Consider the following 57,671-nt stretch of genomic DNA (forward strand, 5'->3'; position numbering starts at 1 on the left):
TTGTCGACCCCGACGTACGGCTGATCAGCTACAGCACGCTTCACCCCAAGTACGATATGCAGTATCTGCTTAACGAGGTGAGTCGTCAGTTAACCCAGAGTGACGATCCCGCGCCTCTGGCGATAGGCGTCGGCCTCGGCGGCTATTGGGCCGAGCGGATAGGTTTTCTCAATGGCCTTAAGACAGTGATGATCAATCCCAATCTGCATCCGGAAGACAACATGCTCGGCAAGATAGACAGACCGGAAGAGTATGCCGACATCGCCAGCAAGTGTGTCAGTCAGTTTAGGGAAAAACATAAGGGACGGGGCATGTGTATCCTGTCTCGCCAGGATGAGGTGCATGACAACCAGGCGGTGGCCAGCACCTTAGCGCCTTTCTATCCCATCGTCTGGGACGAGGAGCAGCGCCATAAGTTTCCTTCGCTGGCCGCACATCTCGCCGAGATAAAGGCCTTTAAAGAGCAGCAATAACACGATTCGAACCTAACAAGGAGCCAACTGGCTCCTTTTTTTATGTGCAGATACTAGTGACGGCAAAGCGGCCCGATACTGTGGTCTGATAAAGCCGCCTGATTCCTATTTATGTACTAAAAACGAGCGGGTTTGACTCGGGATTGACGTTAACGAAAAGCCTTGCTGCTTTGGATAGAAGCCTCGCTGGCCGACAGGAGGCGATTAGGGCGTTTTTCTGCAGTGTATTGATCGCCATTTTTCAGGGGCTTATGATGAGTAAGCGATAAAAAGTGGTCGAATATCCTGAATTTAGGTCGAAGCTGAGCGTAAGTGGTTAGCAATTTTTGTTATTCAAATCTAGCATAGCTTATCCCTTTTATGATACAAAGTGATACATATTGCTACATGATGGTCTTACAGACCTTTTCCCAGTTTGCGTATGTCGCCCGATGCAGCTAACCACTTTATTAGTTAGCTGTTTTTTTTGTCTATTTTTTGCCCATCCCCCAAGTTTAGGTTATCTTCAAAAGGTTAGATCGATAAGAATAACGAGGCGCAGATGAAGCGGGTATTATTGACAATATCGGGAAAGGTTCAGGGCGTGTGTTTCAGGCGATACAGTCAGCTGAAAGCCAATGAATTGGGGCTGACGGGGTATGCCAAAAACCTGGAAGACGGCAGGGTGCTGATTTTATTGCAGGGAGGCGGCTTAGCTGTCGATCGTTTCATCGCCTGGAGTGAACAGGGTTCGCCTCAGTCTGTGGTCGATAATGTGCTGGTGGAGGAAGACGAGGCAGATGAGATCTACCTCGATTTTTCTGTCTATTAGCTATCTGTTTTCTAACTAGCGATTAGCTAGCTATTTAGTTTAGTTCTGCGGGACCACGTTTGGCTGGCTCACCTCGAGGGTGCGCTCGCCGGGTTGTTCCATCTTTCTGATCTGTAGGATCATTCCCATATTAGGGTGATCGAAATAATGGATTTCGTCACTCTTCACACGCTTATTCTGCGTCATATAGATGTTGTACAGATAAGGCACCTGGCTCAATACCGTCTCATCCTCAAGCTGTGGCTGTGATTTACTGCCAGCCCTGTGCAGGGTTAACGCCGTTTCTACATAGAGGTAATGGTTCAGATAGATGTTGAGCGTACCATCCAGTGCCCAGATAGGGGCCGCCTGCTTTTCCTCGAAATTCAGATCGAAGTTAAACTGCGGAATACCGCTGGTATCACTTTGCGGCGCCGCATTTACCGCGTAGCCATTCTCATTGAATCGATCTGAGAAATCTTCACCGCCGTAGAGACGCACAGGCTTCGCCTGATGACGGGGCAGCATAGATTGTTGCCAGGTCATGTGCAGCAGGCTCTTGTGTCCGGCTTCTCGCTTTAAGGTGGTAATCATCTCGCTAAATTGCGACTGGGAGTCGGCCAATAAGACGGTGCCGGCCCCTAAGGTGGCATATTGGGGGGTTGGCGCGCCTATGGTGCTAGGGATCTGGCTGGGGTGAGTCACCTGCGCCTGTTGCAGCTGCTTGTCGCAATCTGCTGGCGTTTCCAGCCACTGCTGGGCGCTGCAGCCCTCGAGGCCCAGGCTAGCTCCGGTAATATCCGTGGCAAACAGCGGCGAGATCATGTCTATCGGTTGACGCGTGTGACGATTGCCTGGGCTTGCCAAGGTTTCTTCCAATTGACTTCCCTGACGCTCAAACAGGTAAACTTCCACCTCAAACCAACGCTCGTTATCTGCCCAGGCGGCGCCGGATAGTGAGGCAAGGGTGGTCACCAATAAAAGACTCTTTTTAAACACGCGGTTCTCCAAGGCGATGTTGCATGAGTTGAGAGATGATCAGGGATAACAGGGCTAACCTATCCTTGTCTGTCTCTGTCGGCATCAAGAATTTTAACTTACTTGGGCCGTCCATACGATAATTTTGTGGCTGACTCTGTAATAGTCCGATGATAAAGCCAGGATCTACACAGTGATCGTTATTAAATTCCAGGCTGCCGCCCTTGGCGTGCATCTCTATCTTGGCGATGCCGAGCGCCGTTGCCTGATGCTTAAACAGGGAGACTTCCATCAGGTTCTTGGTTGCCTGAGGCAGGAGGCCGAAGCGGTCGATCAGCTCGACCTTTAATTCGTCCAGTGCCTGGGCGGTGGCGCAGTTGGCGATACGCTTATAGAGCGATAGGCGGATGTTGACATCGCCCACATAATCTTCCGGCAGCAGCGCCGGGATCCGCAGGTCAATTTCACACTGTCCTCTGAGCATCTGATCCAGCGAAGGCTCCTTGCCCTCCTTGAGGGATTTCACCGCATCTTCCAGCATCTCCATGTAGAGGGTAAAGCCTATTTTGGAGATATGACCGCTCTGCTCATCGCCCAGGAGTTCACCCGCGCCGCGGATCTCGAGATCTTGAGTCGCCAGCATGAAGCCTGCGCCGAGATCTTCCAGCGCACCTATGGCCTCCAGACGCTTGATGGCATCCTTGGTCATGCGTTTTGGATGGGGCGTCATCAGATAGGCGTAGGCTTGATGATGGGAGCGTCCCACACGGCCTCTTAACTGATGCAGCTGCGCCAGGCCGAAGTTATCGGCTCGCTCTATGATGATGGTGTTGGCGCTGGGCACATCGATGCCAGTTTCTATGATGGTGGTGCACACCAGCACATTGTATTTCTGGTGATAGAAGTCAGACATCACCTTTTCCAGGTCACGCTCGCGCATTTGACCATGGGCGGTGACAACTCTCGCCTCGGGCAGTAGCGCCTCTATCTCCCGGGCGCGCTTCTCTATGGTCTCGACACTGTTGTGGAGAAAATAGACCTGGCCGCCCCTTAAGATCTCACGCAGCAGCGCCTCGCGTACCGTGGCATCATCATATTCGCGCACGAAGGTCTTAACCGCCAATCGCTTGGCCGGCGGCGTAGCTATGATGGAGAGGTCGCGCATGCCAGACATCGCCATGTTGAGGGTACGCGGAATAGGGGTCGCCGTTAGGGTCAGAATGTCGATGTTGGCGCGAAGCGCCTTGATCTTCTCCTTCTGACGCACGCCGAACCTGTGCTCCTCATCGATGATAAGTAGCCCTAGGTTTTCAAACTTAGCCTCAGACTGCAGCAGCTTATGGGTACCGATAACGATATCCACCTGACCAAGCTCCAGCTGCTTGAGCACCGCCTGTTGCTCCTTGGCAGTCTTAAAGCGTGACATCACCTCTATCTTGATCGGCCAGTCGGCAAACCTGTCTTTGAAGTTTTCATAGTGCTGCTGAGCAAGTAGCGTGGTAGGTACTAAGATAGCCACCTGCTTGCCGTCGTTGACCGCCACGAAGGCGGCGCGCATCGCTACCTCAGTCTTACCGAAGCCGACGTCGCCACACACCAGGCGGTCCATCGAAATGGGGCTGCACATGTCGGTGAGCACGGCATCGATGGCGGTTTCCTGATCTACCGTCTCTTCGAAGGGGAAGCTGCCGGCAAACTGGGCATACTCTTCGCGATCTAATCGGCAGGCCTCGCCGGGGCGGGCCTGACGGCGGGCGTAGACATCTAACAGCTCGGCGGCCACATCGCGGATCTTCTCGATCGCCTTGCGTTTGGCCTTGGTCCAACTCTCGTTGCCCAGCTTGTTGAGTTGCGGTGCATCATCGGCGCCGACGCTGTACTGGCTGATGAGGTTGAGGGAGGCGACAGGCACATAGAGTTTATCGCCACCGGCGTATTCCAGTTTCAGGTACTCGGCGACCAGGCCGCCCGTGTCCAGGGTTTCCAGTCCCTGGTAGAGGGCGACGCCGTGATCCAAATGCACTATGGGTTGACCGACTTTGAGCTCGGCCAGATCCTTGATAAGCGCATCCTGGCTTACCTGACGCTGTTTATCGCGACGGCGTTGCTGGGCGATGCGCTGGCCAAACAGCTCGGTTTCACACACCAGTGCCCAGCTAGGGCCCTTCTTAGGGTGATAGATGGCGCCTTGAGACAGCGGCGCGACGATCAAGCCAAAGGGCTGAGGTTTTTGGCTGAAGCTCTCCAGATGATCCAGCAGCGCAGGTTTAATCTCTATCTTGGCCAGTAGTTCCAGCAGCGCCTCGCGGCGGCCTTCCGATTCGACGCAGAATAGAATTGGCGTGCCGCCATCGGCAAATTCTTTAAGGTTAACAAGCGGCTGTTTCAGCTTATGGTTGGCGGCGATGTTAGGCAGTGCCTCGAGCTGCGCCGCAACGCTGGTGCCTGTGGCCTCATCGCCCTTGACCAAGAAGCGCGGCAGCTGCTTAAAGGCCTCGAAGACTTGTTCGGTCAGCAGGTAGAGATCCTTTGGCGGTAGCAGTGGCCTCAGGGGATCGACCCGGCGGTTTTCATAGCGCTGGTTGATCTCCTGCAGGTGGTGTTTGGCAGCATTCTCTAGATCGCCCACCTGCACCAATTGGCACTCGCCGGGCAGATAGTCAAACAGGCTCGCCGTCTCGTCGAAGAAGAGGGGCTGGTAACTCTCGATCCCGGCGGGCATCACCTTGCGGCTCACCATCTGATAGATGGACTCTGGCTCCTTGACCACGACCTCAAACTGGCGGCGGTAACGTTGGCGAAATCCTTCGATGGCGGCGTCATTGGTCGGGAACTCCTTGGCCGGCAGCAGGCGAATCGATTCAATCTCGCCGCTGGAGCGTTGGGTTTCCGGGTCAAATTCGCGGATCGATTCGACCTCATCATCGAACAGCTCGATGCGATAGGGGCTCTGGGCGCCCATGGGGAAGAGGTCGATGATAGAGCCGCGCACGGCAAACTCGCCATGCTCATACACCTGCTCCACGTGATGATAGCCAGTATTGACCAGCTGGCTGCGCACCGCTTCCAGGGGATAGTTGTCGCCCTTGCTGAGCAGCAAGACGTTGCCGGTTAAGAATGATTGTGGCGGCAACTTAACCATCAGGGTGCTCATGGGCACGATCACCAGGCTATGGCCGGCGCTTGGGATCCGCGATAGGGTCTCAAGCCGTTGAGATACCAGATCCTGATGGGGCGAGAAGCTGTCGTAAGGCAAGGTCTCCCGGTCGGGGAACAGCATCACGGGGATCGATTTTGGCGCTAACAGGTAGCCTAGCTCAGCCTCTAGCCTGAGCGCGCTTGGCGTGTCTGGCGTCACTACTAAGGTCATGCCGCTATACTGCTCGCACAGCTTAGCCAGGCTTATCGCCTGGGCGGCGCCGGTTAACTGGCTAAGGGTTTGGGGCGACTTAACCCCTTTGACTTTAGGTGGTGTGAGGATGGAAAAAGCATTCATGAAAACAGACTAAGGCCAACAATCGACAATGATGCGGCCATTGTAGAGACTTAGCCCCGTCAGTGCCAGTGAAAACTAACTCGGGTCTTGTTGCTGTTTTTTGCGTTGTTGTAATTGTTTTTGTTGAATATTCAGGCTGGCTTTGACCAGTTGCTCGACATCCTCATCGAGAATTTGAATAAAGCTGAGTTCGCAGTCGAAACCACCTTCAGAGGCTTCATCGTCACAGCGGGTGCACTCACCGATGCAGAGGATGGCGATAAGCGCCTCCCTGATATGCAGTGTGATGCGGTAGCGCTCGCCGGGCACCAATTTTGTGGGGCTTAGGAGATGTATGCCGCTACCGCCAAAATGCAGGCCGCTGCAGCGCTCGCCCTCGTGGGGCTGTTGCTCGAGCACATGCTGCAGCACCAGGTCTATCTTGCGAGACTGTAGCTTAAGGTAATCGACTACGGTGCGGGCTTCATCATCAAGGTGCCTGAGCTGGAGTAGACAGTCGGCTTCCATCGCCTTGACTTGGCTGATAAGCTGCATGCCGAGCGGTAGCATACCTCTTAGCTCATAGTCGTTGGGCAGCGGCTGCTCCTTAGGCCAGGGCGATAGGTAAGCGGCGAACCCATGCGCGACGCTAAAATAGGAGTTTGATTGGCTGTTCAACGGATTGCCTCTTGTTTTTAAGGTGCTATTCCCCCTATTATCGTGCCCATCTTAATGATTTATCAAGGCTCTGACGCAAAGAGACCCTGCCAAAAATGAATTTAGCGTTATCTTGGACCATAGGTTATCGGTATTGGCGAGCACGTAAGGCCAATCCATTTGCCTCATTTATTACCCTGTTTGCCGTGTCGGGGATCTTGCTGGGGGTGGCGGCCCTGATCATCGTCAGTTCTGTGATGAATGGTCTCGAGGGGCAGCTCAAGCAGCGTATTCTTGGCGCAGTGCCGCAGCTGACGGTGCACAGCGAGCAACACCTTGGCAACTGGCAAGATGTCGCCAATACCTTAATCGATGGGAAGCAGATCCTGGCGGTGAGTCCGAGCGTGGCCACCCAGGCCATGTTACAGGCGCCGAGCAACATCAGCGCAGTGCAGGTTTATGGCATCTATCCTGAGCTTGAAAAAGACAATCTGGCCCGTCTGAACCGACACTTCAATGGCTCCCTCGACAGTCTCGAGGCGGGCAAATACCGCATCATCATTGGCGCCGAGTTGGCGCGTCGTCTGGATGTGAAGCCCGGCGATAAGATACGTGTACTCAGTGGCGATGGGGTGGTTTATTCGCCGCTGGGGCCTGTGCCGAGTCAGCGTAAGTTTATCGTAGCCGGGGTGTTTGAGATGGGCTCTCAGGTGGATGCGAGCCTGGCTTACGTGCATCACGAGGATGCACTGCGTCTGATGCGCAAGTCCCCCAATGAGATCAAGTCGCTGCGTCTTTATCTGGCCGATCCCTTCAAGGCGAGCAAGTTGGCATCTAAGGTTGAAGCCGCGTTTGAGGCGGCGGGCGACAGTGTGACCACCAGTGATTGGCGCGAAAACTATGGTCATCTCTTCTCTGCGGTAAAGATGGAGAAGAACATGATGTCGTTGATGCTCAGCCTGATCATCGCCGTGGCCGCCTTTAACATAGTATCAGCGCTGGTGATGATGGTGGTGGATAAGACCACAGACGTTGCCGTGCTCAAGACCCAAGGCCTGACCACGGGGAGCATCATGGGGATCTTTATGATCCAGGGCTCACTCAATGCCGTCTTAGGCTTGGTGGGCGGTCTGGCTATCGGCGTGCTGGCCACATTGAACATCAATACACTCTTCTCGATGCTCGGCATTCATGTGCTTGGGGCGGGGCAACGTCTGCCGGTGCAGCTCGAGTGGGGCCAGTTGTCCCTGATCGTTGTAGGCACCCTGGCTATCACATTTTTAGCGACCGTTTATCCCGCACTACGGGCGGCAAGCGTGCAACCTGCCACAGCTTTAAGGTATGAATAATCTATGACTCAACAGGACAACTCTTTGTTACTTCAAGTCAGTAACGTCAGCAAACGCTACCACGAGGGGAGTATAGATACTCAGGTGCTGAGCGGCGTTAGTCTCAGTATCGCCAAGGGCGAGCAGGTGGCTATCATCGGCAGTTCGGGCTCGGGTAAGAGTACCTTGCTGCACATCATGGGCACGCTGGACAAACCCAGCAGCGGTCAGGTGATGTTCGACGGGGAAGATCTTTACCAGCTTTCTCCATCGCGTCAGGCGGCGATCCGCAACCAGGAGCTGGGATTTATCTATCAGTTCCATCATCTGTTGCCCGAGTTTACCGCCCTTGAGAATGTGGCCATGCCTGGGCTTATCCAGAAGCGCCCGCGTCAGGAAGTCGAGCAGGAGGCCAAAGAGCTGCTCAGCCGCGTCGGTCTTAGCCACCGACTACATCATACCCCGGCGGAGATGTCTGGTGGTGAGCGTCAACGTACGGCGATAGCCAGGGCGCTGATCAATCGTCCTAAGTTGGTGTTGGCCGATGAGCCTACGGGCAACCTGGACGCCGCCAGCGGCGATACCGTCTATGAGCTTATCCGAGAGCTGGGTAGCCAGCTGGGCACGGCCTTTGTGGTGGTGACCCATGATCCTAAGCTTGCCGCGCGCATGGACAGACAGCTGAAGATGCAAGATGGTCAGTTAAGCGCCTGGGAGATGGCATGAGAGAGAGACTCGCCTTTTGGGTAGGCTGGCGCTTTTACATGGCGCGTCAGTCCAATCGTTTCATCAGCTTCATCTCCTTTGCCTCTACCGCGGGCATCGCCCTGGGGGTCGCCGTGTTGATCACTGTGCTGTCGGCCATGAACGGCTTCGAGAAGGAGCTCGAGCAGCGCCTGCTGGGGGTCGTGCCCCATGGTGAGCTGACTGGGGTGAATGAGCCTTTGCATGACTGGCCTAAAATTGCCGAGGATGCCAAGAAGATCCCCGGTATTGTTGCCAGCGCACCCTTTGTGCGTATTCAGGGCCTGATCCAGAAACCCGGTGGTTTTCAGGGGCTAACGGTTATCGGTATCACGCCGGAATTAGAAGCAAAAGTTTCCAACATCCGTGATTTCATGCCGGATACGGCCTGGCAGGCACTGGCCAGCAAAGAAAACAATATTGTCCTGGGTAAGGGGCTGGCCGATGCGCTGGGGCTGTCGCTGGGTAACACCCTGAGCCTCTATACGCCAAACCTTGCCAGTCAGTCAACGGGACGCGGCCTTGGCTCGGCCAAGAGCCATCAGTTTAAGGTGGCGGGAATTTTTGCGCTTGGCGGCGAGCTAGATCTGACTACAGCCTACATCTCGCTGGATTATGGCGCCGAGCTGTTGGGGCTGGGGGACGGCGTGAGCGGGATCCGTATCAAGGTAGATGATGTCTTTGCCGCGCCGCAGCTGATCCGCACCTTGGGCTACAGCCAGTCGCAATATATGTACCTTTCCGATTGGACCCGCACCCAAGGCCACCTTTATCAGGATATTCAGCTGGTGCGCGCCGTGATGTACCTAGTGCTGGCGCTGGTGATCGCCGTGGCCTGTTTCAATATCGTCTCGACCCTAGTGATGGCGGTACGTGACAAACAGTCGGAGATCGCCATCTTGCTGACCATGGGGATGGCCAAGGCCACCATCATGGGGATCTTCGTGGTGCAGGGCGCGCTAAATGGCCTGTTGGGTTGCTTGATTGGTGCGGGGCTGGGGATCACCCTTGCGCTGAATCTAAGTTCTATCGCCAGCGGTATCGAGCAGCTGTTTGGCGTGCAGCTCTTATCGGCCGATGTCTATTTCATCGACTTCTTGCCCTCACAGTTTCATCTGCTGGATGTGGCGCTGGTGGTGTCTCTGGCCCTGGTGATGAGCCTATTGGCTACTCTATACCCTGCCTGGAAGGCGAGTCGTATCCATCCCGCCGAGGCGTTGGCTGGGCGATAAGACTAGGTCGTAAATTGAGATGGGTCTTTAGCGACTTTCCCGGTAGGCGCGTTTTTGTTGATACATCCGCTTGTCGGCATCTGAGAGTAACTCTTTGATGTCGGCATTCTGACCATCATAGATTGCATAGCCTATGCTGAGTGAGGGCGTCAGTTGTTGTGACTGCCAGCTAAAGGGCTGGGATTCTATCGCCTGGGTGATATGCGCCATGATCTCCTCGATTTCCTGCATGTCGGTAAGCTCATAGAGCAAGATCAGAAATTCATCACCGCCAAATCGAGCAACCGAGCCCTTAATGCCAACCTCAGTGACCAGACGATTGGCGATATATTTTAGCAGTTCATCGCCCGCCTCATGCCCCAGCTCGTCGTTAACCCCTTTAAAGTCGTTGAGATCTATGTTGAGCAGAGTAAAAGGGGGCTGATTTGGTTTGTTCATCAGACGGTCGAGTTCGTTGATGATGAAGCGCCGATTAGGTAGGTGGGTCAATTCATCGTGCAGCGCCGCCCTGTGGGTGTGCTGATAGTTGCGAAACAGGAGTAGCATCAGCATATACAAGGTAAAGGCCGCAATCGTACCTATACCGCCTATGCCCAGGCGCAGCTGGCCGATGCGTTCGAGATTCTCGATATGAAACCTTGCTGCCATATTCCAGGTGGCACTGGGTAACTTGATGGGGTAGATCACATCGGCATTGTCGAAGATGCTGGCATCACCGTAGAAAACCTGTTCGGGTTCGTTGGCGGTGATCTGTTTCTTGATGGCGATATCGCCGCCCTGAAACTGGGTGATCCCTGTGTCATGGAGTAACTGGTTATAGTTCATCACTACGCTCACCCCGCCCCAGTAATGGGTGTTTTTAGGGTAGTCGGCGAAGATAGGGTAGCGTGCGATGAGTCCCAAGCCACCCTGGACCAGATTTACCGGGCCGGCGATATACACCGACTGCTGCTCCTTGGCCAGTAACACTGTCTTTAGCTGGTTTGGCTGGGTGCGAAAGTCGAATCCAACTGCCGCTTCGTTGCCTTTGAGGGGATAGACTAAGGAGATAACATTGTTTGGCGCGATGGCGACGTTGCGCACGTACTGCGCCTTGTCGAGTAACTTAGCGGCGATCACATGCCAGTTTTTCATGGCAAATTCGGGATCTATGGTCACCACAGTGGCCAGGCTATCGGCCAGATAGGTGTCTTTGTAGATGGTGGCCTCGAAGTTAAAGCGGATCAGCGCCAGGTTCTTGCGCAGATTTTCCTCTTCTTGCTGGATCTCATTGTCGACAAAGTATTTTGTTAGCGCACTGATGGTGATCACAGAGGCGAGCAGAAACAAGCAGGAGAGCAGTGCGAAGATCGCAACATGTTTTCTATTTGAATATAAGTGCATGGCCTTCCTGCATTTTTTGTGATTATTCTAACGAGCGACTTCATCCAAGGCATGTCATTCAGATAGATACAAAGCGTCAGCTTTGTGATCAATTTGTTTATTCTATCTTAAGTTTCTCTTAGATGCGAAGTGGCAATTGCAGCAGCTCATGCTGCAGTAGGCGCAATGCGTGGTGTGATCGGCGAAAATAGCGCGATGATTTGGTTAACAAAAGCTTATTGGTATCACAGCCCGGCGAAGTTTGAGTGCCAGGCACAGCTTAATGCTTGATAGCAAGATCCATTGGGTCTTGTGATCAGATCAAAGGCGGCAGGCGGTGGGCAGGTGTTCGCTACTTGGTGCGATTTTTCCACTTGAACAGGATAGAGTACTTCCACAGGTTGTGGACGACAAAGTAACCCACGGTGGAAAAGATGATCCCAAACACCAGACAGCCGAGCAAGAAAGGCGGGCCTATGGTGAAGAGTGAGGCCTCGATCCATTGCCAGCTGGCTTCGAAGGCAAATTCTTGGGGAGGGTGGTTGAGCAGTTTGGCGCCAAAGAGGTAGGCGGCGTAGAACATAAAGGGCATGGTGACAGGGTTGGTGACCCACACCAAGGCGACGGCGACAGGTAAGTTACAGTTGAACAGGATCGCCAGCGCTGCGGCTAATACCATCTGAAATGGCATGGGGATCCAGGCGACAAACAGGCCGACCGCAAAGGCGAGGGGAGCGGAGCGTCGATTCAGGGCCCAGAGGTTAGGCTTGTGCAGCAGCTTACCGAACATCTGCAGGTGCTTATGATTCTGCAGTGTCTCAGGCTTGGGCATATATCGTTGAATGAATTTTTTTGGCATAGCTTAGTGTTGCAGTCTTAAATTATTCATTATGAATCGATTCATGTTTGGCTATTGTGCCACGCTCATCTCCGCGCTGCTCTGGCCTGCCTTGCCAACCTTTTCCCTTGCATGTGCCGTCTTGGTTATCGCCGTCATCATGCTGAAAAGGTCAAAATTATTGGCCGGTAGCCTTCTGGCTATAGCTTGGATGAGTCTATTTTGCCACCAACTTTTGGTTTTTACGCCTGATAAATCGAGCGAGCCGCCATCAGTAAGGGGCGAAATCATATCACTAGTTTATCGAAACGGCGACTGGATAAATGCCGATATTCGTATTTTAACGGACCATCCCTTTCATTTTCCTGACAAATATTTACGCTTACGTTGGCAAAGCGAACAAAAAGTCGCCATAGGTGAGGTGTGGCAATTCACCCTTGCCCCAAAGCCCATCACCAGTGTGCTCAACCAAGGCGGATTTAATCAGCAGGCCTATCTGCTCTCGAAGCACATCATAGGCAAGGGCAGAGTCATTGCGGCCAAACGCCTGTCACCACCACAGGGCATGCGGGCCAAGCTACTGACAAAGTTGCGCCAAGATCTGGCCTCACTGGCCAATGGCGATTTGATGCTGGCGCTCATGCTGGGCGATAAACAGCAGATAAGCGATGCACATTGGCAGGGCCTGAGGCAAAGCGGCACAGGGCATCTGGTGACCATCTCTGGGCTGCATCTGTCTGTGCTGGCAATCTGCGTGATGGGGCTGGGGGGCTATCTGTTAGGGCGGCTCACTCCCCGTCTGGGACTCGGTAATCGTCAGACCATCGCCCTGGTGGCGCTGATTTGCTGTGGTCTCTATGCCTTTCTCGCCGGAATTGGACTGCCGACCCAGCGGGCGCTCATCATGTTGGTGATGGTGATCCTGCTTGGTCTCATCCGCCGTTACGCATCGCCCTTCGAGCGGCTGGTATGGGCACTTTTCATTGTACTGCTGTTGGACCCTTTAAGTATCCTCGGTGCCGGGCTTTGGCTCTCTTTTGGTGCGCTCGCCATCATTCTCTGGTTTACGCAATCATGGCCTGCGCCTGATGAGCGTCTATCAAGCTGGCAACGGCTGAAATGGCGTCTTAAGCAGATGTGGCAGATCCAGTGGCGCTTGAGTCTATCGCTTGGCTTGCTGCAAGGACTCTTGTTTGGCGGTTTTGCGCCCTACGCGTTGATATTTAACCTTATCTTCGTGCCTTGGTTTAGTTTGGTGGTGATCCCCCTAAGTTTTATGGCGCTGATAACCTGGATAATCGGCACTTATCTCGGCGTGTCCGTTAGCCTGCCGCTTTATCTTTTGGATCTTGCCATTTCACCCATGACTCTCGCGTACGATTGGCTAGGGGAGCTGCCGCTTCACTGGCTGCCAGCCTCGATGCAGCTGGTCTCAGCCCTAGTGTTTGGGCTGCTCGGGCTTATCCTTTGGCGGCTCGCCTCAGGCAACTGGCGCTGGATGATCCCTGTGTTGTTCATGCCCCTGTGTCTCTGGTTTTTACCACAGAGATTGACGGACCCTAAAAGCTGGCAGGTGCACCTGCTTGATGTCGGGCAGGGGCTCAGCCTGGTGGTTGAGAAACAGGGGCGGGCATTGATCTATGACACAGGCGCGGCGTTTGGTGAGCATTTTAGTTATGCAGATAGGGTCATAGTGCCCTTCTTGCACTACCGCGGCATAGGTGAGCTGGATTATCTGGTGCTCAGCCATAGTGACAACGACCATGCCGGCGGCGCCGATTATCTGTTAGGTCGCTACCCTAAAGTGAAGCTGGTGACAGATCTCAGCTATCCTGGCGCCATCGACTGTCGTCCTAAACGCCTCAACTGGCAGGGGTTAAGCCTTGAGCTTTTGGGGCCGCGCGAGCCGCAGCCCGGCAATAATGGCTCCTGTGTCATGCGGATAAGCGACGGCGGGCGAAGTGTGCTCATCCCTGGGGATATCGAGAGTGAGGGTGAGCAGTCACTCCTGACCCAGAGCGCCGAGATTGGTAGCACTGTCTTAATCGCGGCCCATCATGGCAGTAACACCTCATCGAGCGGCGCTTTTATTCGGGAAAGCGCGCCCGGTATCGTGCTCTACGCCGCCGGTTTCAACAATCGCTACGGCTTTCCCAAGGCTGAGGTGGTGAGACGTTTTCGCGACCAAAAGGCGCTTCAGTACAGCACGGGCGATAACGGTCAGCTGAGTTTAAAACTGGACGAGCAGGGCATTACCGTACTAGGTTATCGCCGGGATCTGGCGCCATTATGGTACAATCAACGCTTTGAATTTGGTGAGTTTGGCAATCCAGAGTAGAATACGCTTTTTTGCACCTACGATAGAATCCTGAATGACAAATTCTTCGAAAAGTGAAGTTGGCAGCGTTTTTCTCAGACTGCTCACTTATCTTGTCCCGCTCAAAGGGGTGTTATTTTTGTCTGTGTTTGGCCTTGTGCTTTACGGCTTGGTGGACGCAACCTTTATTTATTCAATTAAACCTTTTATTGATCAAGGTTTTGCCAGCAATGTGCCGACCACGCCTGGCTTGGTTGAAGGGGTCGACCTTGGCATGGGCGGCGGCTTTAACTCCGACAGCGACGTGCTCAAAACCGCGCCTTTCGTGGTGATTGGCCTGTTTACCCTGAGGGGCCTGGCTAACTTTCTCTCCACCTATGGGATCTCTTATATCAGTGCGCGCATGATCATGGATATGCGTCAGCAGGTGTTTGAGCATTACCTGAGATTGCCAGTGAGCTATATCGATGCGGAAAGCAGCGGTAACTTGATCTCCCGGGTGACTTTCGATACCGAGCAGATCGCCAGGGCATCGGGCAGTGCGCTGATTACCATAGTGCGTGACGGCATCACAGTGATCGGCATGCTGGGGGTGATGTTCTACAACTCCTGGAAACTCTCGCTCTGTATCCTGATTGTCGGGCCCCTTATCGGCTTGGTGATTGCCGTGGTCAGCCGTAAGTTCCGCAAGGTCTCTAAACAGATCCAGACCGCCATGGGCGGCGTGACCTCGGTTACCGAGCAGATGATCAAGGGCCATAAAAACGTGTTGGTCTTCGGTGGTCAACAGGCCGAGTCGCAACGTTTCGCTAAGGTAAATGACGACAACCGTTCGCGCACCATGAAGCTGGCTCTGGCCCAGGCGATCAGTCAACCTTTGGTAATGGTCATTGGCTCACTGGCACTGGCCTTCGTGCTTTATGCCTCGAGCCTTGAGAGCATGCGCGCCGATCTCACCGCGGGTACCTTCGCCACTATCTTGGCGGCCATGCTCGCCATGTTGCAGCCAATCAAGAGTCTGACCCGCGTCAACGCCGAGTTTCAGCGTGGTATCGCCGCCTGTAGTACCATCTTTGCCGTGTTAGATACCCCGGCCGAGGTGGATAACGGCACCTTCGAGACCAAAAGAGTCGAGGGTCGCTTGAGCTTCGATAAGGTCAACTTCCGCTACAACAATCAGGAAGGCTTGGCGTTAAAAGAGGTGGATTTTCAGGTTAATCCGGGTGAAACCTTGGCCCTGGTGGGACGCAGTGGCTCGGGCAAGTCGACCATTGCCAGCCTGATCACCCGCTTCTATTCGGACCTCGACAGCGGTGATATTCGCTTGGATGATGTGAGCCTGAGAGATTACAAACTGGCGGCGCTGCGCCGTCAGGTGGCATTGGTGTCACAGCAGGTGACGTTGATCAACGATACCATAGCCGCGAATATCGCCTATGCCTATCCGGGCGAGGTCACCGAGGAGCAGATCATCGATGCGGCTAAGCTCGCCAATGCCTGGGAGTTTATCTGCAACATGCCCGAGGGGATCTATACCCAGGTCGGCGAAAACGGCGTCATGCTCTCAGGTGGTCAGCGCCAGCGTATCGCCATTGCCAGGGCGATACTGCGCGATGCGCCTATCTTGATCCTCGATGAGGCGACCTCGGCGCTGGATACCGAGTCGGAGAAGGCTATTCAGATGGGTCTGGATAACCTCAGACAGAATCGCACATCTATCGTGATCGCTCACCGTCTGTCGACCGTTGAAAATGCCAACCAGATCTTGGTGGTGGATCAGGGCAAGGTGGTCGAGCGCGGCACCCATAGCGAGCTACTGGCTAAGCAGGGGATCTATTACAACCTGTACCAGATGCAGTTTGGTAGTTAAGCAGTATGCAGGCGTTGGTTAATCGTCTCTGGTATGACAGGCAGGCCGGTGTTCACTGGCTGCTTGTACTGTTGCTTCTGCCCCTGAGTGGCTTGTTTTATCTGCTGACGAGTCTCAGGCGACAGCTGTTTCGTTTGGGGCTTAAGTCAAGCGCGCGGCTCGATGTGCCTGTGATTGTGGTGGGCAACATCACGGTCGGTGGCAGCGGCAAGACCCCCACGGTTATCTATCTCATCGAACTGCTTCGCCGTAATGGCTATCGCCCTGGGGTGATCAGCCGCGGCTACGGCGTCGAGTTTTCCGGCTGTAAGCGGGTTATTGCTGGCATGCCAGCCAATGAAGTAGGCGATGAACCGACCATGATAGTGGCGCGTACCCAGGTGCCTATGGTGATAGGTAGCGATCGCGTGGCGGCGGGTAAGGCCCTGATGGATTGGCAGGCGGTGGATGTGATCATCAGCGACGATGGTTTGCAGCACTATCGCCTTGAACGGGATATCGAGATCTTAGTACTCGATGGCAAGCGCCGCTTCGGCAATGGTCTGCTGTTGCCTGCCGGACCATTGAGAGAAGGGCGCTGGCGTCAAGGCTGCGTCGACTTTACCTTAGTCAATGGCGAGTGTGGCGGGCCTGAAGAGTTTGAGATGGCGCTGGCGCCCGGCAATTGGCGCAGCGTGGCTGATGGCGAGGTCGTTACAGCTAATGTGGACAAGAGTCATGAGAGTGTGGCTATCGCCGGCATAGGCAATCCGCAGCGATTCTTCGATACCCTTAGCGAGATTGGGGTTCATCCAATTGGTCAACATGCCTTTGACGATCATCAGGCTTACAGTCTCGAGGCTATAGAGACGGTTGCGGCGGGTCGGGGCGTGCTAATGACAGAGAAAGATGCGGTTAAATGTCGCGAATTTGCAAAGTCTAACTGGTGGTATTTGCCGGTAGATGCCAAGATAGCACCAGAATTTGAACAGCAATTGTTAACGCTGCTAAAGCGGCGCGAAAACGTACAACAAGGAAATTAACATGGCGTTTGATAAGAAACTTTTAGAGATAGTTGCCTGCCCTGTGTGTAAGGGTAAGCTTGAATATGACAAAGCTAATCAGCAGCTTATCTGTAAGGCCGATCGTTTGGCCTATGCCATTAACGAAGGGATCCCTGTACTGCTTGAAAACAAGGCAACCCCTTGGAACGAAGAAGCGTAACTCGTTTTTTTTCTATTAAATGTCGCGCTTTGCTTTAAGTAGTAGCTTATCGCGCGGCAAGCTAGAGACGTGCCGATCGGCACGTCTTCTGTTTCATCTTCACTTTTTATCTTCATTTTTTTATCTTCAAGCCAAGTTGCTGTCGCTCATAGTTTCCCCGCTCAGGTCCTCGAAGATTGCATTTGTCTTAGCTTGCACACATAATCCCTTTTCACTTTTACCGGAGTACTTTGTGTGACTGTTTCTAGCCTTCAACATGTGATTGATAAACTACTTGTCGAAAATCAGGGCGAACGAATAGTCAGTTTCGAGCATCAAGGCCGCAAGTATTGGCTTAAACAGTCAGAACGCCTTACCGGCGCCATGCGTTGGCTAAAGTCCCAGCCCCAAGCGGCGTTGCAGCTCGAGATTTCAACCCTCACTCAACTCGCCAAGCGAGGCGCGCCTGTGCCAGAACTGGTTGCCAGTGGCGAAGGTTTTCTGGTGGTTGCCGATGTGGGCATGCCCGTCAATGGTTGGTTAAATGCCGATATCTCAGATGCCGAGAAGCTTAAGATATTGCAAGATAGTGCCACTGGGTTAGCGCATCTGCATCTTAAAGGCTTGGCTCATGGCAGACCTGCGCTTAGGGATATCTGCTGGGAAGAGGGAGATGTTGCCTTTATCGATTTTGAGGCGAATCAGCAAGACAGTGACATGCATAGGCAGCAGATCAGAGATCTCCTCGTCTATATCCACAGCCTGTATCGTTACATAGGGCCCCATCCTGAGATCGCCGAGCCCGTCATTGCAGCCTATCGCGCCGCGGGGGGAGAATCACTCTGGCAGGCGTCCAAGCAAGAGATGGCTAAATGGCAATGGCTAAACTATCTAATCGCACCGCTTAGATCTATCGGCGGTAAAGATCTGCGCCCCGTCTATTGGCTACTGCGCCACTTTAAACAAACCCTCTAATCTTCCATTTATCTCCTATTTGCCATATCTCATACAGTCATTTCTGTGCCATTTCGACGCTATCGCTTTCACTTGATGGCTGCATAAGTTACATCGCGGTATTTCTATCTATTAATTTCATGAATGGTAGTTGATTTGACTATTTAGTGGATCTGACATCGAGTTTTGCGCCAGCAACCGCTGTTTTGGTGAATTTTATCCACTCATTGTGTATTGATTTCCATAGGGTTTTAAATATTGGTTAAAAAATGATCAATTTTTGGTTGAGCTTCGCTTAAATTAATTGCTAGAATGCCCGTGTTCTCTGGGCTGTAGCAGCTTAGAGGTTTAGTTCGAAAGCACTCTCGAAACGGCAAGCATTAAGTAATTAATGTACGCAAAGCCACAGGCCCTAATTGCATAGCAAAAGGGTGGCTGGGTTACCGAATGAGCGTTGATAGAGCCTAGTACTTGTACTTGGAGCTTTCGAAGTGATGTTGACTTTGAGAGGTCCAAGCTATGAGTTCAGTTCATTGCGCAGCTGCGCGTACCGATTCTACTTTCCTGAAAACCTTTGGTTTGGGCCTATTGGGCGCAGGCCTGTTGTCGGCGTCGGCTATCATGCCTGTACATGCGGGCACTCATGGTGAACAAACCTCTGCGGCGGCCCAGGCTAAACGTGATGCCAAGCAACAGGCGCGTCTGACTCATAAGGCGGAACTTGAAACTCAGACACTGCAACTTTCAGCAGTTGCAGCGCAATACCTGGATGCCACTAAGTCTAATGGTGCATCTCATGCCTCTGACGCCGCGCTTTACCAGCAACTTGAAGCGCTGGTGGCGGCTAGACAAGTAGAACAGCAGGCTCTTCTAACACTCGATCCTCATAGCGTCGTCTCTTCTGTATTGCCTATGGCAAAGCGTCGTGGCATGCCTGCTGAGATCCAGGCCAAACTAGCCCAGCAAAAGGCGATCAGCGGTGAGCTGGAAATGGTCTATGAAGATTTTGGTGACGCCAGCGAACATCGTCTGCAGTACATGGTGCGCACCGAAACTGGTCTGGTTAAATTTTTCTTGGCTTCGGGTAGTTCAAAAGCTCAGGCTAATCAATTACAACCCGGGGCAAAGGTTCGTGTAGAAGGTTGGCTATTTGGCGGCGATGAGGCTGGCGATGCCTTAATTGGCGATCTCGAAGTGCTTGCTCTAACCGATGGCAACACAGTTTCCTCTTCGGGCACCGGCGCTGCGCTTTCTCTTGCAAATACCACGGGTGAACAGCGCACCTTAGTACTGCTGGTTAATTTCCAAGACAATCCTCAACAGCCTTGGACAACGGCCGAAGTACAGCAGATGGTATTTGGCAAGGTCAATGATTTTTATCGCGAGGCCTCATACGGTCAAACTTGGTTAAGTGGCGATGTTAAAGGTTATGTAACCCTGCCAATCAACAGCACTTGCGACTATTTCGGCATGGACAGCTACGCGCAGCAGGCGGCCCGCGATAGCGGTATCGACGTCAGCCAGTATCAGCGCCTAGTCTATATGATGCCTCAAAACAGCAGCTGTGGCTGGCGTGGTCAGGGTACAGTGGGTGGTTCACCTTCGCGTGCTTGGATTAATGGTGAGCTAAATCTGATGACTATCGGTCACGAGCTGGGTCATAACCTGGGACTCAAGCACGCTAAATTTCTTAGCTGTTCAGAAAGTTTAGTGAGTGGTTCTTGCATTTCGTTGGAGTATGGCGATAGTTTCGACGTCATGGGTAAGTCAGAGGGGCATTTTAATGTATTTAACAAGGAAAGACTCGGTTGGTTAAGTGAACAACGCGGAGAGATTCTAATTGCAGATAAAGATGGTACATATCAGTTAGAATCGCTTGAATCTAGTGTTTCTGGTGTTGTCAAGGGTATTAAAGTTCGTCGTGGAACCAATTCCACGACAGGTGAACCTTTGTGGTACCACTTAGAGTATCGTCAGCCAATCGGTTTTGATGCATATTTAGAAGGTAAAGCGATTACTCAGGGAGTTATGCTTCATGTTAACAAAGATTTAGACCTTGAAAGCAGCCAGTTAATCGACATGACTCCCAATAGTAGTTTTAAGGATCTTGAGGATGCTTCACTAAATGCTGGTTACAGTTACACCGATAGTGACGCAGGTGTTACTATTACCACTGAATCAGCAGATAGTTCTGGGGCTGAGGTTACCGTGGCCTATTCAGGTGGCACATGTGTACAGGCTAATCCTACACTTGCGCTTTCTCAATATAGTGATTGGGTTGCACCAGGTACAGCCGTTACTTACAGCGCAACTGTAACCAACAATGATAGCTTAGAGTGCGGTGATTCTCAGTTTAGTATTAGCGTTCAGGTACCTGCTAATTGGAGTGCCAGCAGTGCAAGCCTAAGTCTGGCACCCGGCGCCACAGCTAATGTGAGCTTTAGCGTCGTTTCGAGCAGCGATGCCAACGACGGTTTCTATGACCTAGATGTCACCGCGCACAATGCACAAGATAGCAATCTAGTGGCTACTGGACTGGTTAGCTATGTTGTTCAGGCTCCAGTTGCACAGTGTGTGTTAGCAGCGCCTCAGTTCGTACTGACCAACAACAGCAGCGGTGAGGTTGCACCTGGTACAGGCGTGGTTTACCAAGGCACAGTGACTAACCTAGACAGTGATAGCTGCGATGCGAGCGACTTTAATCTGGTAGCCAATGTGCCTGCGGGTTGGTCGGCAACTGCGACTAAGGTGAATCTTGCTCCTGGCCAAAGCCAGAACGTCAGCCTAAAGGTGACTTCTAGCCTAAGCGCAGCCGATGGACAATTTGATTTCAATCTGATTGCTAGCAATGGTCAAAATGCGGGACTACAAAGCAGTGCGAATGCCAGCTATACGGTTCTTGATCCTGCCAAGCAATGCACTCTAGCTCAGCCAGGTGTTAGCGTGAGTGGTGGCGCAGGCGAGTATGATGCGGGTAGTCTCGTTCCTTATACAGTGACAGTGACAAACCAGAATGCTGACAGCTGTGCCGATGCCGTGTTTGCGATCAGCGCAACCGTACCTCAGGGCTGGAACGCCAACGGGGCGAGCGTTAGTCTGGCAAGTGGTCAAAGTACGAGTGTAGTGGTGAGTGTTAGCTCTGCGCAGTCTGCGACAGCAGGTGCCTATGGTCTGGGCTTTAGCGCGGCAGACAAGAGCGACAACCAATATCAAGCAAGCGCACAGGCACAGTACAAGGTGGCTCAGCAAGCAAATACAGCACCGGTTGCGGTAAACGACAGTGCATCGGTATCTAGCGGTTCATCAGTCATCATCGCGGTGCTGAGCAATGACAGTGACCCTGAAGGTGATACCTTAACTGTGGTCAGCGTGACTCAAGGTAGCAAAGGTAGCGTAACCTTGCTGGCCGATGGTAGCGTAAAATATACGCCGGGTAAGCGTTTTAAGGGTAGCGATAGCTTTAGCTATACCGTTAGCGACGGTGAGCTAACCGCGACGGCGACTGTGACCATAGGTCAGAGCGGCGGCAGTACTGGCGGCGGTACTGGCGGCAAAGGTAACGGTAAGAAGTAAGCTATACATATGATAAAAAGCCAAGGGGGATACCCTTGGCTTTACTTTTTGAACTAATTAACAAGCTAAGTGAATGTTTTTTTTATAGTATAGTGTCTCACTTTACCTATATTTTGCCATTTACTATATCTCCAAAACTTCTCATCACAAAAGTTTAGTTAAATGGAGGTTCATCAACCTGTACTGCAATTGAAACAGAATTAGAAGTACTAGTACCTTCATCGTCTGTGACGGTTGCTGTAACACCATTAGCTAACGAAGCGAAGAAATTGATGTCAATAGCATTTTCAAGTCCAGGTTTCAGCTCAATAGTGAAAGCGCAACTGTACGTGTCGCTAGGTGACACCGAACCATTATAACCCAGTAGTGCATTTTCATTACATGGGCCATAATCTTCAGTTGCATACGTACCACCTTCATTGAGTATTTGGAAACCAGCAAGGTTAGGTTCGGCAAATACACTTTGGCCTAACACTGTTAACGCAGTAAGATTGACATTTTCTAGACCTGCATTATGTAGTTCCAATACCACTAGCATGCTGGTAGCAAAGGCCATGTCTGCAGCCGGGTTGGCGGGTAGGAATGTCACTACTTCAGGGTCGTCAGCGTCAAGCATATTACCATCATCGTCAATACCATAGATGGTTGCCAAATTTTTGTGGACATCATCTGCGTTACCTTGCAACGGCATCACTATGTCACAGCTAGCAGATGCTTGTGGAGCCAGCTCGATACCAGTGGATAGGTTTACACCATTAACATCACAGTCAAGGGTAATATCTGTAGCCATACCAATTGGGTTGTCATTGCTATCAAGTAGGACGTCTGTCAGCTTGTTAAATGTCACGTAGTCGACGGTTGAAGTGTTAGTAAACAGGAAAGTAAATGTAACGTTTCTAAATGCTGTAGGATCATCGCCAGTTTCAAATACAGTAGCCTGATCTGCTGATTTCACCAAAGTGATCATTGATGGAACGTCCAATATATCAACTTTCGCCATATTGTTACCTGTGGCTTCGTCAGCCTCATCATCCACAGCAGTCGCATAAGCGGTGTTCATATGGTTGTCACCAGCATTACCACTAATATACTTCATAAAGCTACAGCTTACCTCTCCATTTTGTGGGATTTGAGTCAACATGCCAGAACATTCATTATTGAACAGGTCACCATATACAGAATCTGATAGTGCTGTAAGAGTCAAAGGTGAGTCCCATGTATTAGAAGTATTTTTTACTGTAATGGTGAAAGTTACATCATCGCCTGGTTCCAATACTTCTGCGGGATCAGCAGTTTTTATAACTTCAATACTAGGAGGCAAGTTAGTAACATTTACCTGTAGCTCGTTGGTACAATGGTCGCCATCTGCTTGATCAACTCCGACTGCAGCACAGGTATTACCGTCTACTACTGGGTCGTCATTTTTATCTAAAACATGTGCTTTAATGACATCATTGTATAAGGCTAGTTTTGTATTATCAGGTAAATCTCTGTCGTTAACTTGTACCGTAAACTGACATGTATATGTTCCACCAGGTTGAATTTCTAAACCACCCATAGGGATAGTACAGTTGCTGGTGATAAGGTAAACGCCGTCTGCCATTGGGGCTGGTGCACCACTTGTTGCAAGATTCAGTTTAGTCTCATAATTGCCGTCATTGGCTTCATCTATCCAGTCATAAAGACTAGTAATAAACAGTGATGAACCATAGACAGGGTCATTGGGGTTTTTAATACTCAGCTCAAAACCGTATGTTCCACCAGGTTCTGGATGAGTATCCGTAGTTTTGAGAGTTTTAGTGACAACTGGTGGTTCAGGTTTGACAAATACATCTATATCAAAAGAATCACAGCGACATTTAGATGGAGTACCGGGCGCCGCAGGATCATCTTCGCTACAGTCTTCGCCAGTCTTGTTATGCCAGGCCATACAGTAGTTAAATTCCGCCTTACCGGAATTATCATCGTCGCGACAGAAGAGAGTGATCTCTTCAGCTGCATATAGGTGGGTTGGGCTGTATCCGGCTGCTTTACTGATATCGGCACAGGCATCTAGACCTTCTTCCAGATCCACCCCTGGATCATCTGTTCGACCGAGTAAGATGGAACATTCATTGTTGGGGTTGGAGTCTTGAGCACTCCAGTTACCTTCGGGCAAGTAGACAGAGTAGTCGTAACGTTCGTTTGCCGTGGTGGTAATGGTTACATCGGCGATAAAGGTGACTTCTTCACCCAGGTTACATTCGACCTTGTCGCCACTGCCGTCTATGTTACGGATATTGTCCACTTTGCTGACGCGAACGTCATTAGCGGTACAGTTTAGGTTAAAGCCCGCTTGCTCAGCCATACAGGCCTGATCCTTCTTCTGTGGGAAGAAGGAGGCGTTAGCGGTCGTGATGGTAGCGCCATAGAGGCTGGCGCCGCTTATGAGGACGATACCCAACGCCCTGACAAGCCGGTTAGATTTAAATCGTTTCATAATATTGACCTTTATTAACAAGTTAATATGGATAAAACGTCTTGTTAGTTCATCACTTTACGTCGTTGAAATTGGGATCAATTTCGACTAAGTGCCTATTCGTTGTTGCTAGGTTATTACTACTATTTCGGCGTATGCCGCTTTTAGTGGCTGCATTGATGGCGAATAAAACGGTGCCTCATGGTGCAGCGTCCAAATCGATGGCCTAATAAGAGCAAGCATTGGGCCAGAAAGATAAGTTTTTGATAAATAGCGGATTACTTTGATTTTGGGGCGATTGGATTAGGTGGGGTGTTACATATGTGTAACACTGTGCGTTGTCCAAATGAAACCTGGACATGACGCTTGCTACAGATGAGATTTTAATGAATAGCCAAACTTATGGTGTTGTTGAAAAAATGGTGCTGGATGAGGAAGGTAAAACGCCGCAAAGTGATACTAGATAAATGCCTTTATAAAGTGCTTTACGGCGCCAGATTTGAGTTAGTTAGCTTAATTAAGGGTTAAGTTAGTTGAGTTAGTCGAGTTAGTTCCGTTAATTGGTCTGGGTCGGTTTTTCTAAGGCGTCGATAACGGCTTTAAAAGCATCATAACTTTGTGCTCCAACCACTAACTTGGGCTCTATGAGTCGATTGTTTTCCAGTTTACCTATGAGGAAGCTTGGCGTACCACGAACGCCTATCGATGAGCCATAGCCAATATCCTGCTCTATCTTGCTCATGATGGCTTGATCTTCCAGGCAGGCGGTGAATTTTGTCATGTCTAGCGAGAGCTGGGTGGCCGTATCTTGGTAGAGTTTGTCCCCTAGTTGCCTCATGTTTTTAAACAGGGCTTCACGCATGGGCCAATAAGCGTCCTGTTGCAGGCTACAGTTGGCGGCGACTGCGGCGCCTTTAGCCTTAGGGTGAAAACCTAAAGGGAAGTCTCTGGCGATATATTTCACCTTTCCGGTGTCGATATAGTCGCTCTTGATCTTGGTGAAGGTGTTGTCCATGTATCGTTTGCAGTAGGGACATTGATAATCAGAAAACTCTATGATGGCGACCTGTGCCGTCGCTTCGCCTAAGGCCGGGAGCTTACCATCTTCGCCCGGATTTATTTGCGTTGGTAGGCTTCTATGCTGCGGTTCCTGACTCTTCATGGCAATGGTGTGTATCTCTTTCACCTGGCTGCCCATGATGGCCACTTGCTGTTTTAATTGGCCCATCTCCTGTTTCAGGTAGGCGAGCTCCTTCTCTAACTTGTCGTCATTTTTTTGCTGACAGGCAGCAGTAAAGAACAGCAAAGATAGGCAGACTATAACTGTCGAATGAGTTGATGGCATAAGTCGATCCTCGTTTGGTGCCACTGACCTTGTCTATAGCGTTATCTTGCACTTCTTGATGAGGCGATAGAAAGTCGTTCGTGAGATGTTGAGTTCACGGGCCGCCGCCGAGATATTGTGGTTATTGCGCTTAATGGCGGCCAATAGAAGTTCGGTATCAATTTCGGTTCTGTGCTGAGCCAGATCGACCACATCGGGATCATCGTTTGCCGAACAAGCGAATTTAATGCCGAGGTCGGCTTCGGTGATGATGTCGCTTTCGGTCATGATGATGGCGCGTTGAATGCGGTTTTTAAGTTCGCGCACATTGCCTGGCCACTGGTAGTTGGTCATGGCATGTAACGCGTCCTGGTGAAACTGAAATTGACGATTGGGTGGAGCGAGTTTGGTTAAGTAATCTTGAGCCAAGAGAGGGATATCTTGCTTATGTTCTCTTAAGCTGGGTAGCTCTATTTGTATGATATTGATTCGATAGAATAGATCTTCCCTGAATTTGCCCTCTTCGACGGCGTTTTCCAAATTGACATGGGTGGCGAAGATGATGCGACAATCCACCTCGGTGGACTTCTGGCCGCCGATACGTTCGATATAATGCTCTTCAAGAAACTGCAGCAGATTGATCTGTAACTCGAGTGACAGATCGCCTATTTCATCTAAAAATAGGGTGCCCTTGTTAGCTCGCTCTATTCGACCTATGTATTGCCTGTCGGCGCCGGTGAAGGCGCCTTTCTCATGGCCGAACAACTCTGAATGAATGAGGGTTGGGGGCAGGGCGCCGCAATTCACCGTGATAAAGGGGCCATTTTTGCGAGACGATAGAGAATGGATCAAGTTGGCGCACAGACCCTTACCCGTGCCGGTTTCGCCGCCTATCAGTACGGTTTCATCTGACTTAGCGATCTTATACAGATTATCGCGCAGGGTCTGCATCACGCTTGATTCACCAAAGAAGAAGGACCTTGGTTGATGCGTGGTTTTCTCCTTACTCCATTGCTCATTTAATTGGGCCATGCCACAGAGGTGCCCTAAGGTGTGATCGAGGCGCTGCCAATCAATGGGAAGGTGATGAAAATCCAGGAAATAGTCTGTAAAGCAGAAGCAAAGGTTCCCCAGGTTTTTAGGGCTGTCTAAGGAGATAGCCAGCCAGAGTAAGCCGGGTTGACGCGCGGATAGAAGTTCTATGGCGCGCAGTACCACCTGCTGGTGAGGGAGATCTATGATGGCGATGGCGATCTGACAGGGAGCGCTCTCTAAGGCTTTATATGCCGCACTAAGAGTACCTGCATGATTGAAATGCCATTGTGTAGTATCGGTATGTTCATCTGTAAGACACGCTTCATCCGTGAGGTTTAATACCAATATGTTACGTTCCTTGTGAGTTAAGTTCCTCTTACGGTTACTCACACTTGATCCTTAGCCGGGGCCCCAAGACAGCCAATGCATTTGCTAGACAGGATGCTTAAATTTTAGGAAAGCTTGGTATTAACGCAAGTTGATAGTGTATCTAATTGTGATTCTTTTTATGTGTGGTCATTAGCACTGCAATCGCCCGTTGTGCCTGGGTTTTACCTATATTGCTAAGCTGTGTTTTGGCCTGTTTAGTCATAGCTCTCCTGTGTGCCTGTTTTAAGGTGCTTTTTTGGCAAATATGTGTTTCCGCTTGGTTTGAGTTTATCTCTGTTTTGATGGGGGATTTTGCTGAGCACTCGCCTTAGCATAAGATTTAAATTTGCTAGGACATTGGTGTTAGCTAATAGAGGAAACTGGATTGGAGGTGAAAGGCGCGATCATTTGATCGCGCCGTACGGCTATTTCATCGGCAGATTGCCAAGCTGATATTATTCATTCTCTGCTAGCAGCATTGATATTTGGGATGATTATTGACTCTTAAGGCCGTTATAGAGGGTTTCTATCCAGGTCTCCTGAGAGATAAATTTCCATCCCCAGCCCTGTAAGTCGTCCGGTAAGCCTTGCTGCTTGATGGCATCGAGCGACTTGCCCGATTTGAGCTGGGTGTTCATCCAGTCGATAGAGGTGTCTAACATCTGCTTGAACTTGACCAGATCTTGTTTGTTGGCCAGTTCGCCGTGTCCCGGAATGATTTTGGTATTGTCATCGACCCTGGCCAAGATGGTGGCGACGCTGTCGCGATAGCCAAGCACCGAGCCACCTCCTTTAAGATCGATATAGGGAAATCTGTCTTTAAAGAAGAGATCCCCCATATGTACCACAGGCGCATCACGCCAGAAGATCACACTATCACCATCTGTATGGCCAGCGCCCAGGTGCACGAGTGAGAGCGTGTCGCCATTGAAGTGGATATTGATCCCCTGGTCATAGGTGATGCTGGGCAAGGCCTGTTTAGTGAAGTCTTGGTTACTGGCCAAGCGTTTGAGTACATTATCGTGGGCGAAGATGGTGCCGGTTTGGCCAAAGATGCCGTTGCCACCGGTATGATCGCCATGGTAGTGGGTGTTGACGATATATTTAGGTTTGCCCGCCTGGATGTCGGCCAGCGCCGCGCTAATCTTGTCTGCCAGTGGGGCAAACTGATCGTCGATGATCAGCAGGCCATCTTCTCCCGCCGATACGCCTATGTTGCCGCCGGCGCCGGTTAGCATATAGACATGTTCTGAAAGTTTGGTGGCCGCTATTTCGACCTTGGCAAACTTATCTTCGTCGGCCAAGCTATTGATACTGATGCCATAACTGCCGATGAGCAGGCTTGTCAGCGCAATGCGTAAGATGTTGTTCATTGGAAGACCTTTTTTCTCTCTTATCGAATCAATTTATATAGTTGCATAATAAAAAGGCTGCAAGAAGCAGCCTTTTTTAGTTTGTCTTATTTATACACCTTTCCTATCGGCCTTAATGAGCCCAGGGCATGATGCGGCGGGTGAACCTGTCGGCGTTACCCAGCTTGATGGCGGCCTGATGGCGCATGCGATACAGGGCTTGATAGCAGAGCGGTACCAGATAGAGGCTGGTCAGCGTCGAGAAGCTCAAGCCGCCGATGATGGCGATCGCCATGGGTGAATAGGGTGGTCCGCCGCCACCAATCTGGGTGTCGCCCATGGCCAGTGGTATGAGGCCTAGTACCGTGGTGCCCACAGTCATGAGCACCGGGCGCAGACGGGTGATACACACTGCCTTGATGGTGACAGAGAGACGGTCGAGCTCCGGCGTCTTCTGGTTGATCTGATCCACCAATACGATGCCGTTATTCACCACAATCCCCATCAAGATCAGTATCCCAATCATGGCCATGATGGACATGCTGGTGCCTGTCAGTAGCAGTGCCCAGAACACCCCCGTGATGGAGAAGAGTATCGAGGTGATGATAGCCGTCGGCAACAGTAGCGATTCGAACAGGGCGGCCATGACGATATAGATCATGGCGATTGCCAAGATCATGTTGGTCGCCATGATGGCCTGATCTTCATCCTGACGCTGGAAACCACCTCGCAGCGAATATCCATAGCCCGCAGGAAATTGCACCGCATCCATCACTTGTTTGATGGCCTTTTGGGCCTCTTCCGTGGTCATCTCATCCAGGTTGGCGCCGATTGAGAGCGCGGTTTGACGATCATAGTGGCGGATTGTATCGAATCGTGGACGAATCGAGATCTCGGCCAGGCTCTGCAAGGTGTAGACGCGATTACCCTGACGCACGATAGGCAGCTCTTTTAGCCTTTCGAGCGATTCGCGCCACTGTTTGTCATAAGCCAGCTCGATACGCAGCTCACCGCTTGGGTCGTGTCTGAATGAGCGTAGCGGCGAACCACGAAGAGCCATGGACACGCTGCGGGCAAGTTCGCTCAGGCTTAGATCCAGTCTCGCGGCCATGGTGCGGTCCAGCTCAATGATCACTTCTTGCTGTGTGCTGTTAAGCTCTGAGCGCACATCGATGAGCCCGTCTATCTTGGCCAGCATAGGCACCACCTGTTCACTGATGGTGATCAGTTCGCTGGTGGAGCGTCCCGTGAGGGTGACGCGAATGCCGTTGTTGTCGTTACCCCAGCCAAATTGCGGCTTGGCGATGGAGAACTTAGGGAAGCCTTCACGTATCTTGCGCTTCAGTGCCTTGATATCTATGTCGGCATCTTCCTGTAGCAGCAGGGTCGACTGACCTCTGTCGGCCGAGAAGTAGCTGTAGACAGAGTCGATATAGAAGGCTTCTTTATTAGCGTAGAGGTAATCTTCCATGCGGTTGATCATCGCCTCGGTGACATCCAGGCTGTGGCGTCCCTCTACCTGGTAGTTGATGTAGAGGCGATTGTTGCCTTCGCCGTCGTTTTGATCTTGTTGCACCATGCTCAGGGGCAGCGCCGTTGAAGCAAGGATCACCACGGCGATCAGCCCTGAACGCTTGGGTCTGTGTAAGATCCACGCCAGGCTACGCTCGTAGAAAGACTCGAGCTTGCTCTGCTTGGGATTGGTCTCAATCTCGAAATGCAGCTTAGTTAACATCAATGGGATTAGCGTCTTGGCGACCAAGAGCGAGGCTGCCAGCGAGATACAGATGGCGATGGCCACATGCTCCAAGAAGATGGTCAGCTCTACCTTTACGCCGAAAATGTTTGGCAAGAACACAATTGCCGTGGTCAGGGTGCCGGCCAGCACTGCCAGGGCAACCTTATTGACGCCCGTGAGTACCGCCTGGGAGGTGGTTGCCGTGCCTTGATGCTGCTTCTCTTGCAGCACGCTCTCACTGACCACCACGGCGTTATCGATAAGCATGCCGACCGCCAGCAATAGTCCCATCATAGAGAGAATATTCAGGCTGTAGCCTAAGAAATACATGCCGGCCAGCGTCATACACAGAGAGATGGGCACAGAGGAGACCACCACCAGTGTCATCTTCAGGTTGCGCAGGAAGAGATAGAGCACGGCGAACGAGAGCAGGGCACCTATCAGGCCGGCGGCAAGCAGATCAGACAGGGAGGATTTCACCCCGTAGGCCTGATCTTCCATGATAAACAGCTTGATACCGTTGAACTGCTGGTCCTGTTTAGCTGCCTCGATCACCTTGAGCACGCGCTCAGATACGTCTACCAGGTTAGCGCCGGATTCTTTGAACACGTCGAGACCGACCGCATATTTCTGATCCAGATGACGACCATCGAGGCGCTCGGGCAGGGCGTAGCGAATGCTGGCTACATCGCCCAAGGTGACGCCTGGGATCAATACCAGGGCGGCGATATCGTCGAGATCGCGAAACTCACCCTTTGGTGATACCTGATATACCCGGGTGTTCGCCCTGAGCGTTCCAGCGCTGACGATAAAATTCTCCTGTCCCAGTCGTTGTTGCAACATGGTGCTGTTGATGCCAGTAGCGCTGAGCTTGTCGGCGTCGATTCGGATCTCGATCTGCTTCTGCTCGACGCCGTAGAGGCTCACCTGAGACACCCCTTCGACACGCTCCAGTGGCTTCTTAAGCTGCTTGTCCAGCAGATCGAAGGCGCCTGACAGCTCGCGTTCGCTCGAGATACGTATGGTCAGCACAGGCATGTCGGCGGTGGAGAACTGGCGGATAAAGACCCGCTCCACATCCTTAGGTAAGAGGTGGCGCACCGCATCCACCTTTTCCCTGGCTTCCAGGCTCTTGGTGGAGACGTTCTCGCCCCACTTCATCCTGAGTTCGATCTCGGCGCCATTTTGCGATGAGCGCGATCTCAGCTCCTCAATTCCCCCCATGGTGGCGAGAGACTCTTCCAATACATTGGTGATCTCACGCTCCACTTCGGCAGGGGTTGAGCCCTTGTAGGGGACTTCAATCATCACCTGGGGCATCTCGATGCCGGGAAACATCTCCAGCGGCAGCAGGCGACTCGAGGCCAGACCAAAGAGGAGTATGGCCACGAAGAACATACTGGTGGTAACGGGTCTCGTTAGGGCTAATCGAGTGATATTCATACTGATTCTCCCTGTTGCGCAGCTTCTTGACTAGGTGCGTCAAACGCCTTGCGATCGAACAGGGCGTAGAGCGCAGGGATCACCACAAGCGTCAGTAGTGTTGCAAGTGACAAGCCGAAGATCACTGTGATCGCCATGGGCGCCCGTACCTCGCTGCCATCGCCTAAACCCAGTGCCATAGGCGCCAGACCCAGAGCTGTGGTCATGGTGGTCATGACGATGGGTCGCAGACGAGACTTGGCGGCTTCTTCGATGGCCGTCAGTTTAGCCATACCCTGCTCACGTAGCTGGTTGATACGATCCACCAGGACGATGGCGTTGTTCACTACGATACCCGCCAGCATGATGAGGCCGATGAATACCACCACGCTCAGGTGAGTCTGGGTGATAAACAAGCCGAAGATGCTGCCGCCAACCGCCATGGGTACGGCGATCAGGATAAGCAGCGGATGTACCAGCGACTCGAACTGGCTGGCCATCACCAGATATACTAGGAAGACGGCCAATACCAGGGCGATCTGAAGCGACTGGAAGGAGTGTTCCATCTCTTCGTTCTGGCCGCCGAAGCGCACCTGAATCGAGCTAGGCAGATTTTGCTGATCTATGATGCTTCTCGCCTCGAGCACCGCATCGTTGAGGTCACCATAGGCGAGGTTGGCCGAGACGATGGCAACGCGCTGCTGGCTGATACGGTTGATGGCAGAAGGACCCAGATTCAAGGAGACATCGGCAACGGCGCTCAGCGGGATAGGCTGGTTGCTGTTGGGGTTAATGATCATCGAATCGATGTCGCTTATCTGGTCGCGCTCCTCGAGTTCGCTGCGCACCAAGATGTCGATCTTTCTGTCACGCACTGTATATTGGCTGGCGACTGTGCCGCCGATGCGCTGGGCGATACGATTCGCCACGGTTGGCGCGTCCATGCCAAGGGCGGCAAGGCGGGCGTGATCGAAACGGATGCTCAGCTCTGGCTGACCGTCACGCAGGCTGGTGTTGAGGTCGGCGAAACGATCTGAGTCAGACAGCGCGCTGATAAGGTTATCGGCGGTCTGTTTTAGCTGAGTTAAGTCATAGCCTATCACTTCGATCTCAAGCGGGGTCTTGAAGCTAAACAGCTCTGGATGTTGGATCTTCGCCTCTAGCTCAGGAATACGCATGGCTGTGGTGCGCAGCACATGGGTGACTGCATCGAAGGCCTGATGATCGGCCAGCACCACCTGCAGACGGCCCCAGTTTTCGCCGCCGCGCGAGGTGTCTGAGGTCATCAGACCGCCGCTACCGGCTTGGCTGTAGGCATGTTTTACATCTTCCCTGTCTTTGATAGACAAGGCCAGCTTCTGTAACACTCTGTCTGTCTCACTGACTTCTGTGCCCGGCGGCAGCAGGACTTCTACATAGAACTCGCCCTGATTCATCGGCGGGATCAGCTCCATGCCGAGTCTTGGGATCAGGCTCATGGTGCCTATAGTGAGGGTGAGGGCGATGGCCAGTGTCACCCAGGTAAACTTAAGCGCCTTGCGTAGCAGCTTGTGATAAACCCCTTCCAGCAGGTTGTAGCACCAGTTAAATGCCAGGCTGATGGGCCGCATGATGAGGCCCGCAAGCCATGAAAAGGCGCGGCTCAGCATCAATGCTAGGGTCAGCAGCAGTGACGGCAGATAGCTAAACAGCAGCACAAAGGGGAAGGAGCAGACGGTGGCACCGTAATGCTTCACCTTGGCCAGTTTAGTGTCGAGCACTGGCTTTTCACGTTTCTGCACCAGGTGCGGCAGAGCCTTGAAGCCTTCGCGCGATGCCAGCATAGGGATGGTGGTCAGCGCGACCAGCAGCGAGGCCAACAGGGCGAAGGTGACTGTCAGCGCCTGATCCGAGAACAGGGCACCAGCCACGCCATCGACAAATACCAGCGGCACGAATACCGCAAGGGTGGTCATGGTAGAGGCGAAGATAGCGCCGGCTACCTCTTTGGTGCCTGTCACGGCGGCGTCGAGCTTGTTCATTCCCAGCTTGCGACAGCGGTCGATGTTTTCCAGCACCACGATGGCATTGTCTACCAGGAGCCCCACCGCCAGGGCGATACCGCCTAGCGACATGATGTTGAGGCTGATGTCGGCAAAATACATCATGTTAAAAGTGGCGATCACCGAAAACGGAATCGAGATGGAGATGATCAGGGTCGGCACTATATCCCTAAGGAATAGGTAGATCACCAGCATGGAGAGTAAGCTACCGATCAGCGCCGCCGAGGTGACCTCGCTGACTGCGCTCTCGATAAACTCTGATTGATCATAGATAACCTTAAGCTCAGCCTTCTCGTTTAGCTTCTTGAGGTCGTTAAGTTTAGCGGTGACTTTACGGGCCACGGCTACCGTGTTGGCATCGCCTTCCTTATAGATGGCCAGCTCGATAGACTCGGCAGAGCCGATGCGGGTGATGTCGTTACGTTCCTTATGGCTGTCGATGATGTCGGCCACCTCGAACAGACGCACCAGAGTCTGGTTGTCGCGATAGACGATGATCTGACCCAACTCATCCAGGGAGTTGAACTGGTTGAGGGTACGCACCAGATACTCTTTCTCGCCCTGTACCACCTTACCGGCAGAGAGGTTGATGTTCTCGGCGGCGATACGCTCGCGGATCTTGTCGGCGTTCAGGTTAAGCTGAGTCAGCTTCTCCTGGTTTAGCTGAATATGTACCTCTTGCTCGAGACCACCGGAGAGCCTGACGGCCGCGACGCCGCTGAGGGATTCCAGTTGACGCTTAAGCTCCTCCTCGGCAAAGGTGCGCATCTGCTTGAGCGACTGAGCGTCGGCGTCGGGCAGGGAGAGGGCCAGACGCACTATAGGATCTAGGTTAGGGTTAAAGCGCAGCAACAGCGGCTTTTTCACATCCAGGGGCAGCTCTATGGTGTCTAGCTTTTCCCTGACCTCGAGGCTTGCCATGTCCATGTCTGTGCCCCATTCAAATTCGAGCACCACATCAGACATGCCAGAGCGGGAGATGGAGCTTATCTTACGCAGCCCCTTAACGATACCGGCAGCCTCTTCGATGGGCTTAGAGACAAGCTGCTCCACCTCGACCGGCGCGGCGCCTTCATATTGGGTACGTATGGTGATGGTAGGGTAGCTGAGATCCGGCAGGAGTTTCACCGCCAGGCGAGAGAAACCCACCAAGCCAAACAGGATCACCGCCAGCATAAACATCCACACGGATACCGGCCGTTTAACGGAAGTATTAATTATCGACATAAGCTAAGTTCCCGTTATTGTTGTGCGCGAGCAACGTCTAGTTGGCTGATCACTTCAACTAAGGATTGATCTTTCAGGTTTTGTTGTCCGCGGATCACTATCTGTTCGCCGGGTTCCAGGCCTGAGACCACCTCTACGGTATCGGCCTCGCGATAGCCAAGAGCCACTTCGCGGCGCAGGGCATTATCACCTTGGACGACATACAGGGCGTATTGATTGTCCTGATTGACCACGGCGTTATAGGGAACGGTTATTACATTGCTGTGAGTGTCGTATCTCAGCTCAACTCGGGTAAACATCCCCGCCTTAAGCTGGGCATTTTGGTTAGGCACCGAAAGAGTGACCTTAAAGGTACCGCTTTGGGGATCGACGATGGGGCTGATACGCAGCACCTTGGCGTGAATAGTTTCTTTGGTGTGCTTGTTGGCGTAAAGCTCGGCTTCCTGGCCTAGACGCAGGCTCTGCAACTGCGCCTCTGGCAGATGCACTATGCCGTACAGTTCATCTTGATTAACCACATAGAAAAGCTGCTCAAATTCTTTGGCCATGTTACCGGCCTTCACGTAACGCTTGGCAACTACACCGTCGATAGGGGAGCGAACCATGCTTTCTTGTACCTGTAGGGCGGCTAAGTCGCGTTTGGCGATGGCGGCTTGTAGGTTGTATTCGAGTTTGGCCATGGAATCGGCGCTGATGAACTCTTTATTGCTCATCTTCTTCAAACGGTTGAGCTCTTGCTCGATGATTTCCACTTCGGCCTGTGAGCGGGCCAGATCGTAGCGCTGGCGCTTAGCATCGATTACTGCCAGCAATTGACCCTTGGAGACGCGATCCCCTTCTTCAACCTTAATGGATTCGATAAGACCGGCGATGCGGCTAACAACGTCGGCTTCCTGAGGAGCTTCCAGAGTTGCGGTAGTGCTATAAAAAGAGGAGACATCACCTTGTATGACTGTTGTGGTTTCAACGGGAACGGCGTACTTTTCTTCTTCTTTCTTTGTTTCCTCATTACCACATGCACTGAGTACGGCGACAAATAGTAGGGGAAGTGCCAACTTAAACTTTGAAAAAGATTCCATGTGAAGATACCTATGTTATTTATCCAATTAGCCTTAGTAAGCACAAGGTGTGCCAAAATGTTAAACAGTTATTTATCAGTTGCTTACGCTAAAATCAGTTAGGTGTTGGTGAGTTTGTTAACTGGTTTGTAGCGAAAATGTTTAACATGTGATGCTTTTGACTAATTAACAGTTAAGACCCATTGCCAAGGTCAGTGCAAATTGGATTTGATACAAAATGTATCTCTGCTGCATGGGGGAGCTTAAGCTGGCAAGATGTCAGGCTGATTACTTAATGGAAAAGGGCTTAGAAGTGAAAAGCTGAGAGGAAAAGGACTGAGCGGGGAGGGCTGAAAGGAAAGGGCAGAAAGAAAAGGGCTTAAAGAGGAAAGGTGTGCAAGGTAAAGGGAGTCAATCGCTTTAAATCTTGAACCCATTGCGGTGAAGGCTCAGATACCAACATCCAAATAAAAAAGCTCCTCTATAACTACTCATGTAAAGGTGCATGTAAAAGGTGCATGTAAAAGGCTCACGGAAAAGCTCAGGCATAAAGCCTTGCCTAAAACTGAGGCGTTAAAAGAGTGCGACCAAAAGAGCTATTAAAGAAGAGCTATTAGAAAAGAGCGATTAAAGAAGAGAGATAAAAGTAGAGCGATTAAAGCAAAGCTATCAGAAGAGAGGCATAAAAAAAGCACCCCGAAGGGTGCTTTTTAAAATCAGGCAGCGATTAACGCTTGTCCAGTTTGACGAAGTCGCGTTCTGGTGAGCCTGTGTAGAGCTGGCGTGGACGGCTGATCTTGTGACCAGGCTGATCCAACATCTCTTTCCAGTGTGCAATCCAACCCACGGTTCGCGCCAGGGCGAACAGTACGGTGAACATGCTGGTTGGAATGCCGATAGCCTTCATGATGATGCCTGAGTAGAAATCGACGTTTGGATAGAGTTTCTTCGATACGAAGTACTCATCTTCCAGCGCGATACGCTCAAGTTCCATCGCCACGTCGAGCAGCGGGTCATTGACCTTAAGCTCAGCAAGGACTTCGTGACAGGTTTCGCGCATAACCTTGGCGCGAGGGTCGAAGTTCTTGTAAACGCGGTGACCGAAGCCCATCAGACGGAATGGATCTTCTTTATCTTTCGCACGAGCGATGAACTCAGGAATGCGATCGACAGTGCCAATCTCTTCTAGCATGTTCAGACACGCTTCGTTTGCGCCGCCGTGTGCAGGACCCCAAAGTGAGGCGATACCCGCTGCGATACACGCAAATGGGTTAGCACCCGATGAACCGGCTAGACGAACGGTAGAGGTAGAGGCGTTTTGCTCATGGTCTGCGTGCAGGATAAAGATACGATCCATAGCGCGTTCGATGATTGGGTTAACCTTGTACTCTTCACAAGGAACGGCAAACATCATGCTTAGGAAGTTGCCCGCATAGCTTAGGTCGTTACGTGGGTAAACAAATGGCTGACCAATTGAATACTTGTAACACATAGCGGCGATAGTCGGCATCTTAGAGACTAAACGGAACGCCGCAATTTCGCGGTGGTGTTCGTCGTTGACATCGAGAGAGTCTTGGTAGAATGCAGACAGTGCACCGGTTACGCCACATAGCATGGCCATCGGGTGTGCGTCACGGCGGAAACCACGGAAGAACGAAGCCAGTTGCTCGTTAACCATAGTGTGGGTCTTAACCGTGTAAACAAATTTGTCGTATTGAGCCTTGTTAGGTAACTCACCGTAAAGCAGTAGATAACAAAGATCTAAATAGTCTGAGTCGACGGCAAGTTCGTCGATCGCGTAACCACGGTGTAAAAGTATACCTTGGGCGCCATCAATGTAAGTGATAGCTGATTCGCAGGATGCTGTCGCTAGGAATCCTGGGTCAAATGTAAAATGACCTTTGCTACCGAGTTTGCTGATGTCGATAACATCAAATCCCGCCGTTCCTTTCTTAATAGGCAGGTCAATCGAATCGTTCCCTGGTAGTTCCAATTTGGCTATATTATCAGCCATACCCCGTTCTCCTTACTTCATTCTTATGTGAGTGCGGCTTTGTCAAACGCCAATACTTTACAGTGAATCTAGATCACATTTCAATTTAAATAAGTGTTTAAATTCGTTAGACCATGGTCTTAATTTGACGTAAGTGCCCGTCAATACAGCAACTTGGCAGATTTTTTTACCAAAAAAACAAAATTTGCATAATGTGATGTTTGTATTTGACATTTGTGGGGCGTATACTTGCTTCGGCTCGAAAGAGCTACAAACAAACCAATTCGTAGACCATTATTTACATACTTATTTAGTGATTTTTGAATTAGTTAACTGTTTGTTTCAACTTTCCTTTTGAGGCGAGAGGAGGTGGTAAGTTTGCTTGCTGGTCAAATTTCGTTCGAAAGAGGTTCAATAACAAAAATAATGCTCAATGGAGCAGAGTGAGCAGAACGTGAAAAAGCAAAGACCTGTCCATCTAGATCTGCAGACCATTCGCTTTCCTGCAACAGCGATTGCGTCAATCCTACACCGTGTCTCCGGTGTCATCATGCTGTTTGCCGTCGGCATTCTTATCTGGTTGTTGAGTGAGTCACTCGCATCTGCTGAGAGTTTCGCAGGCATTCAATCTCTATTTGATACCTTTATCGTTAAGTTTGTTGTCTGGGGAATTCTGACCGCGCTTGGTTATCACCTGATTGTTGGCCTACGCCACCTGATCATGGATACCGGTCGTTGGGAAGAGTTGGAATCGGGTAACGCTTCAGCGAAAGCCGCCTTCGTTATTGCAGCGGCATGGTCAATCATTGCGGGGATTTGGGTATGGTAACAAATGCAGCGAGTCTTGGACGCAGTGGCGTTCATGATTTTATTCTTCTTCGTGCTAGTGCCGTGATCCTTACTTGTTACACCATTTTCTTAGTAGGATTCATCGCCGCTAGTGCGCCTCTCACTTATGACGTATGGCACGGTTTGTTCAGTGCTTTGCCGATGAAAGTGTTTACGCTTCTTGCCCTGGTCGCCATCCTGGTTCACGCCTGGATCGGTATCTGGCAGGTGCTCACCGACTATGTTAAGCCGGTAGCCGTTCGTGGCGTACTCCAATTCGTCTTCGTCGTAGCAGCGCTTTCTTACCTGGCTGCTGGCATTGTTATTGTGTGGGGTGTTTAAGTGAGTATTCCAGTTCGTGAGTTTGATGCAGTCGTAATTGGCGCCGGTGGCGCGGGTATGCGAGCTGCACTACAGATTTCTAAAGAAGGTAAGAGCTGCGCGCTGTTATCTAAAGTATTCCCAACGCGTTCTCATACCGTTTCTGCCCAGGGGGGTATTACCGTCGCCCTAGGTAACGCTCATGAAGACCATTGGGAACAGCACATGTACGATACCGTTAAGGGTTCCGACTTCATCGGTGACCAAGACGCTATCGAATTTATGTGTCAAACCGGTCCAGAAGCCATTATCGAACTCGAGCACATGGGTCTGCCATTCTCTCGTTTCGATAACGGTAAGATCTATCAGCGTCCTTTCGGCGGCCAATCGAAGAACTTCGGTGGTGAGCAGGCGGCACGTACCGCTGCGGCGGCCGACCGTACCGGTCACGCCCTGCTGCACTGTCTATACCAGCAGAACGTTAAGCATAAGACTGAAGTCTTCTCTGAGTGGTATGCACTTGACCTGGTTAAGAACGAAGACGGTGCCATCGTAGGTTGTACTGCAATCGAAATCGAAACCGGCGAGATCGTTTACTTCAAGTCTAAGGCCACTATTCTAGCTACCGGTGGTGCGGGTCGTATCTACGCTTCTACCACTAACGCTCACATCAACACCGGTGACGGTGTCGGCATGGCAATGCGCGCTGGCGTGCAGATGCAAGACATGGAGATGTGGCAGTTCCACCCAACCGGTATCGCCGGCGCGGGTGTACTGGTAACCGAAGGTTGTCGTGGTGAAGGCGGATACCTGCTGAACAAAGACGGCGAGCGCTTCATGGAGCGTTACGCACCAAACGCGAAAGACCTGGCATCTCGTGACGTGGTAGCACGTTCTATGATGACTGAGATCCGTGAAGGTCGTGGTCTCGACGGTCCACTAGGTCCTCACTGCCTACTGAAACTCGATCACTTAGGTAAAGAGACGCTTGAAGCACGTCTACCAGGCGTTTGTGAACTGTCTCGTACCTTCGCGCATATCGATCCAGCCGATGGCCCAATCCCTGTACTGCCAACTTGTCACTACATGATGGGTGGTCTGCCTGCTAAGGTGAGCGGTCAGGTGATCCGTAAGAACGAAGATGGCAGCGAAAGCGATGTCGTAGGTCTGTTTGCCGTGGGTGAGATTGCCTGTGTATCGGTACACGGTGCAAACCGCCTGGGTGGTAACTCACTACTCGACCTCGTGGTCTTTGGACGCGCAGCGGGTCAGCACCTGGGTAAGGCGCTGGATGAGACTGCCGATCCTAAAGAAGCGAGCGCCGATGAGATTGCTAAGTCTCTTGAGCGTCTAAATCGTTGGGAAAGCAACAAAGACGGTGAAGATCCTGCGCAGATCCGTAAAGATCTTCAGCTTTGTATGCAGCTTAACTTCTCGGTATTCCGTACCGGTGAGGCGATGGCAGAAGGTCTTGAAGAGCTTAAGGCGATTCGTGAGCGTCTGGCTAATGCTAAGCTGTCTGACAATTCAAGAGAGTTCAACACTCAGCGTATCGAGTGTCTAGAGCTTGATAACCTGATGGCGACAGCGATTGCCACTGCTTATGCGGCGAACTTCCGTCAAGAGAGTCGTGGTGCGCATTCACGTGAAGACTTCCTCGAGCGTGATGATGAGAACTGGTTGTGTCATAGCTTGTTCGATCCTCAGACCGAACAGATGACCAAGCGTGCGGTAAACATGGAGCCTAAGCTTCGTGAAGCCTTCCCGCCGATCAAGCGTACCTACTAAGGAAGATAAGATGAATTTGAAGATTGCTATTTATCGCTATAATCCTGAAGTAGACACTAAGCCTTACATGAAGGATTACACGCTAGAAGTGGCTGACGGTACCGATATGATGGTGCTGGATGTCCTGATGCAGCTGAAGGTACAAGACCCAACGCTGGCGTTCCGTCGCTCATGCCGTGAAGGTGTTTGTGGTAGTGATGGGGTAAACATGAACGGCAAGAACGGTCTGGCCTGTATCACACCAATTTCTACCTTCAAGGGTAAGAAGCTGGAGATACGTCCACTACCGGGTATGCCTGTGGTTCGTGACCTGATTGTTGACCTGACTCAGTTCTACAAGCAGTACGAGAAGATCAAGCCTTACCTGATCAATGACGACAAGACACCGGCCCGTGAACATCTGCAATCGCCAGAAGAGCGTGCGCACCTGGACGGTCTGTATGAGTGTATCATGTGTGCGTGTTGTTCAACGGCTTGTCCATCATTCTGGTGGAACCCAGACAAGTTCATCGGTCCAAGCGGCCTGTTGCATGCCTATCGTTTCCTTATCGATAGCCGCGATACCGCCACCGAAGAGCGTCTGTCTGAGCTCGACGATGCTTACAGCGTATTCCGTTGCCATGGCATCATGAACTGTGTTGACGTTTGTCCTAAAGGACTCAACCCGACTAAAGCAATTGGACACATCAAGTCTATGCTGCTTAAGCGAGCTGTCTAAATGCAACACACTGAGCTGATTTTAATAATTATATAGCTCTTTTGAGAGTCACTTCTTCTATGTGAGAAGTGGCTCTTTTATGTAATGGAACTACACATGCCGTGAAATCTGGACTCTAGGGGCGGCAGATATTTTGCAATTGCAGTACATTTGACTGGATTGCATTTTCAATACTTTGGCTAAAAACACGTGTATAAAGTTTGAAAGGAATAGAAATGCACCAAGGCATCATGAAAGCCTGGCTCGAATCGTCTCATTTAAACGGGGCTAATTCGACCTATGTAGAAGAGATGTATGAAGCCTATCAAGAGGACCCTCAGTCAGTATCAGACGACTGGCGAGCGGTGTTTGATAACCTCCCATATGCCAACGGTGCAACAGCAGATGTGCCCGAAGCTGCCCACTCTAAAGTACGTGAATATTTCCGTAGTTTGGCGCTAGACGGTCGTCACAAGAGCGCTGCTCGTGTGACAGATCCAGAAGTCGATGCCAAACAGGTTAAAGTTCTTCAGTTGATTAACGCCTACCGTTTCCGCGGCCACCAGAATGCGAATCTGGATCCCCTCGGGCTATGGAAGCGCGATACCGTCTCTGAATTGGACCCGGCCTTCCATGGCTTAACCGGCGAAGATATGGAGCGTGAATTCAATACAGGTTCATTTGCTCACGGTGGCGACACCATGAAGCTGGGTGATCTGGTTAAAGCACTGAAAGCAACCTATTGTGCTGCTATCGGCGCGGAATACATGCACATCACAGATACCGATGAGAAGCGTTGGATCCAACAACGCTTGGAGCCGTCATTAGGTAGAGCGAATTACGATAAGAACACCAAGACACGTATCCTCGAGGGCCTGAACGCCGCCGAAGGTATGGAGAAGTATCTCGGCGCCAAGTTCCCCGGCGCAAAACGTTTCTCACTGGAAGGTGGTGACGCGCTCGTCCCTATGATGCGTGAAATCATCTACCGTGGCGGTGAAGCGGGTACTAAAGAGATCGTCGTGGGCATGGCTCACCGTGGTCGTCTAAACCTGCTGGTTAACATCTTAGGTAAGAAGCCATCAGAACTCTTCGACGAGTTTGCCGGTAAGCACAGCGATGAGCTCAACGGTTCGGGTGACGTTAAGTATCACCAAGGTTTCTCATCAGATTTCGAAACACCGGGCGGCAACGTTCACCTGGCACTGGCGTTTAACCCATCACACCTTGAGATCGTTAACCCTGTGGTCATGGGCTCGGTAAGAGCACGTCTGGACCGCCGCGGTTGTAAGACGGGTCTTCAGGTAATGCCTATCACTATTCACGGCGACAGCGCGATTGCCGGTCAAGGTATTGTCCAAGAGACATTCAACATGTCTCAGACCCGTGCCTTCAAGGTGGGCGGCAGTATCCGTATCGTGGTCAATAACCAGGTAGGTTTTACTACCAACCTGACTGAAGACACCCGTTCGACCGAGTACTGTACCGACATCGCCAAGATGGTACAGGCGCCTATCTTCCACGTGAACGCAGATGACCCAGAATCGGTAGCCTTCGTTGCTCAGCTAGCGGTTGATTATCGTAACGAGTTTAAGCGTGACGTAGTGATCGATCTGGTCTGTTACCGTCGTCACGGCCATAACGAGGCCGACGAGCCGAGTGCAACTCAGCCGCTGATGTATGCCAAGATCAAGAAACATCCAACGCCACGTAAGATCTATGCCGACCGTCTGATCGAAGAGCAGACCCTAGGTGCAGATGATGTGACGGCTATGATCAACGACTACCGCGACGCGCTGGATAAAGGCGATTGCGTAGTTAAAGAGTGGCGTCCAATGACGCTGCACACGGTTGACTGGACACCTTATCTAAACCGCGAGTGGGACGAGGCTTATCCTGCCGAGTTGCCGCTAGATCGCGTTAAGGCGTTGGCTGACAAGATCAGCTACGTTCCAGAGAGCCACAAGCTACAGTCGCGTGTTGCTAAGATCTACAAAGACCGTGTGGCCATGGCCGCGGGTGACAAGCTGCTGGACTGGGGCTTTGCCGAAACACTCGCCTACGCCTCGATTTTGGATGACAACAAGCGCGTGCGTATCACAGGTCAAGACTCTGGCCGTGGTACCTTCTTCCACCGTCACGCCGTGCTGCACAACCAAAATGATGCGACGGCTTATCTGCCACTGCGTCACCTGTCTGACATGCAAGGCCCTATCGATATCTCTGACTCGGTATTGTCTGAAGCCTCAGTACTGGCGTTCGAATATGGTTATGCTACGGCTGAGCCGGGCGGTCTGACCATTTGGGAAGCTCAGTTCGGTGACTTCGCTAACTGTGCCCAGGTGGTGATCGATCAGTTCCTCTCTTCTGGCGAGCAGAAGTGGGGCCGTCTGTGTGGTTTGACCATGCTGTTGCCACATGGCTACGAAGGTCAGGGCCCAGAGCACTCGAGTGCACGTCTGGAGCGTTTCCTGCAGCTTTGTGCTAACCACAATATGCAGGTGTGTGTCCCATCGACACCGGCACAGGTTTACCACATGCTACGCCGTCAGGTAGTGCGCCCTATGCGTCGTCCTCTGGTGGTGATGTCACCTAAGTCACTGCTGCGTCATCCGCTGGCGGTGTCTAGCCTGGAAGAGCTGGCCGAAGGCACCTTCCAGAATGTGATAGCCGAGATTGACGAGCTCGATAGCAGCAAGGTCGATCGCGTGGTCTTCTGTAGCGGTAAGGTTTACTTCGAACTGCTCGAGAAGCGTCGTAAAGAGAACCTGGACAATGTTGCTCTGATCCGTGTAGAACAACTGTACCCGTTCCCACACGAAGATATGGCACAGATCCTCGCCCAGTATCAGCACGTTAAAGATTTCGTTTGGTGTCAGGAAGAACCTCAGAACCAGGGCGCTTGGTATTGCAGCCAGCACCACTTCTGGGCCGCCATTCCTGCCGGTGCTCAATTAACCTATGCGGGTCGTGAAGCCTCGGCCGCACCAGCATGTGGTTATCCGGCCCTGCACACCCAGCAGCAAGAATCTTTAATCAATAGCGCATTAAAACTGTAGTAATAGACAATTTATAAAAAGGATAGCTTTCCATGAGTATCGAAATTAAGGTACCCGTACTGCCAGAATCAGTTGCTGATGCAACCATCGCCACATGGCATGTTAAAGCTGGCGAGCAAGTGTCTCGTGATCAAAACCTGGTCGATATCGAAACCGACAAGGTGGTTCTAGAAGTGGTTGCACCAGAAGATGGTTCAATCGTTGAGTTCCTGGCGGAAGAGGGCGACACAGTGTTGGCCGAAGCCGTTATTGCTAAGTTTGTTGCTGGTGCGGTCGCCGGTCAGGAAGTCTCTAAAGAGCAAGCCGAAGCGGCAGCACCGCAGGCGGAAGCTACTAGCGAAGAGTCTAACGATGCCCTGAGCCCATCTGTACGTCGTCTGATTGCCGAGCACAACCTGGATGCCGCTAAGATCAAGGGCACTGGCGTTGGCGGTCGTATCACTAAAGAAGATGTGGAAGCCTTCATCAAGTCAGCGCCTGCTGCTAAAGCAGCGGCGCCAGCGGTTGTTGCGCCGCTAGGTGAGCGTAGCCAGAAGCGTGTACCTATGACGCGTCTGCGTAAGACTATCGCTAACCGTCTGCTTGAAGCGAAGAACTCAACGGCTATGTTGACGACCTTCAACGAAGTGAACATGAAGCCTATCATGGACATTCGTAAGCAGTATCAAGAGCTGTTCGAGAAGAAGCACGGCATCCGTCTTGGTTTCATGTCTTTCTACGTGAAAGCCGTGACCGAAGCCCTGAAGCGTTTCCCAGAAGTTAACGCCTCTATCGACGGTGATGATATCGTTTACCACAACTACTTCGACGTGAGCATCGCGGTTTCTACGCCACGTGGTCTAGTAACCCCAGTTCTGCGTGACACTGACACCATGAGCCTGGCTGACATCGAGCGTAACGTGCGTGACCTGGCTATCAAGGGCCGCGACGGTAAGCTGACTGTTGACGACATGACCGGCGGTAACTTCACCGTGACTAACGGCGGCGTATTTGGCTCGCTAATGTCTACCCCAATCCTTAACCTGCCACAAAGCGCTATCTTGGGCATGCATGCCATCAAAGATCGCCCAATGGCAGTTAATGGTCAGGTAGAAATTCTACCTATGATGTACCTAGCACTCTCTTATGACCACCGTATCATCGATGGTCGTGAGTCTGTTGGCTTCCTGGTTGCCATTAAGGACTTCCTGGAAGACCCAACTCGTCTACTATTAGACCTGTAAGACGATGTTGTTTCGATGCCTGTCGGCAACGGTAGGCATCACCCCTCGCTACCGGCTCTATTGAGTCGGTTGGATTAGATTAGAAGTATACGGATAGATCATCATGAATTTGCATGAGTATCAGGCAAAAGCCCTATTTGCCGAATATGGTTTACCAGTGTCAGAAGGTTATGCTTGTGATACCCCTCAAGAGGCGGTAGAAGCGGCTGGCCATATTGGCGGAGATATGTGGGTTGTTAAGTGTCAAGTACACGCAGGCGGCCGTGGTAAAGCAGGTGGCGTTAAAGTTACCGGCGATAAAGAAGAGATCAGAGCATTTGCTGAGCATTGGTTAGGTAAGAACCTAGTAACTTATCAGACTGACGAAAAAGGTCAGCCAGTTGCTAAGATCCTAGTCGAAAGCTGCACTGATATCGCAAACGAGCTGTACCTAGGTGCCGTTGTTGACCGTGCGACTCGTCGCGTTGTCTTCATGGCGTCTACCGAAGGTGGCGTTGAGATTGAAACAGTTGCCGAAGAGACACCTGAGCTGATCCACAAGGCGATTATCGATCCTTTGACTGGTCCTCAGCCTTACCAGGCACGTGATCTTGGCTTCAAGTTGGGTCTGAACCCAACTCAGATGAAGCAGTTTACTAAAGTCTTCATGGGGCTGGCGACTATGTTCACCGACCATGACTTCGCACTGCTTGAGATCAACCCTCTGGTTATCACTACCGAAGGCAACATCCACTGTCTAGACGGTAAGATTGGTATCGATGGCAACGCACTGTTCCGTCAACCAAAGATCCGTGACATGCACGATCCATCACAGGATGACGCTCGTGAAGCACACGCGGCGAAATTCGAGCTGAACTATGTTGCCCTAGACGGTAACGTAGGTTGCATGGTAAACGGTGCCGGCCTAGCAATGGGTACTATGGACATCGTTAACCTGCATGGCGGCAAGCCAGCTAACTTCCTTGACGTTGGTGGCGGCGCGACTAAAGAGCGTGTTGCTGAAGCATTCAAGATCATCTTGTCTGACGCTAACGTGAAAGCGGTTCTGGTTAACATCTTCGGTGGTATCGTACGTTGTGACATGATCGCAGAAGGTATCATTGGTGCCGTTAAAGAAGTGGGTGTTGAAGTGCCAGTGGTTGTTCGTCTAGAAGGTACTAACGCAGATCTAGGTCGCGAAGTATTGGCTAACTCTGGTCTTGACATTATTGCAGCCGAGTCGCTAACCGACGCTGCTGTTAAAGTTGTTGCTGCTGCGGAGGGCAAATAATGTCTGTATTAATTAACAAAGATACCAAGGTTATCTGTCAGGGTTTCACTGGCGGTCAAGGTACTTTCCACTCTGAGCAAGCTATCGCTTACGGCACGCAAATGGTTGGCGGTGTTTCGCCAGGTAAGGGCGGTCAGGTTCACCTGGGTCTGCCTGTATTCAACACAGTAAAAGATGCTGTGGCTGAAACCGGTGCGACTGCTACCGTTATCTATGTACCTGCGCCTTTCTGTAAAGACGCTATCCTGGAAGCTATCGACGGCGGCATCGAGCTAATCGTTTGTATTACTGAAGGTATTCCTACTCTGGATATGCTGGAAGTTAAGGTTAAGCTGGAAGAGACTGGCGTTCGCATGATCGGTCCAAACTGCCCAGGTGTTATCACTCCAGGCGAATGTAAGATCGGTATCATGCCAGGTCACATCCACAAGCCAGGTAAAGTGGGCATCGTGTCTCGCTCTGGTACCCTGACCTATGAAGCGGTTAAGCAAACGACTGACGAAGGTTTCGGCCAATCAACTTGTGTTGGTATCGGTGGTGACCCAATCCCAGGTACTAACTTCATCGACGTATTGGAAATGTTCCAAAACGATCCACAGACCGAAGCTATCGTTATGATCGGCGAGATCGGTGGTACCGCTGAAGAAGAAGCTGCTGCTTACATCAAGGCTAACGTGACTAAGCCAGTTGTTTCTTACATTGCCGGTGTAACTGCACCAGCTGGTAAGCGTATGGGTCATGCTGGCGCGATCATCGCTGGCGGTAAAGGTACGGCTGAAGACAAGTTTGCTGCACTAGAAGCGGCAGGCGTGACTACCGTACGTTCACTTGCCGACATCGGCAGTGCACTGCGTGCTAAGACTGGCTGGTAATATCCACCCAAGTCTGTAGCATGAATTAAAAAGGCGCCTTAGGGCGCCTTTTTTGTTACCTATCAACTCAGTTACCTTTTAAAGCTTAAGCATTTTTCCTGTGGCCGTTTTCCCTGTGACGGGAGAGACCAAACTCGGCAGGGGTCAGGATATAGGTATCTTCGCAGTAGAAGTCTTCGGCGGTACACTGCTGCCACCAGGATGCCCAGGCGGTGCCTTGCAGCTTTTCTTCTATGATGGCGTTGTGGGTGAGGGGGGCCACCAGGCTGCCGGTGGAGATCAGTAGGCCATAGGGAGAGCGGCGCTTGATCATCCTAGGCTTTAACTTGTTGGGGTTATCCAGCCCCATGCTGCCCACCAGTTCATAGAAGGCTTTCAGGGTGTTGTGATGGAAGTTCTTCACCCGCTCGCTCTTCACCTGTACATCCAGCGCCTTGGAGCGGGCGGGATCTTGAGTCGCGATACCCGTGGGACACATGTTGGTGTTACAGCTTCTGGACTGAATGCAGCCCAGCGACAGCATCATGGTGCGGGCGGCGTTGACTAAGTCGGCGCCCATGGCGATCTTGGTGAGTAGATCGAAGCTGGAGGCCGTCTTGCCCGAGGCGATCAGGGTGATCTTGTGCCTCAGGCCCACGCCCACTAGGGCGTTGTTGGCAAAGTAGACTCCTTCGAGACACATCATCCCCAGGCGGTTACTGAACTCGACCGGCGCCGCCCCCGTGCCGCCTTCGGCGCCATCTATGGTGATAAAGTCGGGCGTGATACCTGTCTTGAGCATCGCCTTGCAGATGGCGAGAAACTCTGCCGGATTACCTATGCAGAGCTTAAAGCCCACCGGCTTGCCACCACTCAACTCCCGCAGGCGTTTGACGAAGTTGAGCAGGGCGATAGGCGTGGTGCACTCAGGGTTGACCGCCGGCGAGACACAGTCTTTATCCATGGGAATATGGCGAATGAGGGCGATCTCCGGGGTGATCTTGGCCTTGGGCAGCACGCCGCCGTGACCCGGCTTAGCCCCTTGGCTGAGTTTTATCTCTATCATCTTGATCTGCGGTCGTTTGGCCATCTTCTCGAAGCTGTCGGGGTTGAAGTTGCCCTCATCGTCGCGGCAGCCAAACAGGCCGGAGCCTATCTGCCACACTAGATCGCCGCCATGCTTGAGGTGATAGGGACTGGCGCCGCCTTCCCCCGTGTTGTGATAGCAGCCCGCCTTCTTGGCGCCCAGGTTGAGTGCCTCGATGGCATTGGCGCTGAGGGAGCCAAAGCTCATGGCCGAGATATTAAAGTAGGATGCATCATAGGGCTGAGTGCAGTCTGGGCCGCCGATGCGCACCCGCTTGGCCTGCTCGTCGATATGTTTAGGCGACAGCGAGTGCCACAGGCTCAGATAGTTCTCCTCTAACAGATCGCGCTGGGTGCCGAAGGCTATGGTATCGCGCACGTTCTTGGCCCTTTGATAGACCAAGGAGCGCTGCTCGCGGTTAAAGGGGGCTTCCTCTGTGTCGTTGGCGATAAAGTACTGCTGTATCTCTACCCGGTAAGACTCGAGGAAGTAGCGCAGGTAGGCGACCACAGGGTAGAGGCGGTTAAGGGTGTGGGAGCTAAAGAGCAGATCGTAGGCGCCGACCAAGGTGTAAAGCAGGGTAAAGCCGAGAACGAATGCGGCGCCGGTGCCGCCATAGGTGAGATATAAATAGAGTCCGGCCCCGTTACCTAAGGTGGCGATAAGCCAAAAGACCTTTTGCATGATTGTCATAACGCATTCCTGTATTGCAGACACTTATCATTATCTGTCTATTGAACGTCATTGCGGCGGCTTTGGCAATCGGCCATCTCTATGGCGATCGATGAATTTTGCTTATTTTAACAGGGGTTAGTGTAAAGTTGTGCCGACAAAAGCCTAGATTAATACTTTCTAATCTACTCTGTAGTGGGTATATTGATGGGCTGGATGGGGGAAAAGAAAGGAGTGACAGATGTTCATCGCAGAAACAGAGAGGCTGATTTTACGTCGATTCGAGGCCAAGGATGTGGAGAGTCTATTTCTGCTCAATAGCATTCCCGAGGTGCTGACTTATATTCCCGGCGCGCCCATGACCTGTCGCTCGCAGGCAGAGGATATTTTGGAAAATGTGCTGCTGAAAAACTATCGCGAGCGTGGCTTTGGCCGCTGGGCGGTAGAGCATAAGGCTGACAATAAGGTGATAGGCTTCTGTGGCCCTACTTACATCAAGGAGTTTGATGAGGTGGAGCTGGGCTATCGTTATCTGCCCGAGTATTGGGGCAACGGTATTGGCAGCGAGGCAGGGCATGCGGCGCTGTCACGCTTTAAAGACCACGGCATAGATGAGGCCATAGCGCTCATACTGCTAGGCAACAAGGGCTCCGAGGGGGTGGCGCGTAAGCTGGGCATGGCTGAGCGTGAACGCAGCAAGTTCATGGGCCACAAGGTGAACGTATTTCACAAGGTGTTGTGATGAAGGCATTAACTCTCTTGAGGAATAAACCTTAGATACAAAAAAACCAGCATGATGCTGGTTTTTCTTTATAGGCTGTTTGCCTGCGAATTATTCGTCGCCGTGGTCGCACTCGTCGTTGGTGCAGACACCGTAGAGATATAGGCTGTGGTTGGTCAGCTTGATGTTGTGCTTCATGGCGATCTCGTCTTGGCGTCTCTCGATCACTTCGTCAGAGAACTCGATCACCTTACCACACGAGAGACACACCAGATGATCATGATGGTGGGTCGAGGCCAGCTCAAATACAGCCTTGCCGCTTTCGAAATGGTGACGGGTGACGATACCCGCGTCATCGAACTGGTTCAGTACACGGTAAACCGTGGCCAGTCCAATCTCTTCGCCAATATCGAGCAATTTCTTATATAGTTCTTCTGCACTGATATGCTGGTTGTCGGGCTCCTGCATCAGCTCGAGGATCTTGACTCGTGGTAAGGTGACCTTTAATCCCGCTTTCTTTAGCGCTTGATTTCCATCTGTCATTATTAATCTCTGGATTGAAGAACCATTAGCAATGCCAATAGTGGTTCAGTAGTTGATGTTGAGAACCATTATAGGGGTTGAATTTGAAAACTTAAACCTTTGATCTTGCATATTGTTCGCATCGGCAGAAATTTGTTCTAAATTGGCCCTACCTGTGTGATTTAGGCTGAATTTAACGCGTACTTTTTGTAATGTTATTGAGACTAATGCCTAATAGCCTAACGGCGGCAATTCTGGCAGGATGAAATCTGGTCAACCTGTATCCTGTGGGCGATAGCGACCCGCAAAAGCATAAAAATAAGGAAGAGGGATGTATCGGCAGATCGTAGTGTTAACTGGGGCGGGGATCTCAGCGGAATCTGGCTTGAGAACCTTTAGGGATCAAGATGGGCTTTGGGAAGAGCATAAAATCGAGGACGTGGCGACGCCCGAAGGTTATGCCCGTGACCCGGAAATGGTGGAGCGCTTCTACAACGAGCGTTGGCAACAGCTTCACAATGGCAAGATCGAACCCAATGCCGCCCACAAGGCGCTGGCGAGGCTCGAGCAGGAGTTCGATGGCCAGCTGTTGGTGGTGACGCAAAATATCGACGACCTGCATGAACGTGCAGGTTCTCGTCGCCTGCTGCATATGCATGGTGAGCTAACCAAGGGACGCTGTCCGCGCTCCCATCAGACCTTTCTACTGACCGATCACTTTGGGGTCAATCATACCTGTACCTGCTGCATTCCCGCCCAGCGACTGCGCCCCCACGTAGTCTGGTTCGGCGAGATGCCCATAGGCTTAGATCGCATACAGCATGCGCTGGATACCTGCGATCTCTTTATCGCCATCGGCACCTCGGGCACCGTCTATCCGGCGGCGGGCTTCGTCGACACCGCCAATCATCATGGTGCGCAGACGGTAGAGGTCAACCTGGTGCCAGCGGATCGCCACAGCCAGTTCCAGTATCACCTGCAAGGCAAGGCCAGCGAGATAGTGCCGCAACTGGTGGAGCAGATCCTCGCAGGTGAGGTGATTGGCGATCAGCCTTTATCTGGCGCCGCTAATGTGTGAGTTAAGGCATGAGTCAAGGCGTGAGCCAATTTGAGTGTAACGCTGGGGAAGAAGTGTTGACCGAAGACGCTGTAACTGCGACGGACAGTCTCAACAGCCGGCTGGCGATCATCATGCGCGGTTTGCCGGGCAGTGGAAAGAGTCACTGGGTCGATGGCTTTATTGCCACTCGCCCCGACGGTGACGCGATTCGCCGCCGCGGCTATTTCTCTACCGACGAGCGTTTTATCATCGCGGGCGAGTATCGCTTCGATGCCAGTAAGCTGTCTGAGTTTCATCAGCTTAACTTAACCGGTTTCATTCAGGCCTTATCGCGCCAGGAACCCGTGGTGATCTGCGATAACACCAACATGGCCCACTGGGAGTTTATGGCCTATGAGGCCGCTGCCAAGGCGATGGGCTATCAGGTGCGTATTTTGCTGATTGGTGATCCGCAGGATGCGGCGCATCAGACGCTGTGCGCCGAGCGTAACCAGCACGGCCTGGGGCTTAAGCAGATCCAGGCGATGGCGCGTCAATTCCAGCAGCTGTAAAGACCACAATCTTTCCGATTTATTCTCTTGAGGAAGCAAGATGTTTGCCGTGATTTTTCGGGCCAAGGTGGCCACTTTAGATGCCAGATATGCCGAGATGGCCGCTAAGATGCGGCAGTTGGCGATGGACAAGTACCACTGCCAGGACTTCGTTGCCGTCACCGAAGGTGAGCTGGAGATCGCCATATCCTATTGGCGCAGCGAGGCCGATATTCTGGCCTGGAAACAAGACAGCGAACATAGAATCGCCCAGCAACTTGGCCGCGAGGCTTGGTATGAGAGTTATAAGGTCGAGGTGGTGGAGATCAAGCGTCAGTATCAAGGCTAAGGCTATTACTTAACTAGGCCTTTATTGAGAATTAAGCAGAACATTTGCCTGGGAAGGAAAGCCTCACAAGGAGACGAAACAGTGACTATGGTGCTGATCAGCGATCTTAACAGCGCGGCAAGTCAGGCGGCGATAACCTCTGTGCTTAGTCCCTTAGTGCTCAACCAAGGTGCTAATAAGAGCACTAGCCTGGGTTATCTGGCCTCGGGTCATGAGCCGGAGCAAAGCTACTACCTAGGGACTCAGGCGCAGTATGCCCGCTTAGGTATGGCGCTTAGCCATTATCTGGATCTCGAGCAGGGCTATACCCAAGCAGGGCTGGATAGATTACTCAATTGCCAGGCGATTCACCTTGCTGGCGGCGATACCTTTCAATTTCTGGCTCAGGTGCAGAAACGCGGCCTGATGGCCGAGTTTGCCGAATATCTCAATCGCGGCGGGATCTTAATCGGGCTCAGCGCCGGCGCTATGCTGATGACGCCAAGCATCGCTTGTGCGCCCCTGTGCGGCGATGAGAATCATCTGGGGCTGAGCGATTTGAATGGTATGCGGCTGCTGCCCTATCAATTTCTGCCCCATAGCGATCTGAGCGATGGCGGGGTTTCGCTCAGTGTCAGGGCCGCTTGCCTGCTCGAGGCAGCTTCTCTGGCCGAGTATCCGCTGATCCTCTGTGGTGATGAGGATGCCGTTGTCGCCACCAAGGCAGGGCTGCGCGGTTTCGGCCAGCCACTGCTGTTCGATGGTGTGAGCCTTATGTCCTTAGTTTAAAGGCAAAGCCGCTACTGCAACTCCCATAACTCCCAGGTGTTGAGGCAATACTGCTTAGCCAGCGCCAAAGCTTTTTGTTGGTGTCGCTGCGCGTTTGCCTCATCGCCTTGAGATTGATAGTAGAGACTCATCTCCCTGTGCCAGTAGGGTGAGGCTTCGCCCTCTTTAGCAACGCTGTCCAGCAGGGCCTTGGCCCGCGCACCGTCGCCCTTAACGTTAAAGCCCTTGGCCACCTGTACAGTCACTATGGTGAGCGAGTCGGGAAATTCCTGCTTTACCGCCGCTAAGATTCCATCGAGTTTATCGAGTTGCTTTGACCAGAACAGATACTTGCCAAACTGATAGGCCTGCAGCCACTCGATGTGAAAGCCGGCCCAGTTTGCCTTGCGCTTGGCAAAATAATCCAGCACGGCGCGGTAGTCGCCAAGGGCCAGCATATCACCGCCATCCAGGCCGTAGTCTGGTGATAAAAACAGCAGGCCGTCATTGAGTGCGGGCAGGGCGGTGGTGAAGTGATTTTCGTCCGGGTACTGCTTAAACTGCCAGTGGATCTTTTGCTCGTCATAGCCTTTGAGTGAACCTACCAGTTCATCGACCCCCATCTCCTGCTCATTGGCCAGGGTCAAGAATAGCGGCGCCTCGATGGGCGCTTTCTGCAAGCGCTGCTTGAGTAATTCGATATAGTGCATCTTGTCATACCAAACGCTCGGGCTCATGGCCAGATAGGCATCGAAGGGGCTGTTTACTTGTGTCATGGCATAGAGGGTGAAGAGGCCGCCTAGCGAGTATCCGGCCAGCGCCTTGTGTGGATTAGTGCGAAACTGCTTGTCAATAGTGGGCACTAGCTCCTTGGTCAGATAGCGATAGAAGGTGTCTGCGCCGCCAAAGGCCTCGCCCTCGTCGCTCTTCCAGGTGGTGGTGTAGAGATAATCGCTCTGGCCTTGATTGGCGATGCCCACCACTATCATGGGCGCTATCTTGCCCATGCGCGCGAGATGCAGTGCCAGGGCCGATACATGTTGAAATTGAAAGTCGGCGTCCACCACATAGAGCACGGGGTAGTGCCGCGCGTTGCCATGGTAGCCTTCGGGCAGGGAGACCATGTAGCGCCTTGGCGCCTTAAACTCGCGCGAGTCATGGCTATATTCGTATCCCGCGATGATGGCACTGCCACTTGCTGTGACGTCTGCATTAGCTGGCGTCTCGGCCCATGCCTGGGTGAGGGTCAATAGTAGGCAGACGCAGAGGGAAAGGCATTTTCCCAGGGCTGTAGGGATATTTGTTCTTATTGGTTCTGGTGTTGTAGGTACTGATGTCTTAGGTACTGATGTCTTAGGTAGTGATGTCTTAGGTAGTGATGTCTTAGGTATTGGAGTCATAGGTCGTCCCGTCCATGTGAAACTCGTAGGCCGATAGCCTTATATTTTTAACCTTATTTTTACCAGTAAATAGTCACTTATGTCTTGCTAAAAAGTGCTTCATCTTGCCTTTACTATCCATTACTTATTGTTTTTAATCGCTTTACTCATATTTTACAGCAGCAGGCTAGCCTATTCCCCTTGTTGCGCACACCACCAAAAACAGCATCTTGTCGCCAAGCTGTAAATTCAGCCTGACAAGACATTAGACTAAAGTTAGTGAAATTCGACCAGTTAATGCTTGCTTTACGTTCGCGTAAACGTCACAGTGATATTATTTGAACATGATCACACTCCCCAAGGGGAGGCGTGTGATGTGAGCGCATAAGTACCTTGAATGGAGCGGAAGATGAGTACAGAGCAAACTAACCAAGAAATCGTGATTGTCGCGGCAAAACGCACCCCAATGGGCGGATTCCAAGGAGCCCTTTCCAGCGTGCCGTCACCGACACTCGCCGCCACGGCGATCAAGGGACTCATGGACGCCGCAGGCGTTCAGGGCGGCGATGTCAACGAAGTCTTGATGGGCTGCGTATTACCGGCAGGCCTGGGTCAGGCGCCGGCGCGTCAGGCAACCTTAGGTGCGGATCTTCCCCTGTCTGTGGGCGCGACTACAGTCAACAAGGTGTGTGGTTCGGGTATGAAGACAGTCATGCTGGCTCACGACCTGATCAAGGCCGGTAGCGCAGATGTCGTGATCGCCGGTGGTATGGAGAGCATGAGCCAGGCGCCTTACCTGCTGGATAAGGCTCGTGGCGGCATGCGCATGGGCCATGGCAAGGTGCTGGATCACATGTTCCTCGATGGACTGGAAGATGCCTACACAGGCGGCGCCATGGGCACCTTTGCCCAGAAGACGGCCGATGATTTTGGTATTACCCGTGAGGCGATGGATAACTTCGCCCTGAGCTCGCTGCAAAAAGCTAACGCTGCGATCGAATCTGGCGCATTCAAGGCAGAGATAGTGCCTGTTACCGTGGCGAGCCGCAAAGGCGATCTTGTTGTCGATACCGATGAGCAGCCAGGTAACGCAAGACCCGAGAAGATCCCAACTCTGCGTCCCGCTTTCGCCAAAGATGGCACCATTACGGCTGCAAACTCAAGCTCTATATCAGATGGCGCTGCTGTGTTGATGCTGATGAGTGCAGGTGAGGCGAGTAAGCGCGGTCTAGAAGTTCTGGCCACTATCAAGGGCCATACTACCCATTCACAAGAGCCTTCTATGTTCACCACTGCGCCAGTGGGTGCCATGAACAAGCTGCTGGATAAGGTGAACTGGTCGAAAGACGAGGTGGATCTGTTTGAGATCAACGAAGCCTTCGCCATGGTCACCATGCTTGCCATCTCTGAACTTGGTCTGGATGAGGCTAAGGTCAACGTCAATGGCGGTGCCTGTGCACTTGGCCATCCTATCGGCTGCTCTGGTGCCCGCGTGCTGGTCACACTGATTCACGCCCTGAAGGCCAGAGGCCTTAAGCGTGGCGTGGCATCACTTTGTATCGGTGGTGGTGAAGCCACGGCCATGGCTATCGAAGTGTAATTCCCTTATTTGGGCTCGCTACCGCGAGCCCATGCATTCACCCATGATTATGTGAGTTTTTTGCTGTCACTTACATAGCAGATCATCAGGCAGCGGCAGATGCCCAGGCCTGTTAGACGTATTTAGGAAAGCGATATGACAACTCAAGTAAAACATTACATCGACGGTCAGTTTATTTTAGGTAGCGGCCAGCAACAGATCTCTGTCACCAACCCGGCGAACAACGAAGTGATTGCCACCATCAACGCCGCTACGGTAGAAGAAGTTGAAACCGCGATCGCCAGCGCCAAGCAAGCCTTCAAAACCTGGAAAGAGGTGCCTGTGTCTGAGCGTGCGCGCGTCATGTTCCGTTACCAGCACCTGCTAAAGCTGCATCACGATGAGATCGCCACCATCCTGGCCCAGGAAACCGGTAAGACCTTCGAAGATGCCAAGGGCGACGTATGGCGCGGTATCGAGGTGGCTGAGCATGCCTGTAATATCGCTAGCCTGATCATGGGCGAAACCGTTGAAAACGTGGCCCGAAGCATTGACACCTATAGCTACACCCAGCCGCTGGGTGTGTGCGCCGGTATTACGCCGTTTAACTTCCCTGCGATGATCCCACTGTGGATGTTCCCACTGGCGATCGCCTGTGGTAACACCTTCGTACTGAAGCCATCTGAGCAAGATCCGCTGACGCCACAGCGTCTGGTTGAGCTGTTTGAAGAAGCCGGCGCGCCTAAGGGCGTACTGCAGCTGGTACATGGCGATAAGACGGCGGTAGACGTGCTGCTTAGCCATCAGGATATCAAGGCGATCTCTTTCGTCGGCTCTGTGGGCGTAGGTCAGTACATCTATAAGACAGGTACCGACAACCTCAAGCGCGTTCAGGCCTTTGCAGGTGCCAAGAACCACTGCGTTATCATGCCAGATGCCAACAAGCAGCAGGTGATCAACAACCTGGTGGGCGCCTCTGTGGGCGCGGCCGGTCAGCGCTGTATGGCCCTGTCGGTAGCGGTATTTGTCGGTGAAGCCAAGAAGTGGATTCCTGAGCTGCGTGACGCCATCGCCAAGGTGAGACCCGGCGTGTGGGACGATAAAGACGCGGCTTATGGCCCGGTTATCAGCCCGGCCGCCAAGGCGCGTGTGCTTAAGTTGATTGCCCAGGGTAAGGAAGAGGGCGCCGAGTGTCTG

The 57,671-nt window shown here is 52.0% G+C and carries 42 protein-coding genes and 1 riboswitch (2 of these 43 running past the window's edge); of the genes, 26 read left to right on the top strand and 16 right to left on the bottom strand.

What is annotated here, in order from left to right; translation table 11 throughout:
- On the top strand, positions 1-473 hold the 3' portion of the coding sequence (gene ycfP / locus K0I63_RS08335) for an alpha/beta hydrolase YcfP (protein WP_220044933.1). It extends 70 nt beyond the left edge of the window; 473 of the gene's 543 nt are visible here — the last part of the coding sequence; its start codon lies beyond the left edge, outside the window; it ends in the stop codon at positions 471-473.
- Between the two features lie 541 nt (positions 474-1,014).
- Complete coding sequence (locus K0I63_RS08340; protein ID WP_011865427.1) at positions 1,015-1,284, top strand: acylphosphatase; 270 nt, start codon at positions 1,015-1,017, stop codon at positions 1,282-1,284.
- Between the two features lie 39 nt (positions 1,285-1,323).
- Here K0I63_RS08340 and K0I63_RS08345 read toward each other — a convergent pair whose 3' ends face one another.
- The 3 genes from K0I63_RS08345 to K0I63_RS08355 form a co-directional block, all read right to left on the bottom strand.
- A complete protein-coding gene (locus tag K0I63_RS08345; RefSeq protein ID WP_220083115.1) occupies positions 1,324-2,262 on the bottom strand; it encodes a peptidoglycan binding protein CsiV in 939 nt (312 codons plus the stop codon).
- A complete protein-coding gene (gene mfd / locus K0I63_RS08350) occupies positions 2,255-5,737 on the bottom strand; it encodes a transcription-repair coupling factor (protein WP_220083116.1) in 3,483 nt (1,160 codons plus the stop codon). Before mfd ends, K0I63_RS08345 begins: the two co-directional genes overlap by 8 nt.
- 75 nt (positions 5,738-5,812) lie before the next feature.
- Positions 5,813-6,394: a hypothetical protein gene (locus K0I63_RS08355; RefSeq protein WP_220080529.1), complete on the bottom strand. Its 582-nt coding sequence runs from the start codon at positions 6,392-6,394 to the stop codon at positions 5,813-5,815.
- 95 nt (positions 6,395-6,489) lie between these two features.
- On the opposite strand from K0I63_RS08355, the gene K0I63_RS08360 reads away from it, so the two are divergent.
- The 3 genes from K0I63_RS08360 to lolE are packed head-to-tail and all read left to right on the top strand — an operon-like array spanning position 6,490 to position 9,677.
- The gene (locus K0I63_RS08360) at positions 6,490-7,722 is read left to right on the top strand and encodes a lipoprotein-releasing ABC transporter permease subunit (protein WP_220083117.1); all 1,233 of its coding nucleotides are present in this window, start codon (positions 6,490-6,492) and stop codon (positions 7,720-7,722) included.
- A 3-nt stretch (positions 7,723-7,725) separates the two neighbouring features.
- Positions 7,726-8,427: a lipoprotein-releasing ABC transporter ATP-binding protein LolD gene (lolD, locus tag K0I63_RS08365; RefSeq protein ID WP_220083118.1), complete on the top strand. Its 702-nt coding sequence runs from the start codon at positions 7,726-7,728 to the stop codon at positions 8,425-8,427.
- Entirely contained in the window at positions 8,424-9,677 is a 1,254-nt protein-coding gene (gene lolE / locus K0I63_RS08370) for a lipoprotein-releasing ABC transporter permease subunit LolE (protein WP_220083119.1), read from the top strand. The genes lolD and lolE overlap by 4 nt, the downstream gene beginning before the upstream one ends.
- 27 nt (positions 9,678-9,704) lie before the next feature.
- Here the strand turns inward: lolE and K0I63_RS08375 are convergent, their stop codons facing one another.
- Both K0I63_RS08375 and K0I63_RS08380 read right to left on the bottom strand, forming a co-directional pair.
- Positions 9,705-11,060 (bottom strand): diguanylate cyclase domain-containing protein, encoded by a 1,356-nt coding sequence (locus K0I63_RS08375; RefSeq protein ID WP_220083120.1) that lies wholly within the window; start codon positions 11,058-11,060, stop codon positions 9,705-9,707.
- Positions 11,061-11,391: 331 nt separating this feature from the next.
- Entirely contained in the window at positions 11,392-11,898 is a 507-nt protein-coding gene (locus tag K0I63_RS08380; protein ID WP_220083121.1) for a DUF2062 domain-containing protein, read from the bottom strand.
- 43 nt (positions 11,899-11,941) lie between these two features.
- Between K0I63_RS08380 and K0I63_RS08385 the strand changes: the two genes are divergently transcribed.
- The 6 genes from K0I63_RS08385 (at position 11,942) to K0I63_RS08410 (ending at position 21,773) form a co-directional block, all read left to right on the top strand.
- Positions 11,942-14,215 carry a DNA internalization-related competence protein ComEC/Rec2 gene (locus tag K0I63_RS08385; RefSeq protein WP_258406973.1) on the top strand — a complete coding sequence of 758 codons (2,274 nt, stop codon included), beginning with the start codon at positions 11,942-11,944 and terminating at the stop codon, positions 14,213-14,215.
- A 34-nt stretch (positions 14,216-14,249) separates the two neighbouring features.
- Complete coding sequence (gene msbA, locus K0I63_RS08390; protein WP_220083123.1) at positions 14,250-16,064, top strand: lipid A export permease/ATP-binding protein MsbA; 1,815 nt, start codon at positions 14,250-14,252, stop codon at positions 16,062-16,064.
- A 5-nt stretch (positions 16,065-16,069) separates the two neighbouring features.
- A complete protein-coding gene (lpxK, locus tag K0I63_RS08395) occupies positions 16,070-17,086 on the top strand; it encodes a tetraacyldisaccharide 4'-kinase (RefSeq protein WP_220083124.1) in 1,017 nt (338 codons plus the stop codon).
- Between the two features lies 1 nt (position 17,087).
- The gene (locus tag K0I63_RS08400; RefSeq protein WP_011865439.1) at positions 17,088-17,267 is read left to right on the top strand and encodes a Trm112 family protein; all 180 of its coding nucleotides are present in this window, start codon (positions 17,088-17,090) and stop codon (positions 17,265-17,267) included.
- A gap of 234 nt (positions 17,268-17,501) precedes the next feature.
- Positions 17,502-18,221 (top strand): BUD32 family EKC/KEOPS complex subunit, encoded by a 720-nt coding sequence (locus K0I63_RS08405; RefSeq protein ID WP_220073678.1) that lies wholly within the window; start codon positions 17,502-17,504, stop codon positions 18,219-18,221.
- A 341-nt stretch (positions 18,222-18,562) separates the two neighbouring features.
- Positions 18,563-18,648: riboswitch (cyclic di-GMP riboswitch) on the top strand.
- A gap of 71 nt (positions 18,649-18,719) precedes the next feature.
- On the top strand, positions 18,720-21,773 hold the full coding sequence (locus K0I63_RS08410) for an Ig-like domain-containing protein (protein WP_220083125.1): 3,054 nt from the start codon (positions 18,720-18,722) through the stop codon (positions 21,771-21,773).
- A gap of 154 nt (positions 21,774-21,927) precedes the next feature.
- On the opposite strand, the gene K0I63_RS08415 is transcribed toward K0I63_RS08410, so the two are convergent.
- The 8 genes from K0I63_RS08415 to K0I63_RS08450 all read right to left on the bottom strand — a co-directional run bounded on the left by K0I63_RS08415 (position 21,928) and on the right by K0I63_RS08450 (position 37,812).
- On the bottom strand, positions 21,928-24,252 hold the full coding sequence (locus tag K0I63_RS08415) for a COG1361 family protein (protein ID WP_220083126.1): 2,325 nt from the start codon (positions 24,250-24,252) through the stop codon (positions 21,928-21,930).
- A gap of 535 nt (positions 24,253-24,787) precedes the next feature.
- A complete protein-coding gene (locus K0I63_RS08420; protein WP_220083127.1) occupies positions 24,788-25,576 on the bottom strand; it encodes a DsbA family protein in 789 nt (262 codons plus the stop codon).
- Positions 25,577-25,609: 33 nt separating this feature from the next.
- A complete protein-coding gene (locus K0I63_RS08425; protein ID WP_220080540.1) occupies positions 25,610-26,980 on the bottom strand; it encodes a sigma-54 dependent transcriptional regulator in 1,371 nt (456 codons plus the stop codon).
- Positions 26,981-27,453: 473 nt separating this feature from the next.
- Entirely contained in the window at positions 27,454-28,332 is an 879-nt protein-coding gene (locus tag K0I63_RS08430) for an MBL fold metallo-hydrolase (protein ID WP_220083128.1), read from the bottom strand.
- 112 nt (positions 28,333-28,444) lie between these two features.
- Positions 28,445-31,492: an efflux RND transporter permease subunit gene (locus tag K0I63_RS08435; protein ID WP_220083129.1), complete on the bottom strand. Its 3,048-nt coding sequence runs from the start codon at positions 31,490-31,492 to the stop codon at positions 28,445-28,447.
- Positions 31,489-34,740, bottom strand: a complete 3,252-nt coding sequence (locus K0I63_RS08440; RefSeq protein ID WP_220083130.1) for an efflux RND transporter permease subunit — start codon at positions 34,738-34,740, stop codon at positions 31,489-31,491. The genes K0I63_RS08435 and K0I63_RS08440 overlap by 4 nt, the downstream gene beginning before the upstream one ends.
- A 14-nt stretch (positions 34,741-34,754) precedes the next feature.
- A complete protein-coding gene (locus K0I63_RS08445; protein ID WP_220044953.1) occupies positions 34,755-35,819 on the bottom strand; it encodes an efflux RND transporter periplasmic adaptor subunit in 1,065 nt (354 codons plus the stop codon).
- 706 nt (positions 35,820-36,525) lie between these two features.
- Positions 36,526-37,812 carry a citrate synthase gene (locus tag K0I63_RS08450; protein ID WP_144198816.1) on the bottom strand — a complete coding sequence of 429 codons (1,287 nt, stop codon included), beginning with the start codon at positions 37,810-37,812 and terminating at the stop codon, positions 36,526-36,528.
- Positions 37,813-38,224: 412 nt separating this feature from the next.
- Between K0I63_RS08450 and sdhC the strand changes: the two genes are divergently transcribed.
- The 8 genes from sdhC (at position 38,225) to sucD (ending at position 47,849) form a co-directional block, all read left to right on the top strand.
- Positions 38,225-38,620, top strand: a complete 396-nt coding sequence (gene sdhC, locus K0I63_RS08455; RefSeq protein ID WP_011865450.1) for a succinate dehydrogenase cytochrome b556 subunit — start codon at positions 38,225-38,227, stop codon at positions 38,618-38,620.
- The gene (gene sdhD, locus K0I63_RS08460; protein ID WP_011865451.1) at positions 38,614-38,961 is read left to right on the top strand and encodes a succinate dehydrogenase, hydrophobic membrane anchor protein; all 348 of its coding nucleotides are present in this window, start codon (positions 38,614-38,616) and stop codon (positions 38,959-38,961) included. The genes sdhC and sdhD overlap by 7 nt, the downstream gene beginning before the upstream one ends.
- Entirely contained in the window at positions 38,962-40,728 is a 1,767-nt protein-coding gene (gene sdhA, locus K0I63_RS08465) for a succinate dehydrogenase flavoprotein subunit (protein ID WP_011865452.1), read from the top strand.
- A gap of 10 nt (positions 40,729-40,738) precedes the next feature.
- Positions 40,739-41,446, top strand: coding sequence for a succinate dehydrogenase iron-sulfur subunit (locus tag K0I63_RS08470; protein ID WP_011865453.1), 708 nt, complete (start codon positions 40,739-40,741; stop codon positions 41,444-41,446).
- Positions 41,447-41,661: 215 nt separating this feature from the next.
- Entirely contained in the window at positions 41,662-44,484 is a 2,823-nt protein-coding gene (gene sucA, locus K0I63_RS08475) for a 2-oxoglutarate dehydrogenase E1 component (protein WP_220083131.1), read from the top strand.
- A gap of 32 nt (positions 44,485-44,516) precedes the next feature.
- Positions 44,517-45,707, top strand: a complete 1,191-nt coding sequence (odhB, locus tag K0I63_RS08480) for a 2-oxoglutarate dehydrogenase complex dihydrolipoyllysine-residue succinyltransferase (protein ID WP_220083132.1) — start codon at positions 44,517-44,519, stop codon at positions 45,705-45,707.
- Positions 45,708-45,810: 103 nt separating this feature from the next.
- On the top strand, positions 45,811-46,977 hold the full coding sequence (gene sucC / locus K0I63_RS08485; protein ID WP_011865456.1) for an ADP-forming succinate--CoA ligase subunit beta: 1,167 nt from the start codon (positions 45,811-45,813) through the stop codon (positions 46,975-46,977).
- Entirely contained in the window at positions 46,977-47,849 is an 873-nt protein-coding gene (gene sucD, locus K0I63_RS08490) for a succinate--CoA ligase subunit alpha (RefSeq protein ID WP_011865457.1), read from the top strand. The genes sucC and sucD overlap by 1 nt, the downstream gene beginning before the upstream one ends.
- A gap of 85 nt (positions 47,850-47,934) precedes the next feature.
- Here the strand turns inward: sucD and K0I63_RS08495 are convergent, their stop codons facing one another.
- Positions 47,935-49,608: an FMN-binding glutamate synthase family protein gene (locus tag K0I63_RS08495; protein WP_220083133.1), complete on the bottom strand. Its 1,674-nt coding sequence runs from the start codon at positions 49,606-49,608 to the stop codon at positions 47,935-47,937.
- A gap of 220 nt (positions 49,609-49,828) precedes the next feature.
- On the opposite strand from K0I63_RS08495, the gene K0I63_RS08500 reads away from it, so the two are divergent.
- On the top strand, positions 49,829-50,329 hold the full coding sequence (locus tag K0I63_RS08500; protein WP_220083134.1) for a GNAT family N-acetyltransferase: 501 nt from the start codon (positions 49,829-49,831) through the stop codon (positions 50,327-50,329).
- Positions 50,330-50,419: 90 nt separating this feature from the next.
- Here the strand turns inward: K0I63_RS08500 and fur are convergent, their stop codons facing one another.
- Positions 50,420-50,851 carry a ferric iron uptake transcriptional regulator gene (gene fur / locus K0I63_RS08505; protein ID WP_011865460.1) on the bottom strand — a complete coding sequence of 144 codons (432 nt, stop codon included), beginning with the start codon at positions 50,849-50,851 and terminating at the stop codon, positions 50,420-50,422.
- A 310-nt stretch (positions 50,852-51,161) separates the two neighbouring features.
- Here fur and cobB point away from each other — a divergent pair, with 310 nt between their 5' ends.
- From cobB to K0I63_RS08525, 4 genes are all read left to right on the top strand, one after another.
- Positions 51,162-51,908 carry a Sir2 family NAD+-dependent deacetylase gene (gene cobB, locus K0I63_RS08510; RefSeq protein ID WP_220058423.1) on the top strand — a complete coding sequence of 249 codons (747 nt, stop codon included), beginning with the start codon at positions 51,162-51,164 and terminating at the stop codon, positions 51,906-51,908.
- Between the two features lie 113 nt (positions 51,909-52,021).
- Positions 52,022-52,441: an ATP-binding protein gene (locus K0I63_RS08515; RefSeq protein WP_258407003.1), complete on the top strand. Its 420-nt coding sequence runs from the start codon at positions 52,022-52,024 to the stop codon at positions 52,439-52,441.
- Between the two features lie 40 nt (positions 52,442-52,481).
- On the top strand, positions 52,482-52,769 hold the full coding sequence (locus K0I63_RS08520; RefSeq protein ID WP_220083136.1) for an antibiotic biosynthesis monooxygenase family protein: 288 nt from the start codon (positions 52,482-52,484) through the stop codon (positions 52,767-52,769).
- An 87-nt stretch (positions 52,770-52,856) separates the two neighbouring features.
- Entirely contained in the window at positions 52,857-53,537 is a 681-nt protein-coding gene (locus K0I63_RS08525) for a peptidase E (protein ID WP_258407004.1), read from the top strand.
- 11 nt (positions 53,538-53,548) lie between these two features.
- On the opposite strand, the gene K0I63_RS08530 is transcribed toward K0I63_RS08525, so the two are convergent.
- A complete protein-coding gene (locus K0I63_RS08530) occupies positions 53,549-54,916 on the bottom strand; it encodes an alpha/beta hydrolase-fold protein (protein WP_220083138.1) in 1,368 nt (455 codons plus the stop codon).
- A gap of 388 nt (positions 54,917-55,304) precedes the next feature.
- Between K0I63_RS08530 and K0I63_RS08535 the strand changes: the two genes are divergently transcribed.
- A complete protein-coding gene (locus K0I63_RS08535; protein WP_220083139.1) occupies positions 55,305-56,495 on the top strand; it encodes a thiolase family protein in 1,191 nt (396 codons plus the stop codon).
- A 135-nt stretch (positions 56,496-56,630) separates the two neighbouring features.
- A protein-coding gene (locus K0I63_RS08540) for a CoA-acylating methylmalonate-semialdehyde dehydrogenase (RefSeq protein ID WP_220083140.1) crosses the window boundary here: on the top strand, positions 56,631-57,671 show its 5' portion. Its footprint extends 465 nt past the window's final position; the window shows 1,041 of its 1,506 coding nt (coding positions 1-1,041); the start codon lies at positions 56,631-56,633; its stop codon lies beyond the right edge, outside the window.

The sequence above is a fragment of the Shewanella rhizosphaerae genome (genome assembly GCF_019457655.1).
Taxonomy (GTDB): Bacteria; Pseudomonadota; Gammaproteobacteria; order Enterobacterales; family Shewanellaceae; genus Shewanella; species Shewanella loihica.

Coding starts and splice junctions, on each gene's coding strand:
- K0I63_RS08340 (WP_011865427.1), top strand. CDS start 1,015: ATGAAGCGGGTATTATTGACAATATCGGGAAAGGTTCAGGGCGTGTGT.
- mfd (WP_220083116.1), bottom strand. CDS start 5,737: ATGAATGCTTTTTCCATCCTCACACCACCTAAAGTCAAAGGGGTTAAG.
- K0I63_RS08360 (WP_220083117.1), top strand. CDS start 6,490: ATGAATTTAGCGTTATCTTGGACCATAGGTTATCGGTATTGGCGAGCA.
- lolD (WP_220083118.1), top strand. CDS start 7,726: ATGACTCAACAGGACAACTCTTTGTTACTTCAAGTCAGTAACGTCAGC.
- lolE (WP_220083119.1), top strand. CDS start 8,424: ATGAGAGAGAGACTCGCCTTTTGGGTAGGCTGGCGCTTTTACATGGCG.
- K0I63_RS08375 (WP_220083120.1), bottom strand. CDS start 11,060: ATGCACTTATATTCAAATAGAAAACATGTTGCGATCTTCGCACTGCTC.
- K0I63_RS08380 (WP_220083121.1), bottom strand. CDS start 11,898: ATGCCAAAAAAATTCATTCAACGATATATGCCCAAGCCTGAGACACTG.
- K0I63_RS08385 (WP_258406973.1), top strand. CDS start 11,942: ATGTTTGGCTATTGTGCCACGCTCATCTCCGCGCTGCTCTGGCCTGCC.
- msbA (WP_220083123.1), top strand. CDS start 14,250: ATGACAAATTCTTCGAAAAGTGAAGTTGGCAGCGTTTTTCTCAGACTG.
- lpxK (WP_220083124.1), top strand. CDS start 16,070: ATGCAGGCGTTGGTTAATCGTCTCTGGTATGACAGGCAGGCCGGTGTT.
- K0I63_RS08400 (WP_011865439.1), top strand. CDS start 17,088: ATGGCGTTTGATAAGAAACTTTTAGAGATAGTTGCCTGCCCTGTGTGT.
- K0I63_RS08410 (WP_220083125.1), top strand. CDS start 18,720: ATGAGTTCAGTTCATTGCGCAGCTGCGCGTACCGATTCTACTTTCCTG.
- K0I63_RS08415 (WP_220083126.1), bottom strand. CDS start 24,252: ATGAAACGATTTAAATCTAACCGGCTTGTCAGGGCGTTGGGTATCGTC.
- K0I63_RS08420 (WP_220083127.1), bottom strand. CDS start 25,576: ATGCCATCAACTCATTCGACAGTTATAGTCTGCCTATCTTTGCTGTTC.
- K0I63_RS08430 (WP_220083128.1), bottom strand. CDS start 28,332: ATGAACAACATCTTACGCATTGCGCTGACAAGCCTGCTCATCGGCAGT.
- K0I63_RS08435 (WP_220083129.1), bottom strand. CDS start 31,492: ATGAATATCACTCGATTAGCCCTAACGAGACCCGTTACCACCAGTATG.
- K0I63_RS08440 (WP_220083130.1), bottom strand. CDS start 34,740: ATGTCGATAATTAATACTTCCGTTAAACGGCCGGTATCCGTGTGGATG.
- K0I63_RS08445 (WP_220044953.1), bottom strand. CDS start 35,819: ATGGAATCTTTTTCAAAGTTTAAGTTGGCACTTCCCCTACTATTTGTC.
- K0I63_RS08450 (WP_144198816.1), bottom strand. CDS start 37,812: ATGGCTGATAATATAGCCAAATTGGAACTACCAGGGAACGATTCGATT.
- sdhC (WP_011865450.1), top strand. CDS start 38,225: ATGGAGCAGAGTGAGCAGAACGTGAAAAAGCAAAGACCTGTCCATCTA.
- sdhD (WP_011865451.1), top strand. CDS start 38,614: ATGGTAACAAATGCAGCGAGTCTTGGACGCAGTGGCGTTCATGATTTT.
- K0I63_RS08470 (WP_011865453.1), top strand. CDS start 40,739: ATGAATTTGAAGATTGCTATTTATCGCTATAATCCTGAAGTAGACACT.
- sucA (WP_220083131.1), top strand. CDS start 41,662: ATGCACCAAGGCATCATGAAAGCCTGGCTCGAATCGTCTCATTTAAAC.
- odhB (WP_220083132.1), top strand. CDS start 44,517: ATGAGTATCGAAATTAAGGTACCCGTACTGCCAGAATCAGTTGCTGAT.
- sucC (WP_011865456.1), top strand. CDS start 45,811: ATGAATTTGCATGAGTATCAGGCAAAAGCCCTATTTGCCGAATATGGT.
- sucD (WP_011865457.1), top strand. CDS start 46,977: ATGTCTGTATTAATTAACAAAGATACCAAGGTTATCTGTCAGGGTTTC.
- K0I63_RS08495 (WP_220083133.1), bottom strand. CDS start 49,608: ATGACAATCATGCAAAAGGTCTTTTGGCTTATCGCCACCTTAGGTAAC.
- K0I63_RS08500 (WP_220083134.1), top strand. CDS start 49,829: ATGTTCATCGCAGAAACAGAGAGGCTGATTTTACGTCGATTCGAGGCC.
- fur (WP_011865460.1), bottom strand. CDS start 50,851: ATGACAGATGGAAATCAAGCGCTAAAGAAAGCGGGATTAAAGGTCACC.
- cobB (WP_220058423.1), top strand. CDS start 51,162: ATGTATCGGCAGATCGTAGTGTTAACTGGGGCGGGGATCTCAGCGGAA.
- K0I63_RS08515 (WP_258407003.1), top strand. CDS start 52,022: ATGCGCGGTTTGCCGGGCAGTGGAAAGAGTCACTGGGTCGATGGCTTT.
- K0I63_RS08520 (WP_220083136.1), top strand. CDS start 52,482: ATGTTTGCCGTGATTTTTCGGGCCAAGGTGGCCACTTTAGATGCCAGA.
- K0I63_RS08525 (WP_258407004.1), top strand. CDS start 52,857: ATGGTGCTGATCAGCGATCTTAACAGCGCGGCAAGTCAGGCGGCGATA.
- K0I63_RS08530 (WP_220083138.1), bottom strand. CDS start 54,916: ATGACTCCAATACCTAAGACATCACTACCTAAGACATCACTACCTAAG.
- K0I63_RS08535 (WP_220083139.1), top strand. CDS start 55,305: ATGAGTACAGAGCAAACTAACCAAGAAATCGTGATTGTCGCGGCAAAA.